Source organism: Novosphingobium sp. HNCC26BN242, from assembly GCF_057180525.1.
This window is the reverse complement of sequence record NZ_JBXUGM010000002.1, coordinates 113,278-169,750: the sequence shown is the minus strand read 5'-3', so window position 1 is coordinate 169,750 and position 56,473 is coordinate 113,278. Positions and strand designations below refer to the sequence as shown.

The following is a 56,473-nucleotide window of genomic DNA, read 5'->3' as shown; positions in this document are numbered from 1 at the left end:
TCCGCGCCAACATGGACCGTTGGCGCTGGCTGGCGCGTGATCTTGGCACTCAGTACCTCCTCACCAACGTGCCCGAACAGATGCTGCGGCTGACCGTGCGCAACCGGATCATCAAGAGCTACAAGGTTGTCGTCGGCAAGCCCGGCCGCACTGCTACCCCGCAACTGGCCGAAACGGTCGAAGGCGTGATCTTCAACCCTACCTGGACTGTCCCGCAGTCCATCGTCGTGGGCGAAGGGCTGGGCGCGCGGCTTGTAAACAACCCCAAGCAGGCTGAGCGCGAAGGCTACAAGGTCACCAAGACGGCCGATGGCACGATCTATGTCGTCCAGCAGCCCGGAGACAACAATTCGCTGGGCCGCATGAAGCTCGACATGCCCAATGAACACGCGATCTTCCTGCACGATACGCCCAGCAAGGCCGCTTTCAACCAGCCGGTCCGCGCGCTCAGCCACGGCTGCATCCGTGTGGAAGGTGCAGTGGAACTGGCGATGACAATGGGCATCCTCGGCGCGGCGATGACGCCCGAGGACGTGGCGCTGGCGCATACGTCCAAGGTCTATACCAAAGTGCCGATGACCAAGACCTTCCCGGTCTACATCACTTATTTCACCGTAGCCCGAGACGTGAACGGCATGCTGCGCTCGTTCACCGATGTCTACAACCGCGATGCCCCGGTGATCGCCAGCCTCGCCAAACCGCGCGAATTGCACACCACCCAGCGCAAGAGCACGGAAGAAGTGATCAAGCTGGATAATCCCCTGTAAGCTGGCCCCTCTGACGTGAGGACCCGGCTCAGTGTCTGCCAGCGCAAGGCCCGCTATGCGAGCCGCGAGGATGCCACCGAGGCCGCACTGAAAAGCGGCCTCGTCCTTCACGCCTATCACTGCGACCGCTGCTTGCGCTGGCACCTGACCAGCCGCACCAAGGGGCGGCGGGTGGCGCGTCCCTGATCCGCAAACAGTGCCTGCTCCCCCGCGAAGGCGGGGGCCTCGGTGTTGTTACGGAACGCTCGCTTAAACGGCCTGAGGCCCCCGCTTTCGCGGGGGAGCATGAAAGTAGAGAAGACGGTAAGCTACCCCAACCCCAGCCGGTCTGCGAAAATCAACCGCCCGCCGGACAAGTGCCACAGCGCCTCGTTGAAATCCTTCTCGCCCATCGCAAAGCAGCCGTCCGACCGGCCCAGCTTGCCCCACTTCTCCAGCATGTCTTCATTGGCATACCAGGCCGGGTGCAGCACGATAGCGCGGTCCAGCACGTTGGTGTTGTCGGGCGAAAGGCCGGTCAGGCGGATCGATGTGCCATATTTGCCCTTGTACCATTCGTTGGTCAGGTAGGCCCCGCGCGATGTGGCAAGGCTGCCCACCTCGTTCGAAAAGGCCTTGAGAAATCCGTCATGCTCCGGGTCTGATCCGCGGCCGTGCGACACCAGAAACGAGCGTACTTCGCCCCGTTCCAGATTGGCAAAGTGAAAGCGGGGCAGCGATGAAGGCATTGCAAAATCGGCAATCCCGACAATGTCGGTGCGCCACAGCGCGGCGCGGTGCTGTTCGACCTTTTCCTTGGCCAGTTCCAGAACGCGCCGATGCTGGTCATTCGGCTCGTAGACCGCCGCAGCCACCCGCGCCGGGATCACGGCAGCAGTGGCGCCGGCCGCAATGCCCGTCAGAACCGTTCGCCTGTTTACCTCGATTGTCATGTCCAGCCCCGTATCACGCCGCCCCCTTCTCGGGCGTGAACGTGCGATACTACGCTTTTGCGCCAATATTTCCAGCTTCTGCGCTCAAATGCGCCAAAGCGGGGCCATCCACGCGCATCACTGTCCATTCGTCCATGAACTTTGCGCCCAACGATTTGTAGAATCCGATGGCCGGTTCATTCCAGTCGAGAACCGACCATTCCAGCCGCGCGCAATCGCGCTCCACGGCCAGCCCCGCCAGGTGCGATAGCAACGCCTTGCCAAGGCCGGACCCGCGCGCTTCGGGCTGCACGAACAGGTCCTCCAGATAGATCCCCGGCTTGCCCTCAAAGGTCGAGAAATTGTGGAAGAACAAGGCGAAGCCCTGCGCCACGCCATCCACCTCGCCGATCACCACTTCGGCAAAGGGACGCGCGCCAAACAGCTTTGCGGTCAGCACGGCTTCGTCGAACCGTACTTTATGGGCAAGCTTCTCATACTCAGCCAGCGCGCGGATCAGGCGGGCGATCAGCGGGATATCATCGGCGGTGGCGGGGCGGATAGTTGGGGTCATTCCACAAACAATGCATTCAGATCGCGGCGACCGTCCAGCACTCTCAATATCTGCACGAGCCGTTCCGATTCAAATACGCGGTAGAACACAAGATGCGGTGCCCTTAGGATCGTTCGCGATCCGGCGAGGATATTTTCCTTAGGAGCGCCAATATTGGGAAAGTCGGAGAGCGCGGTGATCGCTTCTTCGATCCTAGCCAGTTGTCGATTGGCGGCTTCAAGGTCGTGGATCGCAATGTTTTGCCAGATTCCCAGCAAGTCTTGGCGCGCCTTGATGGCGCGCTCAATGCGGAAAGTCACGCCTTGCGCTCAGCCAGCATCCGTCTGCCTTCGGCAATAATCCCGTCAACCCCGTCCCAAGGCTCGAATCCGCTGGCGATGCCTTCTTCAAGCAGTCCGCGAATTCTGGCCAGCTCAGCATCGCGCCTGATCATCCAGCTGCGCAGGGCAGAATCAACCACTTGCTCGATCGATTCATATTCGCCTCCGGCGACAGCGCTTTTCGCACAGTCCAGCAACTCCACCGGAATTTCGACCGACAATTTCTCAAGCTTGCCCATGGTGAGAGCCTAACAATTTCCGCATGGCCAAGCCAGCCCCTACTCCGCCGCCTCGGTCACGCTCCCGGCATCGCTGGTTGCCGCTTCGATTTCGGCGGCTTTCTTTTCCACCAGCGCCACGATGTGGTCGAGCATGTCTTCGCTCTGCACGGTGTGGTCGGTCACGCCCGAAAGGTAGACCATGTGCTTGCCGTTGCCGCCGCCGGTCAGCCCGATGTCCGTCTCGCGCGCTTCGCCCGGGCCGTTGACCACGCAGCCCAGGACAGAGAGCGAGAGCGGGGTCTTGATGTGGGAGAGGCGGCTTTCCAGCGCTTCCACGGTGCGAATCACGTCAAAGCCCTGCCGCGCGCAGCTTGGGCACGATACCACACGGACGCCGCGGGTGCGCAGGCCCAAGCTTTTCAGGATTTCAAAGCCGACGCGCACTTCTTCTTCGGGCTCTGCCGAAAGCGAGACGCGAATCGTATCGCCCACGCCCGCCCAGAGCAGGCTGCCCAGCCCGATCGAGGACTTGACCGTGCCACCGATCAAACCGCCCGCCTCGGTAATGCCAAGGTGCAGCGGGCAATCGACCGCGTCGGCCAGCCCCATGTAGGCGGCGACCGCAAGGAACACATCAGAGGCTTTGACCGCCACTTTGTATTCGTGAAAATCGTGGTCCTGCAGCAGCTTGATGTGGTCGAGCGCAGATTCGATCAGCGCTTCGGGGCAGGGCTCGCCGTATTTTTCCAGCAGGTCTTTCTCAAGACTGCCCGCGTTCACGCCGATGCGGATGGCACAGCCATTGGCCTTGGCGGCGCGCACCACTTCGGCCACGCGGGCGTTGCTGCCGATGTTGCCCGGATTGATGCGCAGGCACGCAGCGCCAGCATCGGCGGCTTCCAACGCGCGTTGATAGTGAAAGTGGATGTCGGCCACGATCGGAATGCGCGCGGCTTTCACGATCTTGCCGAGCGCGGCGGTGCTTTCCACATCGGGGCACGAAACGCGGATGATATCGGCGCCCGCATCCTCGCACCGGCGGATCTGGTTGATCGTGGCGACCGGATCGGAGGTGAGGGTGTTGGTCATGGTCTGGACGGTGATCGGCGCATCGCCGCCGACAGGGACCGTGCCGACCATGATCTGGCGGCTCTTGCGACGCGCGATATCGCGCCATGGACGAATGGATGACATGCACGCGCTTATAGGCGCAAACGGTGAATCCTGAAAGGCACCTAGATGCACCTAGCAGCACCTAAACGCACCTAAGTGCGCCTAAAGCGCTCTGGCGAACATGAATTCGGGGTCAATGTGGTCGCCGACGGCGAAGGTGATGTCTGCCACCTTCTCCAAACCGTAGCGCCGATAGAATCGCTGGGCTTCCGGGTTGTCGGCATAGACCGAAAGCTGCATTTCATCCGCGCCCCACGCGCGCGCCTGCGCCAGCGCCCAATCCATCAGCCGCGCGCCGTGGCCGCGTCCGATCAGGTCGGGGTCGGTGTAAAGCTGCTTCAGCTCCATCGGTGCGGTGGCGGGGGTGTGGGGTGGTAGCGAGCTGGTGCGTACGATCTTGCAGAAGCTGGTGAGTTTGCCGCCCTGCTCGATCACTGCGATTTGCATTTCAGGATCGGTAAGTTGGGCCGAGATGGTAGCAGGCGCATGCGTTTCATCGAGGAAACGCGCAAGGTTTTCAGCGCTATAGAGGTGGCCGAATTTGGCCACGAAGGCACGGCGGCCCAGATCGGACAGGGTGGTAATATCGGCGAGGGTGGCAAGGCGGAGCATCATGGCTCCGCCTTACCCGGCCAAGGCCTGCTATTCCAAGTCTGTCAGCCCGCCTTTTCAGTCTTCACCTTGGTATAAGGCACGAACTGGCCGAGCCCGACCGAGCCACGCCAGAAGCCAGCGTTGCGATCAATCATCCGCACGATATCGACATTGCACAGTTGTGATCCGAACGGCGTGGTCAATATGATGTCGTTATCATCCAGCGTGGCCGCGCCTGAAACCGGGCGATTCACCCAGATCGTGTTGCCCGCTTCATAGACAATCGCCGTCTTGTCGTAGACGCGGGTGCCGTTGACGCGGGGGAGGTAGATGCAGTTCACCGGCTCTCCAGCGACGCGGCCTTCGAGCGTTTTGGCGAGCTGTTGTTCGGGTGTGAGACGCGGGCGGGCGTCGGCGGCGGCTCCAATGAGGAGCAGCGATCCGGCGGCCAGTGCCGCAGCGATCTTGCTGGCGGTATTCTTCATGACTGGCGCTTCCTTTCAAAACGATCTGTGATCGATAGCGCGAGTCGGCTGAACCCGTGCTGACCAATCAACGCAGGAAGCGCCGGAACCCTTCTTAGGCCGTTCCGCCCACCGTCAGCCCTTCGACCAGCAAGGTCGGCTGGCCAACGCCTGCAGGCACGCTTTGCCCGCCTTTGCCGCACACGCCCACGCCTTCGTCCAGCGCAAGATCGTTGCCGATGCCGGTGACTTTGGTGAGGCAGGTGGGGCCATCGCCGATCAGCGTGGCGCCCTTGATCGGTGCGCCCAGCTTGCCGTTTTCGATGCGATAGGCCTCGGTGCAGGAGAACACGAACTTGCCGCTGGTGATGTCCACCTGCCCGCCGCCGAACGACTTGGCGAAGATGCCGTTCTTGACGCGGCTGAGCAGTTCGGCGGGATCATCGTTGCCACCGCGCATGAAGGTGTTGGTCATGCGCGGCATGGGGGCGTGGGCAAAGTTTTCACGCCGCCCGTTGCCGGTGGGGGCCACGCCCATCAGCCGCGCGTTGAGGCGGTCATGGATATAGCCCTTGAGAATGCCGTCCTCGATCAGCACGTTTTCCTGTGTGGGCGTGCCTTCGTCGTCAATGGAGAGCGAGCCGCGACGTCCCTGCCCATTCACGCCCAGCAGTGTGCCATCATCGACTACGGTTACGCCGGGCGCAGCCACACGTTCGCCAATGCGGCCCGAAAAGGCGCTGGTTCCCTTGCGGTTGAAATCGCCTTCGAGCCCATGGCCGACCGCTTCATGCAGCAGCACACCGGGCCAGCCAGGGCCAAGCAGCACGGTCATCTCGCCCGCAGGAGCGGCAACCGATTCGAGGTTTACCAGTGCCTGTGCCAGCGCTTCATCAATCGCGCGGTTCCACGTTTCAGGCGCGAACAGATCGTCATAGAGGCGGCGGCCGCCGATGCCGAAGGAGCCGGTTTCGCGCCGTCCGTTGTGTTCGGCCACGATGGATACGTTGAGCCGTACCAGTGGGCGCACGTCATGCGCGACAAAGCCATCGGCGCGGACGATTTCGACAACTGACCACGATCCCGCCAGGGAAGCCGAGACTTGTGCCACGCGCGGATCGCGCGCGCGGGCGACGGCATCAATCGATTCGAGCAGTTTGACCTTGGCCTCAAACGGTACGGCATCCAAAGGCGAGGCTTCGGTATAGAGGTGGCGGTTGCTGCTGCGCGGGGCCGGGGCGGGCTGGCCCTGCGCGGGATCGAGCAGCTTCAGCGTTTCTCCGGCACGGGCGATGGCCGCAGCCGATATCTCGTTCGCGTGGGCAAATCCGGTCATCTCGCCCGAAACGCCGCGCAGGCCAAATCCGGCGTCGCGCGAATAGTCTGCCGTTTTCAGCCGACCATCATCGAAGCCGAAGCTCTCGCTGGCGATGAACTGAAGGTAAAGTTCGCCATCGTCGCACGATTTCAATGCATTGGCGGTGAGTGCCTGCGCTTCATCGGGCGAAAGCAGGCCAGAGCGGTAGAGCAGCGAGCGGGTGTCGATATCGGTCATGTTACCGATATAGGGTGGGTTAGGGCCGGGGGGAAGGCTGCTTGTCGGGCAGGTGCGGTGTTTGGCGCGGGCATCCTTCGACAAGCTCAGGATGAGCGTCCTTCGACAGCCTCAGGATGAGCGGGCGTTTCTTAATACCCCAACCGCTCATGCTGAGCCTGTCGAAGCATCCCGGCTTCAAGCAGCCTGTGCGCTGTCGGCAGGGCCGCCCTTCAGCACGAAGCGTTTGTCACAGTAGCCGCATTCGACGAATCCCCGCTCGTCAATTTCAAGCCAGACGCGCGGGTGGCCGAGTGCTGCACCGCCGCTAATGTCGGAGGCGCCATCGCACTTTACGCGGTGGTGATCGGTATAGACGGTTTCGGGTGCCTGCATCATGGGCACGCAACTAGCAAATCTGGCGCTCTCAGACAATTGCGTTTTGGCGAGTGGTGGTGCAGGCAGCGCGTCATGTCTTCAGCTGAAAATCCTGCTCCGGCCATTCGTATCCGCGATCTGGTAAAGCGTTATGCGCCCACCGGAAAGTCTTCGGGCAAGCTGGCGCTTGATGGCGTGAGCTTCGATGTGCCGCAGGGGCAGATATTTGGGCTGCTGGGGCCGAACGGCGCGGGCAAATCCACGCTGATTAACACGTTGGCGGGCCTGGTGATGAAGACATCGGGCACAGTGGAAATCTGGGGTCACGACATTGATCGCGATGTGCGCAATGCCAAGGCTTCGATCGGGATTGTGCCGCAGGAAATCGTGTTCGATCCGTTCTTTACGCCTGCCGAAGTTCTGGAAAATCAGGCCGGTCTCTATGGGGTGCCCAAATCGATGCGGCGGACGGTGGACCTGCTGCGCGCGGTGCACCTTTCGGACAAGGCCGATGCCTATGCACGGTCACTGTCCGGGGGCATGAAGCGGCGCCTGCTGATTGCCAAGGCGATGGTGCACAGCCCGCCGGTGCTGGTGCTGGACGAGCCGACCGCAGGCGTGGACGTGGAATTGCGGCGGCAGCTTTGGGAACTGGTGGGCGAGATGAACCGTGACGGGGTGACCGTGGTTTTGACCACGCATTACCTTGAGGAAGCAGAGGAACTCTGCGACCGTATCGCCATCATCAACCACGGCAAGCTGATTGCCAATATGCCGACGCGCGAAATGGTGGATCTGGCGCGTGAGAAGATCGTGGTGCTCACGGTAGACCGCGATGTGGATGTTGCGCCGCAGCATCCCGCTTTCCGCAAGAGTGTTGTGTCTGGCGAGCGGCAGATCGAGATCGGATACGACAAGGACGCGATGACCGCAGGCGAAGTGATGAGCCTGGTGCAGGGTCAAGGTTATGCCATCGTCGATGTTTCAACGCGCGAGGCCGATCTTGAAGATGTGTTTGTAACGCTGACGAGCCAGCCGCGTGAGGCGGCATAAACAGACAACGCCGCGTGAGGCGGCATAAACAGACAACGCCGCGTGAGGCTTTTTGATCGCAGATCGGCGCGTTTATTCGACTTTATAGATGGGCGTTTCATTACCGATGCGCTTACGCCAACCGCCGCCTTCCTGCCGGCGGATGTTTGTGCTGCAGTGCTTGCACTTGCCTGCAAATGCCTGGCCGTTCCATTCCACACTTTCCCGATCCGGCCGATGCCGGTTGAAAAAACAGAAAAATCGCGATCCCATCATGACTTAGTTACCCGTCAACATGCCCCTAAGTGAGAATACTTATCATGTTGCGGATGCGAAAAACAGGCCTCCCTTGGTTAACTTTCATTAAAATTATTGTTCATTTTCAATATTTAAAGGTTATTTTGCGGTTGCAAAAACCCGTTCGGCCACTTTCCTTCGCACCGCCCGCAGCGTAGGGCAAAAGTCCTGTCCCAAACGGACGGTACCTGAAGGGAGCTTTGAGTGATTGGGCAAAGGCAACCACAGCCCGAAAATGGGCACGATGTCCTGATCATCGGCTCTGGCGCAGCCGGGCTTACGGCGGCTCTGGTACTGGCTGAGACGTGCCGCGTGCTGGTGCTGGCCAAGGGTGCACTGGACGGCGGATCGACCAATTGGGCGCAAGGCGGCATTGCCGCCGTGCTGGACGAAGGCGATACCTTCGACGATCACATCCGCGATACGATGGTGGCAGGTGCTGGGCTCAACCGTCGCGAAACGGTGGAGTTCGTGGTCGAAAATGCCCCGCAAGCCATTGCGCGGCTGGCCGAACTTGGCGTGCCATTCAATGCTGAGGCTGGCGCTTTACACCTGACGCGCGAAGGGGGCCATTCGCACCGCCGCATTGTGCACGTGGATGATGCCACCGGCGCGGCGGTGCAGCAGGCGCTGCTCAAGGCCGCGCGCGAACATCCCAACGTGACGCTGCTGCCAGGGCGCACCTGCATCGATCTGATCACCGGGCGGCACGAAGCGGCGCGCTATTCGGGATCGGGGCGGGTCTGGGGCGTCTATGCGCTGGACGAGGCGACTGGCAAAGTCGAGGCTTTCACCGCGCGTGCCACGATTCTGGCCACTGGTGGGGCAGGGCGCGTCTACCAGTTCAGCACTGCACCGCGCGGCGCAACCGGCGATGGCATTGCCATGGCCTGGCGGGCGGGCGCGCGCGTTTCCAATATGGAGATGATGCAGTTCCACCCGACTTGCCTTTACAACCTCGACGTCAAGAACTTCCTGATCACCGAGGCGGTGCGGGGCGAGGGCGGGCGGCTGATCAATCCGCGTTCGGGCAAGCGGTTCATGGCGTTCTATGACAAGGAGCGGATGGAGCTGGCCCCGCGCGATGTGGTGGCCCGCGCGATCGATGCCGAGATCAAGAAGTTCGGCCTAGATTACGTCCATCTGGATATCAGCCACATGCCGGCCGATTTTGTGCGCGGGCACTTTCCAAACATTTACGAAAAGCTGATCGGCCTGGGTATCGACATGACCATAGATCCGATCCCGGTGGTGCCAGCACAGCACTATACCTGCGGGGGCGTGCTGATTGATCTGTACGGGCGCACGGACTTGCCGGGGCTTTATGCGGCGGGTGAATGCACCGAAAGCGGGCTGCACGGCGCCAATCGCCTGGCGTCGAACTCGCTGCTCGAATGCTTCGTGTTCGGCGATGCGGCGGCGCGCGATATCCTGCGGCGATGGGACAGCTTCGATGCGCCGCCACAAGTGCAGGCGTGGGATGAAAGCCGCGTCACCGATTCCGACGAGGAAGTGGTGATCAAGCAGAACTGGACCGAAATCCGCCGGTTCATGTGGAACTATGTGGGCATTGTGCGCACCGACAAGCGGCTGGAACGCGCGGCGCACCGCATTGCGCTATTGTCTGAGGAAGTGAACGACTATTACGGCCACTTCCGCGTGACCACGGACCTGATCGAACTGCGTAACCTGTTACAGAGCGCCGAATTGATCGTGCGTTCAGCGCGCGCGCGGCACGAAAGCCGGGGGCTTCACTATACGCTGGACTATCCGCAGACCGATGCCGCGGCGTGCGATACAGTGTTGGTGCCGTAACCGTTACGCCGCTTCGGCTTCCACGAATTCGGGATAGAATACCGGCGCGCGGGTGGACCAGCCGGGCGCGGTGGCGGCGGCTTCGCTGATGGACTGGAGCAGGTGGCGGCGGCGGTCCGGGCGGATCATCGGCAGCGCAGCGGCACCGCAGAACGCGCCGGGCAGCCAGGGCCGCGCTTCAGCACCGAGCAAGCGCTCGTAAAGGAAGCGATAAGCGGAAAACCCGTTAATGCGGCCTTGTTCAAGATCATAAGCGGTCAGGCGAATCAGAGGGCCGATAAAGGGTTCAAGCGTATCAACCCCTTCAATATGGCGTAGCAGCTGCCGTAGCATCGGAATTTCGGCATAGATTGCAAATTGAAAGCGGATCGAGCGTTCTTCATCCTCGGTGCGCGCCCAGCGTTGCTGCGCATCGCCCCGGTTCAGTGCAATGTCGAGGCTGCGGCGGATATAACGCTGTTCGCACGGTGCAAAGCTTGCAAACTCGCGCATTTCGGAAATGGTCATGCCGCTTGCATCAAATCGGGCCATCGTCGTGCTCCTGCGCCGCATGCAATAGGCATGGCAGCGCGACACTCCACGCATCGCACAACGTGGTTAACAGCGGGTAATTGGGCAGCCAGTGCTAACCAAACGCGCTATAGGCACCGTAAGCGCTGGTCAGAGTCAGCACAGCACCGACCATGATCAGCATAGTCTTGGCCGGAATGTGCTTTGCCGCCCATGCGCCAAACGGAGCAGCGGCGACGCCACCGATCAGGAAGCCGAGCGTTGGCCCAGCCAAATCCGCCACGCCGATCTGCCAGATGAACGTGGCCGAGACGGTGAGCGTGAGGAAGAACTCAACCGTGTTGACAGTGCCGACGACTTTGCGCGGGTCTGCGCCTTGAATCAGCAAGTTGGACGTGACCACTGGCCCCCAGCCGCCGCCGCCCGCAGCATCAAGGAATCCTCCGGCAAGGCCAAGCGGGGCCACCCACCGGGCATCGCGCAGTTTGGGCGGGTACAAAATGCCGCGCACCAGCAGATACAGGCCAATGCCGGCAAGATAGGTCAGCACCCAGGGCTTTACCACCGACGCATCAAGCGAGGACAGCACATAGGCACCCAGAATGCCACCGGCCATGCCGGGCAGGAGCAGGCGGAAGAACAGCTTCTTGTCGACATTGCCATGAATCAGGTGGCTGATCCCTGAAGTGGCGGTCGTGAAGCATTCGACGATGTGGACCCGCTGCGAGGCAAGCGCAGGCGGAACGCCGAGTACGCCAACCATCAGTGTGTTGGATATCACGCCAAACGCCATGCCCAGTGCACCGTCGATCATCTGGGCGGCAAAGCCGACCGCGATGAACGGAAGAAGCGCCGAAAGATCGATACCGACCAGAAAATCCATCGCGAGCCCCCACCTGTTACCGCGCACCGGATAAGATAATCAAACTCTACCGGGAAGGAAGAATTTAAACTCTACCGCAAAGACAGAGTTTTTTGCGGTAAACCGGTATGCGGTACGGCGATGCCAATGGCGATCCATTGCGGCCTGACAAGCAGTAATATTGCCGAACTGGTCAGATATCGATGTCGGCCCAGATGGCCGCATGGTCCGAACCTGCTTCGGCGGGTCGCGCAACTTCGGCATAGGCGTCCCAGCGCCGGGGGCGCGAACCGGGCCACATGCCCTTGCGGAAAACGCCACCAGTGCGCACGCGATCGAACAGGGCGGGGGAGAGCAGGATGTAGTCGATCTTGTTGCCGGCGTTGCACAGACCATACGTGCCGGGGTAGCCGCCATCATCAAACGAAGGGTGGGCAAAGATGTCTTGCAAATCGGTGTCTTGAAGCACCGGCGAGAGCGTATCGCTGTCGGGCGTGTCGTTCATATCGCCGATAATGGCGATGTTCTGAACCCCGTTGGCGATATGGCTGCGGTAGATTTCGGCAACCCGTTCGGCCTGTGCCTTTCGCTTTGCATCGGATGCCGCCTTGCCGCCATATCCCTTGCTTTTCAGATGGTTGACCAGAACCAGCACTTTTGCGCCGCCCGGTGTCGTAATCTCGAACTGGGCGCAATCGCGCGAAAAGGTGGGCTGGCCATTGGACAGGCGATCATCGACATGGCTGCGCAGTGCACCGATCGGATATCCCTCGCGGCTCATCAGGCCAACGTCGATCCCGCGTTCGTCATTGCCATCGATCAGCATGACATGGCGGAAGGGCGCGCCGCCCAGTGCGGGCAGGATTTCGGCGTTGAAGGCGGCGAGGACGGGCCGACTCTCAGCCTCGACAATGCCCAGCACATCGGCCTGCAAATCGATCATCACGCGGGCCGTGTTGCGCATGGCATGTTCGTTCACCGGCGCATCGCGCAGTTCGAGCGACCCCACCCAATCGGCGCGGCCATGCGCATCGATTACGATACCGCCGGTCTTTGGCCGCCGCAACAGGCCGCCCCGGTTGCGGCGCAGCAGCACGAAGGGGCCGGTATCGGACTTCTCCAGCCCCAGTTCGATCATCAGCTTGGCCATTTGGGCACGATCTGCGTCGCTGTAGTGGCTTTGGCCCAGCAGCGCGTTGAGAGCGGCAAACTTTTCGAGGACCGGACGACCATCCGCCCAACTATCGAGGTTCATCGCCTTGGCGCGATCGAACAGGTTTTCGACATTGTAGACGGCGAGTTTCATCGCACTCTCCCACTATCCGGCCCCAATATCTGGCTCCGATATTGAGAAGGCAGTAGATCTATTACATTGCGACTTGAAGACCCAAACTATCGCCGCCGGTATCGAAAGTACCAGACTTCGTGGCCATAGACGGTGCGCGCCTTGTGTTCATAGCGCGTTTCGGGCCAGCCGCCTGGACGCACCTGAAAATCGCGCGCGTCCTTTGCCAGCCATTCGAACTGGTGCTTGTGGCGGCGCATGACCATAAGCGCATGGCGCAGATAGACGGCGTGATCGGTGCCGAACCGGAATTCACCACCCGGACGTAGTTTGGCCGCAATCAGATCGAGCGGGCCGTCGTTCATCATGCGCCGCTTGGCATGGCGAGCCTTGGGCCAGGGATCGGGATGGAGCAGGTAGACGAATGACAGCGCGTCATCGGGAATGCGGCGCAGCACTTCAAGCGCATCCCCATGGTGGATGCGCACGTTGGGGATGGGTGGGTGCGCTCCGTTATCCCCGGAGACATGCGTCAGCGCCTGCGCCACGCCATTAAGAAATGGTTCGGCCCCGATGAAGCCGTGATCGGGCAGCATGTCGGCGCGGAAGGCCATGTGCTCGCCCCCGCCAAAGCCGATCTCGAAATGCAACGGGCGGTCATCGCCGAACAGCGCCTGCGGGGTGATCGGCCCTTCGGCCGGCATGGCAATCTGCGGCAACAGATCATCGACCAGCCCCTGCTGGCCCTGCCGCAAAGGCTTGCCCTTGGCGCGGCCATAAAGGCGGTTGATCGTGGTGGGATCGCCGGATTTGTATGCTGTCATCGCGCGGGCATTGGCAGTCGGCCCGGCAACGGTCAAGATTCGGTGGCTCGATCAAACTCTCCACGCAGAACGCTGGCATGTTTGGCCCACAAAAAAATTGGGATAGACGCAATCAGGCACCTGTGGTGATCAGGAGTCATGACGGCCCCTGCACGACTTTCTGGCTCGCTTGAGGATCTCACCGACAAGGAGCTTGAAATCTTGCACCTGCTTACAACAGGGCACACTGTCAAATCCATTGCTGTGCGGCTGGGACGTTCCGAGGCTTCCATCAACGAGCGCTTGCGCGATGCGCGGCGCAAGACCGGGATTGGCAGCAGCCGCGAACTTGCGCGCCTTGTCGAAGCACGCAGAACAGCCTGCAAGAATGCCGTGACCCAAGAAAATTGGGACAAGAATATCGAGCTTCCAGCGCCTCAATATTCGGAGGACGAACTGGCACCGCCCGCATCAGACGGGCCTCCCAGATCGAAAGGAAGAATTCTCATGTTTATCGCAATCCCCTTTGCCGCTGGTCTGATGATCATGGCTGCGGACTTGATGTCGCCCTCGTCCGATTCATCGGCTGCACAACAGCCAGTTGGTGTCCAGATGCCGCTTGCCGGTAGCTGGTTGCTGGATGTTGCCCGCATGCCGGCCGAGGAAAGGCCGCGCCGCGTGACAATTACTTTCGCCATTTCACCTGATGGCAAATGGAAGACGCTTGTGGAGATCGTCAGTCCCGATGGTTCCACAAGACAGGCAATTTCGACGGCAGCGCTGGACGGTGTTCCTGTCCCGGTGGAGGGCAACATGGATTTCATCGATAGCGTGGCATTGCGCCAGCCCTCGCCAGAGACCTTGGTGATGACGCTTGGTAAAGACGGGAAACCGGCCTCCACGCGTGTCTACACCGTTGCCAAGGACAAGAGATCAATGACCGAAACGATCGTGTGGTCCGGCAGCGGAATGCAGAAGCAGGAAACCACATACTTCAGCCGTATCGGATAAGCAGTTCCTGCCCAGCTGATGCCACTGGGCCCAACTGATGCCACTGGGCCCAACTGATTCCACTGGGCCCAACTGATGCCACTGGGCCCAGCTGATGCCACTGGGGTTGCCAGGCCAAACGAAAACGGCTCGCCGGGGAGGGCGAGCCGTTTCTCCAGGGATCAGTCGGTGCGGGGCTGAAGCCGCACCTGTTGTTTCAGGCCGCTTCGATCACGCTCATGTCATCAGGATCGCGCAGCACATAGCCGCGGCCCCAGACGGTTTCGATGTAGTTTTCACCACCACAGGCATGCGCCAGTTTCTTGCGCAGCTTGCAGATGAACACGTCGATGATCTTGAGTTCGGGTTCGTCCATCCCGCCATACAGGTGGTTCAGGAACATTTCCTTGGTAAGCGTCGTGCCCTTGCGCAAGCTGAGCAGTTCCAGCATCGCGTATTCCTTGCCGGTCAGGTGCACGCGGGCGCTATCGACCTCGACCGTCTTGGCATCGAGATTGACCGAAAGCTTGCCGGTGCGGATGACCGATTGCGAATGGCCCTTTGACCGGCGCACCACGGCATGGATGCGGGCGATCAGTTCTTCGCGGTGGAACGGCTTGGTCACGTAATCGTCGGCACCAAAGCCGAACGAGCGGACTTTGCTGTCCATTTCCGAAATGCCGGACAGGATCAGCACCGGGGTTTGCACTTTGGCGACGCGCAGCTTTTTCAGCACATCGTAGCCGTGCATATCCGGCAGGTTCAGGTCGAGCAAGATGATGTCGTAATCATAGAGCTTACCCAGATCGAGGCCTTCTTCGCCAAGATCGGTCGAATAGACATTGAAGCCTTCGGTGGTGAGCATAAGCTCGATCGCCTTGGCCGTGGTTGGTTCGTCTTCAATCAGCAGTACGCGCATTGAACTGCCCCTTTTCTTGCCAGTCCCCGTTGGCAATTAACCCACTACAAATTCCGGGTTGCCCGCCATTAACCATAGGAGAAATGAACATGAAAGGTTAATTTGTTGTAAAGCCGATGCGCGGTTCCTGCCCGGTTATCTGGAAAATGCCGTGGTAACGCAGCGCCATGGCCGCAAAGTGATTCAAATTGCGGCAAAAATCCTTGTGATTCCAGCTGTTCCAGAATGAATCAGCGCCACTTTGCGATTAACACCACAACGGACGAATATTAACGAATCGCCTTGTCATTGCTAGATTCCGATACGTCTGAAACCCGAATCAGGCCCCTGCCACGCCCAGACTTGACGCAGCCTCGCGCAGCTTGCGTGCCGCAGCACCATCGTTGCGCAGCGCCACAAGGCCCTTTTGCAGCGCGGCGGCAGCCTGTTTGGGCTCACCAAGCTGCATGCGGCTGCGCAGCAGCATGATCCAGCCATCGACATTGCCCGGGTTGGTTTCCAGCTTCGCTTCAAGCCCATCTACCATGCCCCGGATCATCGTGGCTTGCGCGCCTTTGGGTAGGGCGGCGGCGGCTTTGATCTGTTCGCTGGATGGACCAGGAATGGCTGCTGCAGCCTTCATCGGACCATCGGTGACGGCGCCGCCCGATGGTGCGGCAAACTGTGCTTCGGCCAGACGTTTTTCCACCTCGATCTTGCGCTTTTCGCCCACAGCGCGGATCACCGAGCGGATATCCTCGGCATAGGGCGCATCGGACGGGGTATCTTCCAGCAGATCGAACCACGCGTTGATCGCCTGACGGTGGCGGCCCGCAAGATCCAAGGCGACGGCGCGGAAATAGCGCGCGCGCGCATCCTTGGGATCAAGCTTGATCGCCTTGTCGAAAGCTGCGCGCGCATCGCGCGGCATCCGCCCTTCTTCCTTGCTGGCCAATACCAGCGCTTCGCCCAGGAACGACCACGTCTGCGCGTTTTCGGGATCCAGCGTCGTGGCCTTTTTCAACGCTGTGGCGGCTTCGGCATAGCGTTCGGTCTGGAAATAGGACCAGCCCAGCATGCGCCAGCCTTCGGCATCGTCGGGCTTTTCGGCCAGCTTTGCCTCCAGCTTGGTAATCACATCATCAACCGAAGGCTGCTGGCTCGGCTCTGTCGGCGGCGGCACTGCGGGTGGCGGCGGATTTTCGGGGCCACGCACCATGGCCATGCCACCTGCCCCCAGCGCAATCACGGCTGCTGCGATCAGCGCGATTCGGCCAATGCGCGATGCCCCTTCTGCGCCACCTTCTGCTATCGGGCGAGTTTCAGGGGCTGGCTTTGGCTCGATCATTCTGAACTCCTGCCGGATAGCGGCATCCGTGCCTTTTGCGCATATCGCGCCCGATAGGCAACGCGCAACCCGTTGCGATGAAGCACAACCTGACTCTGTGGCGCGGCATATGGCGGCGGTGCCGATATTTGTTTCTGGCAATGCGCGACGCATCCGTTAAGGTCTGCCTCAGGGGTCGCAAATCGGTATGAAAAGCAGGCGCGCGCAGGGACATGTGCCGTCGGTTGGCGATGCGGGGGACGCACACCGGTGAGCGAAGTTTTCAAAGTGGTGATCATCGGTTCCGGCCCGGCGGGAATCAGCGCCGCCAGCCGTGCTGCGCAGCTCGGCCTGTCCCACGTGCTGCTGGAAAAGGCGGACCACCTTTCCGATACGATCTTCAAATACCAGAAGGGCAAGCATGTGATGGCCACGCCATCGCAACTGGTCCTGCGGTCCGATCAGGAGTTTGATGCCGGCAAGCGGGAGGATATCCTCGACAAATGGAACGCGCGCACGGCGGCCCTCGGCGTAAACGTGAAATACAATGCCGAAGTGAAGGCGATCAAGGGCACCGGTGAGGCCATTGCCGGATCGGTCCAGAAGATCGTGGCGCGCGCGCGCGATGGATCGACAAAAACCACCGAACTGCAACGGCATGCCTCGCCCTATGCGATCACGCTGACCAATGGCGAGACGGTGCTGGCGCAGAACGTGGTGCTGGCCATCGGCACGCAGGGCAATCCCAACCTGATGCGCTGCCCCGGCGGCGACCTGCCGCATGTGACCTATCAGCTGGACGATCCTTATGCGGTGATCGATCAGCATGTCATCGTCGTCGGCACAGGCGATGCGGGAATCGAGAATGCGCGCGGACTGGTGGAGGACCCGGCGCAGGGCAACACCGTGACCATCCTCAACCGCAACCCGCGCTCCACCAATGTCCGCGAAAGCTTTTCCACCGCCAAGGAACCCAATGCCAAGGCGCTGATCGAAGATGATGCGGCCGGGCGGCTGACGATCCGCTACGAAGCTGAGACCAGCGCGGTGGAGCCGGGCTGGGTCACGCTTTCCACCCGCGATGGCGAGGAGCGTATCCGGTGTGACCGGATCATCGCGCGCATCGGCTCTGCCCCGCCGCGCGCCTTCGTTGAAAGCTGCGGCATCGAATTTGCCAGCGCTGATCGGCTGGCCTTCCCGACATTGTCGCCGCAATTTGAATCGACCGCGCCGGGCATTTTCGTGATCGGCGCACTGGCGGGCTATCCGCTGATCAAGCACTGCATGAATCAGGGCTATGATGTTGTTGAATTCATCAATGGCAACAAGGACCTGAAACCGGCGGACGAACCTCTGCTGGAAGCCAAGTTTGCAGGGCTTCCGGGGCAGCGCGCGGTCAATGACTGGCTGGATTTCCTGCGCGCCAATGTGGCCATCCTTGAAGGGATGACGACGCTGCAGTTGCGCGAATTCATGCTGGATTCGCAAGCGCGCGCCTATGCCGCAGGCGACGTGATCTTCGAGAAGAATGATCCGGGTTCCTCGCTCTTTGCCATCGCATCGGGCGGGGTCAACGTGCGGCTTGATCCCAAGGACGCCGCAAAAGTGGTGGCGATCCCGGCGGGGTCGATCTTTGGCGAAGTGGGGCTGATTTCCGGGCGCAAGCGCGGGGCGACGGTGGTGGCGGCGCACGATACGGTCTGTATCGAGATCAGCCGCAACGCTGCATTGAAGCTGCAAAGCCAGGTGCCAAGCGCCCGCCGCGCGATTGAGCGGATATCGACCGAGCGGCAGATCCTGCAGATGTTCGGATCGGGCCTGACGCCCGCCGATATCGCCGAAGTGGTCGATGGATCAAAGATCATGCAGGTCCGCGCGGGCGAGGCGATCATCAAGGAAGGCGATGATAACCGCGATATCTATGTGATCCGCGTGGGCTCGATGATCGTGGAAAAGGAAGTTGGCGGAAAGCCCGTGTTCCTTTCCTACCTGCCCGCCGGATCCTATGTGGGGGAAATGGCGGTGATCGACGGCGGCCTGCGCACCGCCACGGTGCGCGCCGCGATCAAGAGCGAGGTGATCCGCATTGATGGCAAGGCTTTCCGGCGCGTGCTGGCCGCCAAACCGGCTCTGCTCGATAGCGCGCGCAAGCAGATGGAGGTGCGCCGCGCGACCAACGCCTTCATCGAAACCAAGAAGGACACGTTCTCAGGCGTTGTCGATCTCTATTCGGAACAGGCCAAGTTCCTCGTCTCCCAAGGGCTGGGCGAGGCGACCGACGTGCTGCTGATTGATGAGCGGCTGTGCGTGGGCTGCGACAATTGCGAAAAGGCCTGCGCCGATAGTCATGACGGATTATCTCGGCTGGACCGCGAGGCGGGCAAGAGCTTTGCCCATCTGCACGTGCCCACATCGTGCCGCCACTGTGAACACCCGCATTGCATGGCCGATTGCCCGCCCAATGCGATCCAGCGCGGGCCGGATGGCGAAGTGACGATCAACGATACCTGCATCGGCTGCGGCAATTGTCAGCGCAACTGCCCCTATGGCGTGATTCGCATGGACAAGGTCCCGCCAAAGAAGCCTTCGCTGCTGTCATGGCTGCTGTTCGGGGCAGGGCCGGGGCCGGGGGAACCTTCATACAAATGGTCAAAAAAGCATACCAAATATACCGGTGATCCCGTGGTGGACGAGGCGCTGGACCGCAAGAAGGCGATCAAGTGCGATATGTGTTCAGGGATAGAGGGTGGCCCCAGCTGTGTGCGCGCATGCCCCACGGGCGCGGCCATTCGCGTTTCGCCGGACGAGTTTCTGACGGTGGCCCGGCTTGAGAACGAGGGGGCTTGAGCGATGGCGTCTGTTGCTCCCAATAAAAAGACTGGCCTTAAAAAGACCGGGACATCGCGCCAGCGCCAGAGCATGCACGAAGGGTTCCTGACCCATCGCAACATGGTTTGGGCCAAGCTTTCAGCCGCGCTCGCGCTGGCACTGACGGTGCTCTATATTTTCGTGCCGCTGCCGGGCACGCACTTTGGCGCAAGCTGGCTGGGCTATACGCTGGGCACCGTCGGCGCGCTGCTCATCCTGTGGCTAACCATGCTGGGCATGCGCAAGCGCGCGATCACGCCGGGGCGGTGGAGCCTTAAGGCGTGGACTTCGGCGCATGTCTATCTGGGCCTGCTGGTCACCGTGGTAGGCACGCTGCATTCGGGCTTTGAATTTGCGTGGAATGTCCACACGCTGGCTTGGGCGCTGATGCTGCTGGTGGTGGGATCGGGCATTTTCGGCATCTATGCGTATGCCACGCTCCCGCGCGCGCTTTCGGCCAACCGTTATGACGCAGATGGCGCGATCACCGAAAAGCAGATGATTGAGGCGCTGCGGTCCTTGGACCGGCAGATCCACGATGCGGCGCAACCGCTGGATGCGCAGGCCGCCACGGTGGTCGGGCAAAGTCTTGAGCAGGACCCGTTCAGCGGTAGCTTCTGGAACCGCGTGACAGGCATCTATGCTGGCTGTTCGACGCATGCCGCTATCACCGAATTGCGCGCGTTACGTGCAGCACGCCAGCGCACCAAGGATGATCTGCTTGGCCGGATCGAGGCGCAACTGGCGCGCAAGGAGGCCCTGTTGGAACGCCTGCGCCAGCATTTGAAGCTGAAGGCATGGCTGCAGGCCTGGCTCTATGTCCATGTCCCCGTCACTTTCGCGCTGATTGCTGCCCTATCGGCGCATGTCGTCAGCGTGTTCTTCTACTGGTGAGCGCACGATGAGCTTCGTTGTCCGCCAGATTGCACTCAAGGCCAGCGGCGAGGAAATCGTCCGTTCCGCCGACTATGCGATGGCCGAGATCACTGTTGGCCGCAATGCAGCCTGCGCAGTTCATCTGCCCGATCTTGCGGTGAACCCGATCCATGCCCGACTTGCGCTGGATGCCGGCGGAATGTTGACGGTCACAGCAACGACGGACCAGCCGTTCGGCCTGAATGGCCGCAACGCGCGGCTGGCGGAAATTGATCCGGCCATTGGCGGCGAGCTGTCGTTTGGCGGGCACCGCATCGCAGTTTCGCTGGACGATGATTTCGCACGCGTGCTGCTGACCGTGCGCCGGGTGGAGGCGGTATCGGATTCGGCCGAAGACCGCGATATCGGCGCGGCCTATTCGCTCAAAGGCCTGCTGCCGGGCAAACGCATTTCGGCATGGGGCTTTGCGCTGTTCGTGCTGTTCGCGTTTCTTGCGTTTCCGCTTTACAGTTACGCCACGTACAAACCATTGGCGATGGACAAGGACGCGCGACGGCCCGATGGCATCCATGGTGATCAAAGCTGGTCCTCCGGCCTTTTGAGCATTTCGCACAAGGCGCTGAATGAGGATTGTCAGGCCTGCCATACGCAGGCTTTCGTGGCGGTGACCGATAACGCGTGCCTGACCTGCCATACCAAGGACGCGCACGATCATATTGCGGACAAGGCGCGCCTGCTGCAATCGCGCGGTGCGCCCGAAGGCATGGCGGCAGTGCAGCGCGCGGTGGCCAGTGCCTTCAACCGTCCGGCGGGGCGATGTGTGGATTGTCACACTGAACATGAAGGCGCAGGTGCTATGCCTGCAACCCAGCAGCAGTTTTGCGCGGACTGCCATGACGGGATGAAAGGTCGCTTGCCCGATACAAAAATCGCCGATGCCGCCGATTTTGGAACGGCCCACCCGCAGTTCAGGCCCGCGCTTGTGCGGGGCAGTGAACGGGGCAAGCCGCTGTTCCAGCGCGTGGCGTGGAGCGCCGGGTTGCAGGAAAACAACGGCCTGAAATTCACGCACGGCCAACACATGTCCAAGACCAATGGTATCGCGCAGATGGTGCGGCGGATGCCGGACCAGTTTGCGGCGAAGGATGCGCTCAACTGCGCCGATTGCCATCAGGCCGATTCAGCAGGCGCGCGTTTTCAGCCGGTTGATATGGAGCAGGCCTGCCAGGCGTGCCATTCGCTGAGCTTCGATCAGATCGGCGGCACATTCCGCACCTTGCGCCATGGCGAGCCAGCGCAAGTCGTGGCCGATCTGCGCGCGTTCTATCGCAGCACCGCGCCTGCGCGTCCGGCCAACTTGTCGGGCATGGCGCGGCGCGTGCCCGGTGATGCTGCGCAGCAATCCACAGCAGCAGACTATGCCCGCGCCGTGCGGTTCTATCCCGGCGGGGCCGATCAGGCGATTACCCAGGTCTTTTCCGAAGGCGGCATGTGCAACGATTGCCATGTGGTGACACGCGGTGGGACCGCGCAGACCGCAGGCTTTGCGATCCAGCCGGTTGCCCAGAACGACCGCTATTTCCGCAAGGGCTGGTTCGATCACAAGGTGCACGTGCAAAGCGATTGCGTGGAATGCCATACCGGCGCCACCACTTCGAACAAGGCCACGGACCTGCTGATACCGGGCATCGAAGGCCAAGGCGGGTGCCGCACCTGCCATGTCGGCGGAGATGGTGCGAAGCTTGCAACGGCATCCGTGAAGGACCCTGTCGATTCTTCGTGCGCGATGTGTCACTCCTATCACATGGGCGCTGGTGCCCCTTGGGTGCCGAAGAATGACCGCAAGAAATCGGACGGGCAGAGTGTGGCTGTGGCAAGCCGTCCGCACTTCCCAATCAAGCTGCACTGAACGGCCGTGGGGGGACGATGCTGATAGCGCAAGTCACCGATATTCATCTGGGGTTCGAACCCGATTCGCCCGGGGAATTCAACCGGCAGCGGCTGGACCGTGTGCTCGATGAACTGGCGGTGATGCGCCCACGCCCCGACATGCTTGTGGCCACTGGAGATCTGATCGACCGAGGTGACAAGGTCAGTTACGAACGCCTGCGCGAAGCCTTTTCCGGCCTGCCGTTTCCGGTGCACTATGCGCTTGGCAACCACGATGCGCGCGCGACTTTTGCCGAAGTTTTCCCGGAAGCGCCATTCGATGGTGGCTTCCTGCAATATGTGATCGATGCAGGGGCGCTGCGGCTGATCGTGCTCGATACCTTGGAAGAAGGCCGCCACGGCGGCGCCTTCTGCGAGGCGCGCGCGGCGTGGTTCACCGCGCGGCTCGATGAAGCGCCCGATGCGCGCACGCTGGTGGTGCTGCACCACCCGCCAATGGAAGTGGGCATCGCGTGGATGAACACCGATCCGTCAGAGCCGTGGGTGGAGCGGCTGGCGCAATGCGTGCGCGGGCGCAGCAACATCGTCGGCATGATCTGCGGCCATATCCACCGCGCCATCGCTACCACATGGGAGGGCACGCTGGTGGCCACCTGTCCATCCACCGCGCCGCAAGTGGCGCTCGATCTGCGGCCGATTGACCCCGATCATCCTGATGAGCGCAACCTGATCCTTGCCGATCCTCCCGGCTATGCGCTGCACTGGTTCAACGGGCGCGAACTGATCACGCACTGGGACACCGCCGAAGACCATCAGGTGCTGGCAAAGTTTGACGCCAACCTGACCGACATGGTGCGCGATATGCTGGCCGAGCGTCCCGATCCGACCTGATCCTTAACGGACCCCGGCCAATGCCTTTTGCCGCCGCCGCTGCACTGAACTGCCAAGGCCGATAGCCTCGCGATATTTCGCCACCGTGCGCCGCGCGAGATCGAAACCCTTGGCCTTCAGCAGATCGACCAGCGCATCGTCCGAAAGGATCGCTTTGGGGTCTTCGGCATCGATCAGCGTGCGGATCGCGGCCTTTACTGCCTCGGCCGAAGCCCCTTCGCCATCGGAGGAGCCGACGCCCGAGGTGAAGAAGTATTTCAGCTCAAACGTCCCGCGATTGCAGTGCAGGTACTTGTTCGAGGTCACGCGGCTGACGGTCGATTCGTGCATTTCAATTGCCTCGGCCACCTGCCGCAGCGTCAACGGGCGCAGATGGGCCACGCCATGGCGGAAAAAGCCATCCTGCTGCTTCACGATTTCGGCGGCCACTTTCAGGATCGTCTTCTGCCGCTGGTCCAGCGCTTTGAGCAACCAATTGGCATCGGCGAGCTTTTCGCCCAGCCAGGCCTTGGCCTCCTTGCCCACGCAAGCCCCGCGCATCTCCACATAGTAGCTGCGGTTGACGATCAGGCGCGGCAGCGTGGCCTGATTGATGGCAATGTCCCACCCGCCGCTCACCGTGCTGCGGATCAGGATATCGGGCACCACGGATTCGGCCACACCCCCGCCAAAGCGCAAGCCCGGGCGCGGATCATAGCTGCGCAGTTCGGCCAGCATATCGGCAAAATCTTCATCATCGACATTGCACAGCCGCTTCAGCCGCGCGATCTCGCCGCGCGCGACCAGCTCCAGATTGTCAATCAGCCGCGCCATGCACGGATCATAGCGGTCCGCTTCCTTGGCCTGCAGTGCGATGCATTCAGCCAGATTGCGCGCGCCAACGCCGGTGGGATCAAGCGATTGTACCAGCCCCAGCGCGCGTTCTACCACGACGAACGAAAGCCCCAGCGCGTCGGCCACTTCGCTCAATGGCACGCGCAGATAGCCCGCCTCATCCAGCTGATCGATCAGCCAGCGCGCCACAAACAGCAGTTGGGCATCAGATGTGGCCGCGCCGATCTGGCCGTGCAGGTGTTCGGCTAGCGACAGGTCAAAGTGGCCATGCTCGTCAATATCCGGCCCTTCGCCGCCGCTGCCGGTGCTCTCACGCGCAGAAGACAGTTCAAGCCGCGCGCCGTCGCCAGTATCGCGGTCCCTGTCGAGCGCGGTGGCATCGATATCCAGCGGTCGGTCCTCGGCCACGCGCCCTTCGGCCACGAGCTGATCCACCGGGGATGATTCAAGGTTGGTACGGCGCTGCTCTTCCGGCACCACATCACCGATTTCAACCGGCGCAGACTCGCCCACATCCAGCAGCGGATTGGCTTCCAGCGCCTCGCTGATGAAGGTTTCGACCTCGATGTTCGATAGCGCCAGCAGCTTGATCGCCTGCTGCAACTGCGGCGTCATCACCAGCGATTGGGACTGCCGTATGTCCAGCCTTGGCCCGAGTGTCATGCCCTAGATCCCCCCCGAGACCTGCATCAGCAAACCTGCTTCGACAGGCTCAGCATGAGCGGGGAAGAGGAGTGTCTCAGCACAACCTCCGCTCGTCCTGAGGCTGTCGAAGGACCATAGGCCAAGCTCACAGCGTAAAGCCCTCACCCAGATAGAGCCTGCGCACATTCGCATCGGCCACCAGCGCTTCGGGGCTGCCTGCAAACAGCACTTGCCCGCCATAGATGATGCAGGCGCGATCCACGATATCCAGCGTTTCGCGCACGTTGTGATCGGTGATCAGCACGCCGATGCCCCGGTTCGAAAGGTCTTTTACCAGATGTCGAATATCGCTGATCGACAGCGGATCGATGCCCGCAAACGGTTCGTCCAGCAGGATGATCGATGGACGTGCTGCCAGCGCGCGGGCAATTTCGCAACGGCGGCGTTCCCCGCCCGAAAGCGCCATGGCCGGGCTGGCGCGCAGCCGCGTCAGGCCGAATTCATCAAGAAGACGCTCAAGCTCAGCCTCGCGCGTGGCCTTGTCCGGCTCGATCAGTTCGAGCACCGTCGCAATGTTCTGCTCCACCGTCATGCCGCGGAAAATCGAGGTCTCCTGCGGCAGATAACCAAGGCCGAGGATTGAACGTCGATACATCGGCAGCTTGGTAATATCCACGCCATCCAACAGGATGCGCCCCGAATCCGGGCGGACCAGGCCCATGATCGAATAGAAGCACGTGGTCTTGCCCGCACCATTGGGGCCAAGCAGGCCCAGCACTTCGCCCTTGCCGACAGACAGCGAAATATCGGTCAGGACCGCGCGCTTGTCATAGCTCTTGGCGATTGACACGACCTCAAGCCCGCCCTGCGGAATCGGCGGCGCGGCATTGGCATGGGGCACGGTTTCGGCAGTCGTGGTCATCAATCAGCTCGGCTGTTATCGGGCGCTTGGGTTCTTGCAATAGCGAGTGCGACCCGCACTTCAAACCCCGCGGTGCAATTTGGCAGGATTTATGCATGTCACGTTTATCGCCAGCCCATTAAATCCCAGTGAAAGACACGCAGATTGGAATAGCGCTTGCAGGCCGGGCCCGTGCGTGATGTATTGACGTTGGAGCAGGAAAAAAGAGGATTGGTGCCATGGTCAAGGCCCTGAACTCGCAAGCCACCAGTGCCGCAACGTCGGCCAAAGTGGACTGGCGCAAGAAGATGAGCGATAATGTCGCCTATGGTCTGCTGGTCTACACCGGCCTCCAGATTTTCGTTACGATGCATGAAATTCAGGGGTCGAGCGCATCGATCCTGCCGTTGTTCGTGCTCGTGGTATTGGTCGCGGCGATCATTCCGCTGTTCCGCCATTTCGAACGCCGGTGGGAACACCTGACCGATGAACAGGCCCACAACATGGCCTACAAGGCCGCATACCGTCGCGATCAGATCAAGGTATGGGCGATGGCCGCGATCCTGCCCATCGTGATCACCGGCGGATACCGCGCGCTCACGATGATGCTCTAAAGGGACTTAAGCCCGGCGCACGATTGCTAGGGCGCGATCCCTGTTCTAGACCCCGCAGCCTTGCTGTTGCGAAAGGTCTGTTCATGCTGTCACCTGCCGAAGCCCGCGAACGCTGCGAAGCGCTGATTGATCGCGCGCGCCGCGCAGGGGCCCAGGCCGGCGATGCGGTCTATGTTGGCAGCGGGTCCGAATCGGTCTCGGTCCGGCTGGGCAAGCTGGAAGATGTTGAGCGTTCCGAATCCGAAAGCGTGGGCCTGCGCGTGTTTGTCGATGGCGCTTCGGCCTCGATCGGATCGACTGACCTTGGCGATGCCGCGCTCGATGAACTCGCCAGCCGCGCAGTGGCGATGGCGCGGCTGGCCCCGGCGGACAAGTTTGCTGGCCTTGCCGCAGAAGAGCTTCTGCTGCGAGGGTCCCTGCCTGATCTTGATCTGGAAGATGCGACCGAACGCAGCCCGGCAGACTTGCGCCGTTTGGCGCAGGAAGCAGAAGATGCCGCGCGCGCCATTCCCGGCGTGACCAACAGTGAAGGCGGCGGTGCCACAACCGGGCGCGGGCTCTTTGCGCTTGCCACCAGTCACGGTTTTTCCGGCGCTTACGCCGCTTCCAGCCACAGTCTTTCAGCCAGTGTGGTTGCGGGCGAAGGCAGCGGGATGCAGCGCGACTATTCGTGGCGCAGCACGCGCCATGCCGCAGACTTGCTCAGCCCCGAAGACATTGGGCGCGAAGCCGGAGAGCGCGCCGTGCGCCGCCTCAATCCGGGCCGGGTCAAGAGTGGGCCGATGCCGGTAGTGTTCGATCCGCGTGTGGCAGGCTCGCTGGTCGGGCATCTGATTGGCGCAATGTCGGGCGCTTCGATTGCGCGCCGCGCCAGCTTCCTGCTGGATCGTGATGGCCAGAAGCTGTTCGACAGTTCCATTACCATCACCGACGATCCGCTGCGCCCGCGCGGGCTGCGCTCGCGCCCGTTCGATGGCGAAGGTCTGCCCACTGCCCCGCGCAAGCTGGTTGATGCGGGCCACATCACCGGTTGGCTGATGGATGCCGCTGCCGCCCGCCAACTGGGCGCTGGACCCACCGGCCACGCCTCGCGCGGGTCATCGGGTGCGCCGCATGTCACATCCAGCAATGTCGTGCTGCAGCCGGGCTCCGTCTCGCCCGCCGCGCTGATGGCCGACATCGCCGATGGCGTCTACGTCACCGAACTGATCGGGCACGGGATCAACGGCGTAACCGGCGATTACAGCCGCGGCGCATCGGGTTTCCGCATCGTGAATGGCCAACTGACCGGGCCGATTGCCGAATTCACCGTGGCAGGCAACCTGATCGACATGTTCGCAGCACTGACCGCCGCCGATGACCTTGAAATCTACCGCGGCATCGATTCGCCCACGCTGCGGGTGGACGGGATGAGCGTGGCGGGGGATTGAGCGAAAGCCCACCCCCGACCCCTCCGGCAAGCGGGAGGTGGGAAGAGTAGCGCTGATTTTGCCCTCCCGCAGGCGGGAGGGCCGCGAGACTTAGCGAGCCGAAGGCAAGATTAGTCGCAGCGGGGTGGGCACAGCCATACCCAAAAAAAGGGCGCCGGTTCTGCTGAACCCGCGCCCCTGTTTTCAAACCTGATCGTCGCGTCAGGCGTCCTTGGCAGCCTTCGCGGTCTTTTCCCGCTCGATCGCTTCGATCACGATCTGGCGCGCATCTTCTGCGCCGCCCCACGTGCCCACGCGCACCCACTTGTCCTTTTCCAGGTCCTTGTAGTGCGTGAAGAAGTGCTCGATCTGCTGCAGCACGATTTCGGGGATGTCTTCCTTTTCCTTCACGTCCGAATAGTACGGGAAGGTAGAATCGACCGGCACGCAGACCAGCTTTTCATCGCCGCCATGCTCGTCTTCCAGGTTCAGCACTGCAATCGGGCGTGCGCGCACGACCGAGCCGGGGACGAAGGGCGAACGCGCAATGACCAGCGCGTCCAGCGGATCGCCATCGGGTGAAAGCGTGTGCGGAACAAAGCCATAGTTGGCCGGATAGCGCATCGGCGTGTGCAGAATGCGGTCCACGAACAGCGCGCCCGATGCCTTGTCGAATTCGTACTTTACCGGCTCACCACCCACGGGAACCTCGATGATCACGTTCAGGCTTTCCGGCGGATTGTCGCCAGTGGGAATCATGTCGATGCGCATCTTTGCCCCTATTGGTTGGGTGGTGATAACCCGCAGGCCCTAGCGAAGCGGCTTGTGCGCCGCAACAAGACTTATGGCGAAATGGCCCTCCTGAAGTGAGAAGGGCCATTTCAGGTCACTTCTTTGCAGCGGCCACTGGTCGTTTGGGTTCAAGCAACAAGTCGAGCCCAACAGGCGCCTTGCCCGGTGCCACGCGCTCCAGCCATGGGTAGCGCAAGCCATCCTTGTAATCGATGCGGATGGTATCGAACCGGTCGCCGCGCTTGACCAGCAGGTCGAACGGCGCTCCCTTTTCGCCCTTGGCCGCCGTGATCGCCTTCTTCATCTCGTCCGCGCTATAGGCCAGCCCGTTCACCGCCATGATCTGCGCGCCGGTAACGATCCCTGCGTTGAAAGCCGGGCTGTCCCACCGCGTGCCGGTGACCTTGCCGTCCTTGTCGAGCGACAGGCCGATGGAATTGTTGAGGTTCAATCCCTTGCCAAAATCCATGCCAGCCTTGGTATAGGGATTTGGCTCTTCCTTCCACACCAGCTTGTAGCCGCCCTTGGCAATTCCGTTCAGCGGGGCAGGCTGGCCGGGCTGGTTGATGCGGGTGTCGATCAGCTTGGCCCAGTCATAGGGGTAAAGCGCGTTCAGCTTGGTTACGATCTCGTCTACCTCGAACGGGATTTGGCCCCAATCGCCCGGGTTCATGCCAAAAAACGCCTTGGCAAAATCGTCGATGGATTTCTTGCCCCCGGTACCCTCGCGCAGGATCTGGTCGATCTCCAGCCACACCAGCGCGCCTTCGGTGTAGTAATCTTCGCTGCGGGCAAGCGAGGCAAACGGCTTGGGCTTGCGCGCGCCGAACACCGGATCGAACCCGGTATCCTCAACCGAACGCCACTCGCGCCCCGGCGCTTGCGTGTATCCGCCAGCCCATGCCGCCAGCATGCCCAGCACCATGTCCTTGCCCTGCAAACCTGATCGCGCGCCCAGCACCAGACCCCAGAACTGATCCTGCCCTTCATAGGTCCACAAAAGGTCACCCTGCATCGGCTGGCGATAATCGGGCGTCCAAAGCCGCGCGGGGCGGCGGAACTTGCCCGACCACGAATGCGCATATTCGTGCGGCAACAGGTTGCGGTCCCACTCCTGCTTGTCCCACGCGATAAAGGCATCGGGCTCCAGCTGGTTCTCGCTCGACCGGTGATGTTCAAGGCCGATCCCGCCGATCTTGTCGGAAAGCGCCAGCAGGAATTCGTAATGGTCGAAATGGTTCGCGCCGAACGCCAGCTTAGCTTCTTCTACCAATGCGGAATGCGCAGCGATGTGTTCGGGCTTGGCCGCCAGTTGCTCGGGCTTGTCGGCCACCACGTTCAGCGTGACCTTCTGGCCCAGATCCCACTTCTTGAAATGCTTGCCGGCAAAGATCGGCGAATCGACCAGCGTTTCGTAATCCGTCTCGGCCCACGTGGCGCGGTTGCCGCTCATGCTCATGCCATCCAATGCGGTGGCGGGCGTCCAGCCCTGCGGCAGCGTCACTGTCGGCTTCACCTTGATCTGCCGCACGTAGTGGCCCGCCGGGTAAAGGCTCATCTTCTCCCACTGCAGGTTCAGCATGTCGGGCGTCATCGTGATGCGCCCCTCGCGCGAATCCAGCGGCGAGGTGTGGATGAACTTGGCGGTCACCGCCTTGGTGCCTGCGGGCAGCTTCAGGTGAAAGGCAAAGACCTCAACCCGATCCCGCTTCCACGCCACCGGCTTGCCATCCACAAAGAACTGCACCCCCACCAACTCAGCCAAAGGCCCGCGCGGGCCGTGGTTACCCGGCAGCCACTGCGGGAACAGCAGGATCATCTCCTTCGCGCCATCGGCCACCGGGATCACCTGCGTCACACGATAGGCGCGGCGCGTGATATCGGACGCATCGATATCCAACGTCATCGTGCCGGGATAGGCCACGTCCTGCGCATCGGGCACGGTCTGTGTGATCGGCACGGCCATCGGCGCAGAATTGGCAGCAAGGGCCTGCGTTGAAACGGAAAGGGCGAGGAAGAGCGGGGCGACCGCGAGTTTCTTGATCATGGGGCTTTTCATGGCGCGATGCGGTCACATTCGCAACCATTGGGCCGCGCCTTTTTGTGAGCGCTTCCCGTTTTGCCCGAATACCGCTAATCGCGCCGCATGAGCACCCAGACCCCAAGCATTCAGACTCCTCAGGCAATCCGCGGAACGCAAGACATCTTCGGCCCCGATGCCGAGGCCTTCGCCTTCGTCGTCGAAACCTTCGAGCGCGTGCGCAAGCTCTACCGCTTCCGCCGCGTCGAAATGCCGGTGTTCGAAAAGACCGCCGTGTTCAGCCGCTCGCTGGGCGAGACGACTGATGTCGTTTCCAAGGAAATGTACAGCTTCGAAGATCGCGGCGGAGAATCGCTGACCCTGCGCCCCGAATTCACCGCCGGCATTGCGCGCGCCTATCTCACCGATGGCTGGCAGCAGTACGCCCCGCTCAAGGTCGCCACCCACGGGCCTTTGTTTCGCTATGAACGCCCGCAAAAGGGCCGCTACCGCCAGTTCCACCAGATCGACGCCGAAGTGATCGGCGCAGCCGAACCGCAGGCCGACGTGGAACTGCTGGTGATGGCCGACCAGCTGCTCAAGGAACTGGGCATTGCGGACGGCGTGACGCTGCAGCTGAACACGCTGGGCGATGGCGCCAGCCGTGATGCCTGGCGTGAGGCGCTGATCGCCTACTTCCGCGCCGTGAAGGGCGACCTGTCCGAAGATTCGCAGGACCGGCTGGAACGCAACCCCCTGCGCATCCTCGACAGCAAAGACCCGCGCGACAAGCCCTTCACCGCCGAAGCCCCGAAGATCGATGATTTCCTTAGCGATGAAGCGCAGGACTTCTTCGCCAAGGTCACCGGCGGGCTGGATGCCGCAGGCGTTGCATGGACTCGCGCCCCGGCGCTGGTGCGTGGGCTGGACTACTACCGCCACACTGCGTTCGAATTCGTCACCGACCGGCTGGGCGCACAAGGCACCGTGCTGGGTGGCGGGCGCTATGATGGACTGATGGAAGCACTGGGCGGCGCGGCTACGCCAGCGGTTGGCTGGGCTGCGGGGATTGAGCGGTTGGCGATGTTGGTGGGGATACGAGACGATTTCTCAGATGCGGTGGCAATTCTGCCTCAGACGGAAGCCGAAGATCAGCGCGCTATCGAGGTTGCCTCAATGCTACGACAAGCAGGCATTCCTTGTTGGACTGCTTACCGAGGTAATCCCAAAAAGCGTGGTGCTAAGGCGCGTACCGACGGGGTCGAGACCTCACTCTACATACGGCCTGCTGACGAGCACGGACGTGAATTCAACATCACAACAGTTACGACACGAGGGGAAGTCGAGCCGTTTCAGAAGAAGGTCATGGAAGTGCTTGGCGCGCAGAACTTCCGGGATTGAACAGATGTGTCGGCTCTCAATCCCCGTCACCCCGGGCTTGACCCGGGGTCCCGCTTTTCTTCCCGCAGCGGCGCACAACCAAGCGGGATCCCGGGTCAAGCCCGGGATGACGAAGTGTGGGGGTGACGCATGAGCGTATCCGACACCCGCCTCGGCCACCTCACGCACCGCTTCGCTGAACTCGAAGCGCGGCTCGCGTCGGGCACGCTCGAAGGCGCAGACTTCATCGCCGCCAGCCGCGACTATGCCGAACTCGAACCCGTCGCCCGCATCGCGCAGGAAATCGCCGCGATGCGCGAGGAACTCGTCAGCCTTGCTGCGTTTGATGATCCCGAAATGCGCGAGATGGCTGACGAGGAACTCGCCCGCATCCACGCCCAGCTCCCCGAGGCCGAACACCGCCTCGCCATCGCCATGCTGCCGCGCGATTCGGCAGACGTGCGCCCCGCCATGCTCGAAATCCGCGCGGGCACCGGGGGCGATGAGGCTGCGCTCTTTGCCGCAGACTTGTTCCGCATGTACGAAAAGTACGCCGCTGAGCAGGGCTGGCGGGTCGAAGTCGTCTCGGTCAACGCCAACGACATCGGCGGCTACAAGGAAGTCGTCGCCAACGTCGCGGGCAATGGCGTGTTCGCCAAGCTGAAGTTCGAATCCGGCGTCCACCGCGTGCAGCGCGTGCCGGTCACCGAATCCGGCGGGCGCATCCACACCTCTGCCGCCACCGTTGCCGTTCTGCCAGAACCTGACGAGGTGGATATCCGCATCGAAGACAAGGATCTGAAGATCGACGTCTATCGTGCCAGCGGCGCGGGCGGGCAGCACGTGAACACCACCGATTCGGCGGTGCGCATCACGCACTTGCCCACCGGCACCGTCGTCACCTGTCAGGACGGGCGCAGCCAGCACAAGAACAAGGACAAGGCGATGCAGGTCCTGCGCGCACGCCTGTTCGAAGCGCAGCGCGATGCCGCACAGGGCGAAGAGGCCGAAGCGCGCAAGGCCATGGTCGGATCGGGCGACCGTTCCGAACGCATCCGCACCTACAACTTCCCGCAAGGCCGCGTGACCGACCACCGCATCAACCTGACGCTCCACCGCCTGCCCGAGGTGCTGGAAGGCACAGGGCTTGGCGAACTGATCGATGCGCTGATTGCCGAGGACCAGTCGAAGCGGCTGGCGGCGATGGATGGGTGAACTTTTGCTGCATAATCCCCGCCGTCCCCGCGAAGGCGGGGACCTCAGGCCGTTTACGCTGATGTTCCGTAACAGGCCTGAGGCCCCCGCCTTCGCGGGGGAGCAATGTGTTTAAAGGCGATGGTCGAATGACCGTCGCTCAAACCCTCCGCGCAGCCAACGAACGCCTGTCCGCCACCAGCGACACCGCCCGGCTCGATGCAGAGCTGCTGATGGCCCACGCGCTTGGCTGCACGCGCACCGATGTGTTGCTGCGCCATATGCAGGCCGAAGCCCCCGCCAGCTTCGCCGCGCTCATCGAACGCCGCCTTACCCACGAACCTATCGCCTACATCACCGGCAGCGCCGAATTCTACGGCCTCGAACTCACCGTCAGCCCCGCCGTGCTGATCCCGCGCGGCGATACCGAAACCTTGGTGGAGGCCGCGCGTGAGGCTTTTGCCAGCCGTGCCGCGCCAGGGCGCATCCTTGATCTGGGCACCGGATCGGGTGCGCTGCTGCTTGCTGCGCTGTCGCTCTGGCCGCAGGCAGAGGGCGTGGCGATAGAACGCTCGCCCGAAGCGCTCGAAATCGCGCGCACCAATGGCCAGCGCCATGCTCCCGCCGCGCGCTTCCTTGCGGGCGACTGGACGCAGACCGGTTGGTCACAGGGCCTCGGCCAGTTCGACCTCGTCCTCTCGAACCCGCCTTATGTTGAGGATGCGGCTGATCTTGCCCCATCGGTGCGCGCGCATGAACCGGCCCAAGCGTTGTTTTCTGGCCCCGATGGGCTTGACGATTACCGCGTGCTGATCCCGCAAATGCCCGCCCTGCTTGCCGAAAATGGCATTGCCGTGATCGAGATCGGCTGGACCCAAGGCGCGGCGGTTTGCGCGCTGGCCCAAGGTGCGGGGCTGTCTGCGCGCGTCCATCGGGACCTTGGATTGCGCGAAAGGGCAGTGGAAATGGCGAAAATATGGAATATTCCGCTTGGCAAGGCCTCTCCGGCTCTCTAATTGTTTTCTCAGGCAGGGGACGGATGAGGCTTCCCATCCCCGCCGGCTCCACCATTTGCAGGGATGAACGGCCAATTCGGCTGGGAAGAGCGCAAATGCTGGGAACCCCGAATCGCACACCATCATGCGTGGCGTGAAGCACCGGGGAGGCCATTGGCGGGATTGTTCGCAGCGGGATCGCTCGCTGCCACAGGCTTGCACCATGAATCCGAGAGGCCGCCTCAATTAAGGAAGTGCCCGAGTTGAATAACAATCGTGGTAACAACAACCGCCGTCGCGGACGCAATAACAATCGTCCGCAAAATGGTGGTGGTCAGCAGCTCAATCGGATCGATAGTCGCGCGCGGGGCAATGCCCCCCAATTGCTCGAAAAGTATCGCAAGCTTGCGCAGGACGCCCATATGAATGGCGATCGGGTGCAGGCCGAATACTATCTGCAATTTGCCGATCACTATTTCCGCGTCATCGCCGATACGCGCGTCCGGCAGGATGAACAGCGTGCCCGCCCGGCCGGTGCCAACGGTGAACGCTGGCAGGAACAGGACGGCGAAGACGACGGCGGCGAATTCGGCGCAGAGGGTGATTTCCTCGGCTTTGACCGTCCCGCCACCCGCCGCGAACGCGAAGAGCGTGATGAGCGGCCTGAGCAGGCTGAACGGTCAGAACGTGCAGAGCGCCCGGACCGGTCCGAAGGACGGCGTGATCGTGAAGATCGGCCCCGCGAAGATAGACCCCGCGAAGATAGACCGCGTGAAGATCGGCCCCGCGCCGAACGCTCACGCGATGACAGGCCGCGCGAAGATCGCCCCCGTGAGGACAGGCCGCGTGACGACAGGCCCCGCGAAGATCGCCCCCGCGAAGATCGGAATGACGGTCGGCGTGACGGCAACCGTCGGTTCGATCGCAATCGCGGGCGTGATGCCGAAGCCGCTCCTGCGGGAACGCTGCCGGGCGAAGGTGTGCCTGCCATCGAAGGCGAGCCTATCACCGCTGCAGCTGAAAACCCCTTCGTGGCTGAACCGCGCTCGGCGCGCGGATTGCGTCCCCGCACCGAACGGCGTCCGCGCACGGCCAAGGTGGATGATGATGCGCCAGCTATGCTGGACGCCTCGTTCTTGCCGCCTTCCATCAGCGCAAGGAGCGAGCCAGAAGCTGCACCTGCACCTGCACCTGCACTCGCACCCGAACCTGTGGCCGAAGAAGCCGCGCCTGCCCCCAAAAAGCGCGGTCGCCCTCGCAAGACTCCGCTGCCAGAGGCAAACGAAACGGTTGAAGGCTGATATTTGACGCCTGATCATGCGCTGGGGCTGGCCGCTTGCGGTCGGCCCCGGCGCACCCCATAGCAGGCGGGCATGATCCGCCTCCGCTTCCCCGCCCGCCCGATCTCCCTCCGCCTGCTGACACGCGACGATCTGCTGACGATTGCTGCCGGTGGTCTTGCCGCCTGCGGGTTCCAGCCGCTGGGCCTCTGGCCGCTGACGTTGGCGGCGATGGCGTGGTTAATCCACCGGCTCTATGTGGTGAAGGCCTGGCGGCAGGCTGCGCTGGCGGGCTGGTTGTTCGGCTTGGGGCACTTCACTGTTGGCCTTGGCTGGATCGCCAAGGCGTTCACCTATCAGGCCGAAATGCCCGCGTGGCTGGGTTGGGTCGGGGTGTTCCTGCTGGCGCTTTATCTTGCCGTCTATCCGGTTATCGCCACTTTGCTCGGCTGGTGGCTGGCCAATACACGGCGCGCGGTGCTGCTGCCTGCCTTTGCCGCCTCATGGATTTTTGCTGAATGGCTGCGCGCGTGGCTGTTTACCGGCTTTGCGTGGAACCCGCTGGCCATGGTCACGCTGGGCGGGTTTGACCGCCCGGGCCTTGCACTGGCGGCGCAATGGACGGGCACTTATGCGCTCTCGGGCCTTGTCGTGGTGCTGGGCGGGTGGTGGCTGTTTGCGCTACGATCTTGGCGGCAGGGGCGCAAATGGGCGGCGGTAGCCTATGCACTGACCCCGGCGCTGCTGATGGTGCTGCCGCTTCACGGAGAGCGGCGCGAAGGCAGGCTTGTCTACACGCTGGTCCAGCCCGATGTGCGGCAAGACCTGCTCAATGATCCGGCCAATTACGAGAACCAGTTTCTCAAGACCGCCGCTCTTTCGCTTGCGCGCAGGCCCGGTGAGACGCGGCTTCTGTTATGGCCGGAAAGCGGCGTGCCCGATTTCCTGCGGCCGGGTTATGCGCAGTTCTGGTATGATGAGACGACCTATGCAGGTGATCCGCTGCTGGCGCGCGAACGGCTGGGCCGCGTGGCGGGCAAGGGCGGGATGCTGCTGACTGGCACCACCGATCTGGCGATGAAAGGCCCCAAAGTTACGGGCGCGTGGAACGTGGTCAGCGCCGTGGATGAAAGCGGGGCGATTCGCGGCTCTTATGCCAAGGCGCATCTCGTGCCTTATGGCGAATACCTGCCGATGCGGGAGATTCTCGAACCCATTGGCCTGTCGCGCTTGGTGGCGGGCAGTCTCGATTTCCTCTCCGGCCCCGGCCCGCGCACGCTGGATCTGGGAGCGCATGGGAAAGCTGGTATGCAGATCTGTTACGAGATCATCTTCTCTGGCCAAGTGGTCGATCGCGCGGACCGCCCGGACTATCTGTTCAATCCGTCCAACGATGGCTGGTTCGGATCGTGGGGCCCGCCGCAGCATCTGGCCCAGGCGCGGATGCGCGCAATCGAGGAAGGGCTGCCGGTGCTGCGCTCCACCACCACCGGGATCAGCGCGGTGATTGATGCCGATGGCGTGGTGCGCCAGTTCGTGCCGCAACTGCGCGCAGGCCGTCTTGATGGCAAAGTGCCGCCTGCCCATGCGCCCACGCCTTTTGCCCTGTTTGGCAACATGCTGGCGCTTGGCTGGGCGATAGCGCTTCTTTTCGTGGCACTGGTTGCAAGCGCAACGCGGAAACGCTAAGCGGGAGCGGACATAAAGGTTTCTTTATATCGCCTCGGCCCGTTTCGGGCACGGCCATCAGCATAGGACCGCCAATGCGCAGCGATTACCTGTTCACCTCCGAATCCGTTTCCGAAGGCCATCCTGACAAGGTTTCCGACCAGATCAGCGACGCCATCGTCGACCTGTTCCTGTCAAAGGACCCCGAAGCGCGCATCGCCTGCGAAACGCTCACCACCACGCAGTTGGTCGTGCTGGCTGGCGAAATCCGCTGCAAGGGCGTCTATGAAAACGGCGAGTGGGCACCGGGCGCGCAGGACGAGATCGAAAAGACCGTGCGCGCAACGGTCAAGCGCATCGGCTATGAGCAGAACGGCTTCCACTGGGAAAAGTTCGAATTCATCAACCGTCTGCACGGCCAGTCGGACCACATCGCGCAGGGCGTGGATGCGGCGGACAACAAGGACGAAGGCGCAGGCGATCAGGGCATCATGTTCGGCTACGCCACCGACGAAACGCCCGATCTGATGCCCGCCACGCTGTATTACAGCCACAAGATCCTGGAACGCATGGCGGCTGACCGCCACTCGGGCGCGGCCCCGTTTCTTGAGCCTGACGCCAAGAGCCAAGTCACGCTCCGCTACGAAGGTTCGCTCCCGGTTGCCGCCACTGCTGTCGTCGTCTCCACCCAGCACGCGCCGGGTTATGACGAGGGCGAAAAGGAAGCCGAACTGCACGCTTATGTGAAGCGCGTAATTGCCGATGTGATCCCGCCGGTGCTGCTGCGCGAGACCACGTATTACATCAACCCGACCGGCTCGTTCGAAATCGGCGGCCCCGATGGTGATGCTGGCCTCACCGGTCGCAAGATCATCGTGGACACTTACGGTGGCGCTTCCCCGCACGGCGGTGGCGCGTTTTCGGGTAAGGACCCGACGAAGGTTGACCGCTCGGCTGCCTACATCACGCGCTATCTGGCCAAAAACGTTGTGGCTGCTGGCCTTGCCACGCGCTGCACGATCCAGATTGCCTACGCCATCGGCGTGTCCGAGCCGCTCTCGCTCTATGTCGACACGCATGACACCGGAACGGTGGGCGATGACAAGATCGAAGCGGCGATCAAGGGCATTGCCAAGCTGGGCGGCCTGACCCCGCGCGCGATCCGCACGCATCTGGGCCTCAACAAGCCGATCTATCAGCCGAGCGCGGCCTATGGCCACTTCGGCCGCAAGCCCGAAGGCGACTTCTTCCCATGGGAGCGCACCGATCTGGTCGACGATCTGAAGGCTGCTTTGGCCTGAAATCCTGAAGTGCACCTAGATGCACCTAACTGCACCTGAACGCTACCAAACGGCCCGCTTCGTGACCCGAAGCGGGCCTTTTTGTGTTTCAGTGTTATCCGTTCGTGTCGAGCGAAGTCGAGACACGGCGCACGGTGTCTCGACTTCGCTCGACACGAACGGAGGTTGATGGGTTTCATCTGTGGTTTCCTACAATCGGACTTAGCGCGCACGACTCTGGTTTTTGCAACGGAGTCGGACCTCTCATGCGCGAACTCACCCCCCGCATCGCTCTTGAACTGATTGCCCACGAAGGGATCGTGACCGAGGCCTACAAGGACAGCGTTGGCGTGTGGACCTGGAGCGTCGGGATTACTGATGCCAGCGGGCACAAAGTCTTCCCGCGCTACAAGGACAAGCCGCAGCCGCTGGAGCATTGCATCGGCGTGTACCTTTGGCTGCTGCGTGAGAAGTATCTGCCGCCGGTGCTGGCAGCATTTGGGAAGCATGATCCGAGCGAGGCAGAACTGGGCGCGGCGCTTTCGTTCCACTGGAACACCGGCGCAATTGCGCGAGCGAGCTGGCTGGGCCGGTATGTGCGCGGCGATGTGGATGGCGCGCGCCGCCGGATGCTCGATTGGGCGCGGCCCAAGGAACTGCTGGCCCGGCGGCGCAAGGAGCAGGCGCTGTTCTTTGACGGCAAATGGAGCGAGAGCGGGACGGCGCTGGTCTATGGAGTGGCCAAGCCATCCTACCAGCCAGTGCGGGGACGGCGAGTGGAAGTGCGGGCGCTGGTGGAAGGGCTGTTCGAGGAAAGGACGGTCGCGCCACCGGTAGTTGCACCGGTTTCAGGGAAACAGACGTGGTTTGACCGGCTGTTCGAGTGATGGCTGCCACGACCACCCGCTTGATGGAAACCCGATTTTGTTCCCGCAGATCAGCCAGGCTGCGCTGGCCTTGCGCCGAGATGTTCGAAAAGGCACTTTGCCGCGCAATGACAAACGGTTAGTTTCGTTAAAGAGACATAAACCGGGATCGGGGTAGGCGAGAGCATGAAGTTTCGCACCGCACGAATCATTGCTGCACTGATCACCGCAGTACCCGCGCTTGTCGTCACGGTCCCACAGGTGCAAAGCCGTGATGCGATTTCGCTGCTGGATCAGCGTGATCAGATCATTCAGCAGCAAGTTGCCGCCATCGCCGCCGAAGGGCGTGGACGCATTGGCGTGGCCGCGATGGACCTTGATGGCGGCGGGCAGATTTTCGTGAATGGAGACATGCCGTTCCCGATGGCCAGCACGGCCAAGATTGCGGTTGCCGCGACGTTTCTGGAGCAAGTTGAAAAGGGCAATTACTCGCTCGATCAACAGTTCCCGATGATGCTGCGCGTGGCTGAGAAAGGCCCGGCCAGCCCGGAAGCTCCACTGCGCGCTGGCAGCGTGATGACCGCGCAAAGCCTGATGGAATTGATGATCACCCGCAGCAGCAATGAGGCGACCGACGGGCTGATCAAGGTGGTTGGTGGATATGAGAACGTCAACCGCTGGCTGACGCGCAACGGCATTACCGGACAGCGGCTGGACCATACGATGGCCACGCTGGTGCGTGATGACGGCAAGGTTGATCCGGCGCGCGTGATCGATACGCGCACGTCCAGCACGCCACGTTCGATGATCGCGCTGTTGGCCGCGATTGACCGTGGCGGTGTGCTCAGCCCGGAAAGCCGCGCCGTGCTGCTCGATACAATGACCCGCACCAGCACCGGCAAGACTCGCATCCGTGCAGGCCTGCCCGAAGGCACTCTGGTGGCGCACAAGACGGGTACGCTTTCAGGCGTGACTGACGATGTCGGCATCGTCCGCCTGCCCGATGGGCGGCATCTGGCCGTGGCGTTCTTTGTTACCGGGCCAGAAGGCCACGCTGCCCATGCCAAGCTGATCGCACGGATGATGCGCACGATCTATGATGGCTATGCCACTCCGCTGGGTTCCGGCACGCAGGACCTCGTTCGCCGCCGTTGAAACCGGGGGCCCAATATGCTGGCGGCAGCGCTTTTAGCCCTCATTTCGCGCCGAGACGCAGAGGAAGCAGAGAGTGCAAAGAAGTGGCGTTAGGCCGTCAGGCCCTCTAGTATAACCACGTTACGCCCAAGCCAAACGACCAATAAAAAAGGCGGCATTTGCCGCCAGCGCTATTTATCCGCGCTCTCTACTTCTGCGAGAAACACTCTTTGTCCAAGAGCACTTGGCGCAAAGAGAAAGGGGCGCGGTCCGAAGACCACGCCCCCTTTAACTCTTGCAATCTGCCTTTACGGCAAAGATTACATCGAAGCTTCAGAAGCTTCAGCAGCTGCTTCCGAAGCAGCGCCCGAAGCGTCAACAGCGGCAGCCGAAGCGTCCATAGCGGCTTCGGTTGCTTCAACAGCAGCTTCGGTCGCTTCTTCAGCCGGCTTTTCCGAGCAGCCAGCGAGAGCGAAGGCGGTGCCGGCGACAGCGGCGAGAATGAGCTTGCGCATGCGTTACAATCCCTGGATTGAAGTGAACAGCGCCGGGCAAGCAGCCCGCCGCAAAGCCTACTCAGCCGGTAGACTTCGCGACCCAATTAATCGGCAATTCATCGCCTTGCAAGCACAAGACGTATGCATTCTGTCGCTTCGCACCCTCCAGGTGGGCGGAGTTGCCTTTTTTTCGCCTGATTTCCGGGGTTTTGGGCGTGTAAAATGTTGCAACAAAGTTGCGATGGAAACCCGATTTCGGCGGATTACGCCCGATGACGCGGGCCAAATGCCCTGCTAACACCCCCGTATGAACGAAAAACAGCATCTCTATCTGGTCGATGGGTCGGCCTATATTTTCCGCGCCTATCACCGTCTGCCACCGTTGACGAACCCCGCGGGAACCCCGGTGGGCGCGGTTTACGGCTATACCACAATGCTGTGGAAGCTGGCCGAGGACCTGCACAAGGCCGATGGGCCAACCCACCTTGCGGTGATTCTCGACAAGGCGGGCACATCGTTCCGCAATGACCTATACGATCAGTACAAGGCCAACCGCCCGCCCGCGCCCGAAGACCTTGTGCCACAATTCCCGCTGATCCGTGACGCCACGCGGGCTTTCAGCCTTGCCTGCATCGAGGAAGAGGCGGTTGAGGCCGATGACATCATCGCGTCCTACGCCCGCGCCGCCACGCTGCGCGGCTGGGACGTGACGATCGTTTCGTCCGACAAGGATCTGATGCAGCTGGTAGGCCAGTGCGCGACCGGGGGCGGCTGTATCGACATGCTCGATACGATGAAAAACCTGCGCATCGGCATTCCCGAAGTGGTCGAAAAGTTTGGCGTGACGCCTGAACAGGTGGGGGACGTGCTGGCGCTGATGGGTGATTCGGTCGACAACGTCCCCGGCATTCGCGGCATCGGGCCCAAGACGGCGACCAAGCTGATTCAGGAACACGGTAATCTCGAATCGGTTCTGGCTGCAGCGCCATCGATGAAGGCGGGCAAGCTGCGCGAGAGCCTGATCGAGCAGGCCGACATGGCGCGGCTTTCGCGCGTGCTGGTGCAGTTGAAAGAAGACTGTCCGCTGCCGGTGCCGATCGAGGACTTCGAGCTGGAGGTGATCCCGCGCGAGCCTTTGGCAGCGTTTCTGGAAGTGCATGGCTTTACCAGCCTGCTGCGGCGGCTGGACGATGGCAAGGGCAGCCCGGGGCCGAACACGCAGCTGAACCCGGCCAAGGCGGACAATGCCGCCGCGCCTGCCACGCTTGCGGGTGAGACGCGGCCTTTGCCATCATGGCCTGCGGTGGACCGGGAGGCTTATGCTTGCGTGCAGACGATGGAGGCGCTGGAGCAGTGGATCGCGCGTGCCTTTGCCGCGCGGGTTGTGGCGGTGGACACTGAAACCAGCGCGCTGGATGCGATGCGCGCCGATCTGGTGGGGGTTAGCCTAGCGCTTGGCCCTAACGATGCTTGCTACATCCCGCTGGGGCATGGCGGGGCGGATATGTTTGCCGAAAAGCCCGATCAGGTGGATCGGGCGCAGGCGATTGCCGCATTGAAGCCGCTGCTGGAAAGCGATGCGGTGCTGAAGGTGGGGCAGAACATCAAGTATGATATCAACGTGCTGGCGCGCTATGGCGTGATGGTTGGCCCGATTGACGATACGATGGTGATGAGCTTCTGCCTTGACGCCGGGCGCAGCGAAGTGGGCGTGGGCGGGCATGGCATGGACGAGCTGTCCGAGCGCCACCTTGGCCACACCACGATGGCGTTCAAGGATGTATGCGGCACGGGCAAAAAGGCGATCTCCTTTGCCGAAGTGCCGCTGGCCGATGCCACGCGCTATGCCGCCGAGGATGCCGACGTGACGTGGCGGCTGCACCGCCTGTTCCAGCCCCGGCTGGTGGATGAAAGCGGCATGCGCATCTACAGCCGCGTGGACCGTCCGCTGGTGCCGGTTGTCGCCATGATGGAGCGAGGCGGCATAAAGGTGGACCGGGAGCGTCTGGCGGGCCTTTCAGCCGAATTCGCAACGCAGATCGCGCGGCTGGAAGGCGTGATCCACGAAGCGGCGGGCATGGCCTTTACCATCGGCAGCCCCAAACAACTGGGTGAAGTGCTGTTCGACAAGCTGGGCTACAAGGGCGGGAAGAAGGGCAAGACCGGGCAGTATTCCACCGACCAGTCGGTGTTGGAAGGCCTTGCGGCTCAGGGCGCTGAAGTCGCTACGCTGGTGCTGGAATGGCGGCAGCTGTCGAAGCTCAAATCCACCTATACTGATGCGCTGCAGGCTGCGATCAATCCCGATACCGGGCGGGTGCATACCAGCTACTCGCTGGTGGGGGCGCAGACCGGGCGTCTGTCATCCAACGATCCCAACCTGCAGAACATCCCGATCCGCACCGAGATTGGTCGCCAGATCCGCGAGGCTTTTGTGGCCGAGCCGGGCAACGTGCTGCTGGCGGCGGACTATAGCCAGATCGAGCTGCGGCTGGCCGCGCACATGGCCGATGTTCCGGCGTTGAAGGAAGCGTTTGAGGCCGGTGAGGACATCCACTCGCGCACCGCGCGGGAGATGTTCGGGCACGTTGACCGCGATACGCGCGGGCGGGCCAAGACGATCAACTTCGCGATTCTCTATGGCATCAGCCGCTGGGGCCTTGGCGGGCGGCTGGGCGTGAGCGCGGACGAGGCGCAGGCGATGATCGACCGTTACTTTGAGCGCTTTCCCGGCATTCAGCGCTACATCCACGAGACGCTGGAGAGCGTGCGCGAGCGGGGCTATTCCGAGACGCTTTTTGGCCGCAAGACATGGTTCCCGCGCATCGGATCGAAGAACCAGGCCGAGCGGCAGGGGAGCGAGCGCGCGGCGATCAACGCGCCGATTCAGGGCACCAGCGCCGACATCATCAAGCGGGCGATGGCGCGGATGATGCCTGCTTTGGCCGAGGCTGGCCTGCCCAATGTGCGGATGCTGTTGCAGGTGCATGACGAACTGGTGTTCGAACTGCCTGCAGGGGACGTGGATGCGGCCAAGCCGGTGATCGAACGGGTGATGGCGAGCGCGGCGGAGCCTTCGGTAACGCTTTCGGTGCCGCTTGGGGTTGAGATTGGCACGGGGCTGTCGTGGGGGGCAGCGCATTAGGGGCTGCTGACTAAACCTTCGCTCGTGTCGAGGGGCTCGACACGAACGGGTGGGGGGTTCAGTTCAGCGCCGCAAACCTTGCCAGATCGCCCCTGCCGAGCATCAGCACGTCCTCATGCGGCACGGAATTGGTCAGCGCATAGAAAGCCGCTGCCTTGTCGGCGGGCAGGCCCATTTCGCGGTAGTAGTTCACATAGGCGCGATTGACCGGGTCATTTGCTTCAAAATCGGCCGGTTGGCGTCCGTCCTCGTCAAGCCACGCATGTACCACGAACGCAGCATCTGGCGCGGCGCTGCGGCTGGCACCGGCAAGGAACAGCTCAACCGCGCCTGATCGCACCGAGCCGTGGGCGGGCACGTGGGTGGCGATGCCCTTAGCCCGGATCATGCGGCCAAGGCGAAGGTTTGCGAAATCATCCACGGTGCCTGGGCAATCGGGCATTTCCAGCACGCGGATGCCGGGGTGGGCGCGTAGCATCTTTTGAAAGTCTGCGGGGGAATAGCTGTCGGTCTCGGCCACCAGTGCGGCGCGGGTGCCATCAAGCACTTCGAATGGGCCGAAGCTGGCGATGCCCTTCACATTGGCGCGGGTGGAAGCGACAAAGCGTTCGGAGCCGGGTTCGAAAACTTCGACGCTGGTCGTCTCGGTCCACGTGACCCCGTTTTCTACCCATGTGCGTGTTGTGACCTCAGCCGCGCTGACCGGTTGGCAGGCGAGCAGGACGCACAGGGCGGACAGGGAGAGGCGGCAAAGCATGGCTTCTGCTTTCGGCCAGAGCGGATTGCCGAAGTGCCAAGGAACTGGGTTAAATCGCGTTCACTGTGTTTTGTTGGTCGGTTGGGAAAAAGGGTTCACGCAGAGACGCAGAGAAGAAAGGGAGACGCAGAGGTGCGGCGCATGGCCGCAAGGCCGTAACCTTCCTGCAAGCCTTGCGGCAAACGCACCGTGGCAATGGGAGAGCGGCTTTGCCGCAAGCGCGACATCCCCGCGTCTCCCTTTCTTCTCTGCGCCTCTGCGTGAACCATTCAAATGCCTCGGGAATGGCGCAATTCTGACACTTTCCCTTCCCCCCGTCCATTTCGCCCCGCATTGTCCCCCATCACGCAGGAGGATGAATGGTCGCGCTGGTTTCCACGGTTGCCTATCTGGGGCTGGAGGCGCGCGGGGTGGAGGTGCAGTGCCAGGTCTCGCCCGGGATGCCCGCGTTCAAGCTGGTTGGTCTGCCTGACAAGGCAGTGGGTGAAAGCCGGGAGCGGGTGCAATCGGCGTTGTCAGCATTAGGGCTTGCTCTGCCGCCCAAGCGGATCACGGTGAACCTGTCGCCGGCTGATCTGCCCAAGGAAGGATCGCATTACGATCTGCCGATTGCGCTGGCGCTGCTGGCGGCGATGGGGGTGGTCGATCTGGAACAGATTGCCGATTACGTGGCGGTGGGCGAACTGGCGCTGGATGGGCGTGTGTTGCCATCGCCCGGCGTGCTGCTGGCCGCCATCCACGCCAGCGGACAGGACAAGGGGCTGATCTGCCCCGCTGCGCAAGGACCTGAAGCGCGCTGGGCGAGCGGGATCGACGTGATCGCCGCGCCCGACCTGATCGGGCTGCTCAACCACCTGAAAGGCACGCACCGGTTGCCTCAGCCTGCGCAAGGCATTGCAGAGCCTGCGCGGCGCATGGCAGACCTCAAGCAGGTAAAAGGGCAGGAAACCGCCAAGCGCGCGCTGGAGATTGCGGCGGCAGGCGGGCACAACCTGCTGATGATCGGGCCGCCGGGCGCGGGCAAATCGCTGATGGCATCATGCCTGCCGGGTATCCTGCCAGAACTAACCCCGGCTGAGGCGCTGGAAGTTTCGATGGTGGCATCGGTGGCGGGCACGCTCGAGGATGGGCGGATCAGCCGCGCCCGCCCATTCCGTGCGCCGCATCATTCCGCCTCGATGGCCGCGCTGACTGGTGGAGGCCTGAAAGTGCGGCCCGGTGAGGTGAGCCTGGCTCATCTGGGCGTGCTGTTCCTCGATGAGTTGCCGGAGTTCCAGCGCGCGGTGCTCGATTCGCTGCGTCAGCCGCTGGAGACGGGTGAGGTAACGGTGGCGCGCGCCAATGCGCACGTAACCTTCCCGGCGCGGGTGCAGCTGATTGCGGCGATGAACCCGTGCCGCTGCGGGCATCTGGGCGATCCGGCGCTGGGGTGCAGCCGTGCGCCGCGCTGTGCGGGGGATTACCAGTCCAAGGTCTCAGGGCCGTTGCTGGACCGGATCGATCTGCATGTCGAGGTCGATCCGGTCTCTGCCGCCGACTTGGCGCTGCCGCCACCGGCAGAGGGATCGGATCAGGTGGCCGCGCGTGTTGCGCGCGCGCGCAGCGTTCAAGTGGCCCGGCTGGAAGGGACGGGCATGCGGAGCAATGCGGAGCTGAACGGGGATATGCTAGACACCCACGCCACGCCGGATGAGCCGGGGCGCAAGCTGCTGGCCCAAGCTGCCGAGGCGATGCGCCTGTCCGCTCGCGGCTATACCCGCATGTTGCGCGTGGCGCGCACGATCGCGGACTTAGCAGGCGCGGAAACGGTCGGGCGTATCCATGTGGCTGAGGCGCTCAGCTACCGGCGGATCGCGCCGCGGGCCTGATCTGGGCTGGTTCACGCAGAGACGCGGAGAAGAAGGGGAGACGCAGAGAGGCTGCGCTTGGCCGCAAGGCCATCTCCGAGTGCTACGATAGCGGAAAACGTAACGTCAAGATTGGGAGAGCGGCTTTGCCGCAAGCGGGAACATCTTCGCGCCTCCCTTTTCCTCTCTGCGTCTCTGCGTGAACCCTTGCCCCGCTAAGCCTTTAAAGACTCCGCCCGATAAAGATCAGCACCATCGCGCCGATCACCGAGGCCAGGCACCCGGCGCGGTTAACGCCTTCGCCGAAGGTGCTGCTTGATCGCCAGCTGGCAAACAGGCCCGCCACCAGTGCGCCGCCCACGCCCAGCAGAATCGTTTTGACCAGCCCCATCTCGACCGCGCCGGGATAGAGGAACCGCGCCAGCACGCCGACCACAAGGCCGGTGAAAACGATCGACAGGATATTCAGCATGGTTGGCTCCGTTTCTGTGGACACATAACATGGTGCCGATTGACCGGTTCTTGTCCACAATTTGGTGATCTGGACCAAATAAACTCGGATAGGTTCATTTTGTGTCTTGCAGTGTCGGTAATCCGGCGCGTCGCTGCACTGCAGCATAAGTTTGCGCACGACGAAACGAATCGAGCGTGCGACGAATCGAGTCTGCCTGAGGAACATTACCCTCTTGTGTCTGGCAGGCGTTAGGGCACTATAGGTTGTGGTTGGACATCCGGGGCACCTCTAGACCTTGTTTAGAGCGCTTGGGCGTGTTTTTCGCGCAATGGCAGAACTTTGCCTCAGCACGAGACAATTCCGGCTGCGAACTTTGTTTAGAGACAGCGCGCGTGCGGGACATCAATGTTCCACTTTCGTTCTGTCCGGTGTAGGATCGGTGCGGCCGCCCGATTCGATTGTCGATTGATCGCCCGGATGGTTTCATCCGGTGTGCGGACGGGGGTTACAACGTGGATTTCAGGACTGGAGACGGCTCCGTGGTTGCGCAGGATGAATTGGCGCTGGCAAGCGCCCCGGCTTTTGCCGGTGAAGCGAAAGCTGTAGATATGAACGCCAAGGATGCAGGCAGTGATGCGCTCGTGGCTGGCATGGCTGCTGCGGCTGTTGCTGCGGCCCCGGTCAGCGATTCCAAGACGGTCAATCCGCGCCGCTTCACCATTGTGACCGATCACAGCCGCGATGCGCTCCTTACTGATTTCGGCAAGGATACGCTGGACGACCGCTATCTGTTGCCGGGCGAGAAGTATCAGGACCTGTTCGCGCGCGTGGCCGATGCCTATGCCGATGATCAGGCGCACGCGCAGCGGCTCTATGACTACATCTCGAAGCTGTGGTTCATGCCCGCAACGCCCGTGCTGTCAAACGGTGGCACCGGGCGGGGCCTGCCGATCTCGTGCTATCTGAACTCGGTGGATGACAGCCTTGAAGGCATCGTTGCCACCTGGAACGAGAACGTCTGGCTCGCCTCGCGCGGCGGCGGCATCGGCACCTATTGGGGCCAGGTGCGCGGCATTGGGGAGAGCGTGGGCCTGAACGGCAAGACCAGCGGCATCATTCCTTTCGTGCGCGTGATGGATTCGCTGACGCTGGCGATCAGCCAAGGTTCGCTGCGTCGTGGGTCGGCCGCGTGCTATCTTGATGTGTCACACCCGGAGATCGAAGAATTCCTCGAAATCCGCAAGCCCAGCGGCGATTTCAACCGCAAGGCGCTCAACCTGCATCACGGCGTGCTGCTGACCGATGAATTCATGGAAGCGGTGCGTGATGGCGCTGAATTCCACCTGCGGTCTCCCAAGGACGGGTCGATCCGCAACACGGTGGATGCGCGCGCGCTGTTCCAGAAGCTGGTCGAAACCCGCCTTGCCACGGGCGAGCCGTACATCGTGTTCAACGACACAGTGAACCGCATGATGCCCAAGCATCATCGCGATCTGGGGCTGAAGGTCTCGACATCGAACCTGTGTTCGGAAATCACGCTGCCCACCGGCCGCGACCATCTGGGCAACGATCGCACGGCGGTGTGCTGCCTGTCCTCGCTGAACCTTGAAACGTGGGACGAATGGAACGCCGACAAGGTGTTCATCGAAGACGTGCTGCGCTTCCTCGACAATGTGCTGCAGGACTATATCGACCGCGCGCCTGCTGAAATGGCGCGGGCCAAGTATTCGGCCATGCGCGAGCGTTCGGTCGGCATGGGCGTGATGGGCTTCCATTCGTTCCTGCAGATGAAGGGCATCGCGTTTGAATCGGCGATGGCCAAGGCGTGGAACCTCAAGATGTTCCGCCATGTCGCGGCCAAGGCCGATGAGGCCTCGCTGATGCTGGCGCAGGAACGCGGGCCGTGCCCCGATGCGGCGGACATGGGCGTGATGCAGCGCTTTTCGTGCAAGATGGCGATTGCGCCAACCGCATCGATTAGCATCATCTGCGGTGGCACTTCGGCCTGTATCGAGCCGATCCCGGCGAATATCTACACGCACAAGACGCTGTCGGGCTCGTTCGTGGTGAAGAACCCCTACCTGCAAAAGCTGCTGGCCGAAAAGAGCAAGGATTCCACCAACGTGTGGAACTCGATCCTTGAACACGGCGGATCGATCCAGCACCTCGATTTCCTCAGCCCGGACGAGAAGGCGATCTACAAGACCAGCTTCGAGATTGACCAGCGCTGGCTGCTCGAATTCGCGGCAGACCGCACGCCCTATATCGATCAGGCGCAGTCGCTGAACCTCTATATCCCGGCTGACGTGGACAAGTGGGACCTGATGATGCTGCACTTCCAAGCGTGGGAAAAGGGCATCAAGTCGCTCTATTACCTGCGTTCGAAGTCGGTCCAGCGCGCAGGGTTTGCCGGCGGGGTTGAGGCGGACAACACCTCGGCTGCGCCCAAGATCGAACTTGCCACCGCGGCGACCGATTACGAGGAATGCCTGGCCTGCCAGTGATGGCAGGTCAGCAAGCCTTGCCCCTGTCATGACGGTCCCGGCAGTCCCTGCATGTCTTAGGGCGTCCTCGCGGCTGGCGCGACCGTTGTTGCCGTTACACGCCGCGACATTTCGCGGCTTGCGCCAAGCCACCCCGTTCGGCCATTTGCGCGTGTCCGGCCCGATCCCGGCTGTGACGCTTATGGGGGCGATTTGTTCGCCGGGAACGGAAGGAATTGACTATGCGCAAGTGGCACCGCTGGATCACGGTGTTTTTCGGCGTGTTCATGCTGTGGATGGCCTTTACGGGCGTCGCCAGCCATGTGACCGCGCTTTGGCCTGCGGGCGAAACGGCAGGGCCACCACCTGTGCCGCAGGGCTTTGTCTGCCCGGAAACGATGATGTGCCGGCCCAAGGCACCTCCGGGGGGCGTGAAATCGTTGGTCGGCTGGTTCCATCACCTGCATTCGGGCGAGGAATTTGGACCCGTGGGCACGGCAATTTCGCTGATGACCGGGCTGGCGCTGCTGTTCTTCAGCATTTCGGGCCTGTGGATGTATTTCACGATGTGGAAGAATCGCAAGGACCGCAGCCTGAAGCCGCGCATGTTCTGGAAGTAACGGTTTGCGCGGCTCCGGCTCGCTTCCCCGGCCCGACTACCTTCAGGGTATCCTCTGGGTGGTCGGGCCGGGGGAGTAGGTCGGAGCCGCAAGCCCCTGACGGATGTCAGGGGCGCACCCGCCAAAAACAGAAAAACGCCCCGCTTTTCAGCGAGGCGCTTTCCGGCCGCGTGACGCGGCCTGGTCCCGAAGGGGGCGGGACGTTCCTGCAGCCCCGCATGGAGCCGCAGGAACGCCGCGCCACTTTGCAGGGCCTATTTTTCTTCGAGCATGCCCCAAGCGACATCGCCGTTGGCGGACAGGCGCACCTTGTCGCCCTCCACTTCGGCAATCAGCCCGCTGGACAGGTAATGATGGTGGCCCGAATGGGTTCCGCCTTCGTGACCTGCATCATTGTCCTTCTTGGTGAGCTTGATGCGGTCGCCGTCCATGTGGTCGACCGTGCCGACATGGGTGCCGTCCGCGCCGATCACTTCCATGTGTTCGCGGATCTCGGTGGACCAATCGCGGTTGTTTTCGGCCATGATATTTCTCCTTTGGCGACAAGAGGTTTTGCTCGCCGCACTGTTGACCGATCAACCGCTTCGGCCCCTGCCTGTTCCGCTTCAGTTCACGCCAGCAGGCCAGTCCGCGCGCGCACCGCGCCAGTCCGAAATGGACTGCCCCAAAGCACACGATTCCCTTTGGTGAAAAACCCCAACACTATCCCCGGCCAAGGCCCCCCGCCGCCTTTCGCCGTGTGCCGCCAGACCCTACATTAGAAGAATCAGTACAGGATATCGCCCATGCCCCTTCTTGAAGCCCGCAACACCTACAAGCCCTTCGAATATCCCTGGGCCTATGAATTCTGGAAGCGTCAGCAGCAGGTGCACTGGCTGCCCGAAGAGGTGCCGCTGGGCGAAGATTGCCGCGATTGGGCGCAGAAGATTTCCGAGCATGAGCGCAACCTGCTGACGCAGATCTTCCGCTTCTTCACGCAGGCCGATGTGGAAGTGCAGAACTGCTACCACGAACAGTACGGCCGCGTGTTTAAGCCGACCGAGGTCAAGATGATGCTGACCGCGTTTTCCAACATGGAAACCGTGCACATCGCCGCCTACAGCCACCTGCTCGACACGATTGGCATGCCCGAGAGCGAATATGGCATGTTCCTCGAATATGAGGAACTGAAGGCCAAGCACGATTACCTGCAAACTTTCGGCGTGGATTCGGACGAAGATATCGCCCGCACGCTCGCCATGTTCGGCGGCTTTACCGAAGGGCTGCAGCTGTTTGCCAGCTTTGCCATGCTGATGAACTTCCCGCGCTTCAACAAGATGAAGGGCATGGGCCAGATCGTCAGCTGGTCGGTCCGCGATGAATCGCTGCACTGCGAAGGCATCACCAAGCTGTTCCACGCCTTCGTGGCCGAACGCGGCTGCCTGACCAAGGCGGTGAAGGAAGACATCATCGATTGCTGCCAGAAGACCGTGCGGCTGGAAGATGCCTTTATCGATCTGGCGTTCGAACAGGGTCCGGTCCCGGGCATGAGCGCCAAGGACATCAAGCGTTACATCCGCTACATCGCCGACTGGCGCCTGAACCAGCTGGGCTTCCAGCCGATCTACATGATCGAAGATCACCCCCTCCCCTGGCTCGCCCCGCTGCTGAACGGCGTGGAACACGCCAACTTCTTCGAAACCCGCGCGACGGAATATTCCAAGGCCGCCACCCGCGGCGACTGGAACACCGTATGGACCAGCTTCGACAAGCGCCGCAGCGCGAAGTCGGCAGCGAATGCGGAAGTCCCGATGGAGGTTGAGGTGGATATGTTTGGCGCGTCGGGGATCGCGGCGGAGTGATGGTTTAGGTGGGTTCTTCATTCGCAGATTGGAGGAGTAACGTGAACTCCGCAGACAGATCGCTGCGGAATGATGAAACCCGCCACTCTCAATCGCAGCTTTTTCCAGTTCGGATAAGCACAATCCTCCCCGAATCTCCAATTGGCGCGGACTTGGCGTTTCGATGCATCTCGGATCAAGGTCGTTTCTACTATGCGAAAGACGATAAGGATGGTCGGCCCATTCGCGCGACAGAGTGGATCGCCACAAAGATTGCCGAAGCTCTAGGTTTGTCGGTCGCAGAAGCAGCAGTACTAGAAGGGACAGACGGCAACACGTTTTTTGGCTCTCTCCAACCAAATTCGCTGGCTGATGAACGCCAGTGTGAAAGGTTTCTGCGAACGCCATCACTAGACGAAGTTGGACGACCCGCGCCTTGGTTGGGTCAGTATCTCTCAAGGCTCTGGGCGTATGATATGTTTCTCGATAATCCCGACCGGAACCTCAGAAACTTCGTACTTGAACGATCCAATCGGCGCATCCGGGCTATCGATTTTGCGTCTGCGCGATACGTATACAGACCTGATACGAAGTTCCCAATTGCCACGGACAACACGAACCGTGTAGGCAGCTTTATCCGTAGCAAACACGGCAGCTATCCGGAGAGTGCCAACGAGTTGCTGGACTGGCTTGGTTTGATGGCAACTTCAACGATCACAGGCATTCTTGACGCGATGCCTGAGGATTGGTTGAGTGAGGTGCAGCGTAATGAGTTCATTAGGGCATGGTCAGATGGACGACGGCAGGCACGAATCGCTAGCGTCAAGGCTCTGATTGAGCATGACTGGTAAATATGACTTCGCTATCCTCAGCGTCACGGACCGCCACCGTGACGAGAAACTTAATGCTGGTCTCATCGTTTTTGGAACTGACTTCGCGGATGTGCGTATTCCGAAGCGGCTAGATAAGCTGCGCGCGCTGTCCGCAGCGTTTGACCTTGAAGCGATGCGTGAAGACCTTTTGGCGCTCGGACAGCTTGATCATGATGCGCGTTCTGATGTCGGGATTGAGGCTAAGGACCGTATTCAGTTCATGGAGATGGTGACTCATTTCGCGATTTCTCAGCCAGGGACCTTTGAAGCGCATAATTCTGAAGCATACGAAACATGTCTTGCTCGGCTGCAGAAGCTATTGATCGAGCCAGAAGTTGCTGCTCCGAAATTTGTATCAAAGCGCAGTCGCCTCACCACCTCCTTCAAGGCTGTGTTGCGCGGGGAGCGCATCCTTGCACGGAAAGGAGAGGACCTTTCCGCACACAGAGTGGTGCCGAACGTCCAAATTGCAGAAGGGCTTGCAGCGGACTTTGTCTTGCAGAACGGAGCAATGCACGTTTTTGAAACGGTAGATGCAAGCTCTGATGACGTGTCGTTACGAAAAGTGGTTGCCGACATTGCTGTATCGGCATTGGTGCTAGAACAGGCTCGAATGACCTTCGGGGAAAGTAGCACGAAGGCAAGATTGGTTTACGAGGCGTCGGCTTCGGTCGAGAGTCAGGCGCAACCATCGTTGATGGCTGCGCAGCATCAGGGTGCGGAGTTGATCAATTGGGCCAGCGCTGATGATCGCAGAGCGCTAATTTCGCGGCTAACGACGTTAGCTGAACCAATCCCAACCAAAGCTCAAATAGCTACAGCGATCCATGCGAGCACTCAGCATAAGTTTAATTTGAATTAGGATTTCCGAGGGGAGTCTGGCATTTATTCACTTGCAGGCAGAAGCAATTGTCTGCCGGTGCGTGCCGACCTCGAACTCCCCCAGCAGACGGGAGTCGGACTGGGTTGAAGGGAAGGAAGAAGAAGGGCCCATCCCTAGCCCTTCCCGCACGCGGGAAGGGGATAAGAAAGCGACAGCGGATAACACACCACAAAGTCCCCTTCCCGCGTGCGGGAAGGGTTAGGGATGGGCATTCGGCGGTAGCCGAAGTTTGCGCGCCTCTACCGCATGGGCAATCGCTGCCACCACGCCTTCGCAGTTTTCCCGCACATCGGCGTTGGTGAAGCGCAGGACCTGATACCCCGCCTCGGCCATGAAGCGATCGCGGTTGGCGTCGAATTCGGGGCGCAAGTCGTGGCTGTGGCCGTCGAGTTCGATGACGATCGATAAGGCGCGGCACAGGAAATCGGCGAAGTAGGGGCCGATGGGCATCTGGCGGCTGAACTTTGCGCCGACGGCTTTACCGGTGATGTTTCGCCACAGCAGGCGTTCGGTGGGCGTGGCTTCACGCCGCAGGGTGCGGGCGCGTTCGGTGTTGCGGGGTTGGTAGGCGGGCACGGGGTTTTGTTGCGACTGGGCACTGTTCCCGCAATCAGGGTTGATTCCAGAACGGTGTAACCGGCCTCATCCAAACACCCGGGAGCGCGAGGGGTCTAACCCCTCGCATCTACTACTTTTCTGTAAGCAACCGCCACGGCGTCCAGATCGGCGTCCGAAGGCTCCCACACACCAGCCAGCGGACCGGTGCCAGTGAACAGCGCGCACGCGGCTTCGTGCGGATCAGGGTTGCGGGCGACAAGTGTGGTGAGTTGGTCGGACAAGGGATCGTCAACCACACCATTCGCGCCGGACAGGTGGTGCAGCCATGCGGCGATGCCGGTGAGGATGGCGGGGCAGGGGCGGCCTTTGGCGGCGTTGTGCGCAAGGGTTTCGAGCCAGCGTTGGGGCAGCTTCTGGCTGCCGTCCATGGCGATCTGGATCAGGCGGTGGTTGAGTGCCGGGTTGGCGAAGCGGGCGATCAGCGCCTGTGCATAGGCGGCAAGGTCCTGGCCCGGTGCGGGGGTGATGGTGCGGGCGGCTTCGTCGGTCATCAGGCCGGTGGCAAGGGCGCGCAGGGCGGGGTCGGCCACGGCTTCGTGGACGAAGGTATGGCCCGCCGCGAGGCCGCAGTACGCCAGCAGCGAGTGCGCACCGTTGAGCATGCGCAGCTTGGCGGTTTCATAGGCGGCCACGTCTTGCACCAGTTGCGCGCCGACCGCTTCCCAGCGCGGGCGGGGGCCGGCGAAGTGGTCTTCGATCACCCATTGGCTGAACGGTTCGGTGACGACGCAAGCCTCATCCTGCAAGCCATCCAGCGCCTTGGCGACCATCGCGCGGTCGTCGTCGGTGGTGGCGGGCACGATACGGTCGATCATGGTGGAGGGGCAGGTGCAGTTTGCCTCGAACCATGAGACGAGATCCGGTTCGTGGCGAGCGAGGTATTGCAGCATCAGCGCGTGCAGCTTTGCGCCGTTGTCGGCCAGATTGTCGCACGGCATCAGCGTGAGGCCGGGCAGCCCGGCAGCGCGGCGGCGCAGCAGGGCTTGCGTGACGAAGTAGTAGAAGCTGAGCGAGTGGGCCTGCGCAAAATCGAGATCGCCATTGGCGGCGCGGCAATAGCCTTTCTCGGTGACGGTCAGGCTGACGATGCGGGTGAATGGCGCGGCGACGGCGGCGATGACGGCGTCGGGCTCTTCGCTGGCGACAAGCACATTGCGCACCGCGCCGACCACGCGCAGCGCGCTGCCATCGCCGGATTGTTCGGCCACGCAATAGAGCCCGTCTTGCGGATTCATCTGCCGGGCGACGCCGGGGGAGCGGAGCGAGACGCCGGTGATGGCCCAATCGGCCTCACCTGTATTCATTGCCGCATCGGTGTACCAAGCCTGATGCGCGCGGTGGAACGCGCCGATGCCGAAGTGGATGATGCCGACGGCTTGGGCATCGCGATCATAGAGCGGACGCGCGACTGCGGCAGGCAGGCGCGCCAGCGTTTGTGCCGAAAGCCTCACAGTTTGTAGGCCTTCTTGGCAAGGTTGTACGACAGGTCCTGCGCCAGTTCAGCCGCTTCCCAATCCTCAATCCGGTGTTCCATCACCAGCTGCGCCAGAAACCCGCAGTCGATCCGGCGCGCCACATCGTGGCGGGCGGGGATCGAGAGAAACGCGCGGGTATCGTCGTTAAAGCCTACGGTGTTGCAGAAGCCCGCCGTCTCGGTGGTCATGTGGCGGAAGCGGCGCATACCCTCAGGGCTATCGTGGAACCACCATGCGGGGCCGAGTTTGAGGCAGGGGTAGTGCCCGGCCAGCGGCGCGAGTTCGCGGGCATAGGCGCTTTCATCCAGCGTGAAGAGGATGATTGAAAGGTCGCGTTCGTTGCCGAACTTGTCGAGCAGCGGCTTCAGTGCATGCACGAAATCGGTGCGTGTGGGGATATCGGCGCCCTTGTCGCGCCCGAAGCGTTCGAACACCTTGGCGTTGTGGTTGCGGAAACTGCCGGGGTGGATCTGCATGACGAGGCCATCGTCGATGCTCATACCCGCCATTTCGGTGAGCATTTGCGAGCGAAACAACTCCGCGTCGGATTCATGGAACTTGCCCGATACCACGCGGTTGAACAGCGCTTCGGCCTCGGAGGCAGAGAGGTTGGCGGTGGCCGCCGTGGGGTGGCCGTGATCGGTGCTGGTGGCACCCATGCTCTTGAAGAAGGCGCGGCGGGTGCGGTGTGCGGCCAGATAGCCGGTCCA

Annotated in this window: 52 protein-coding genes and 1 pseudogene (2 of these 53 running past the window's edge); 27 read left to right on the top strand and 26 right to left on the bottom strand. The window is 61.9% G+C overall.

The genetic code is table 11. The features are described from left to right. Together AC2A1F_RS08430 and AC2A1F_RS08425 are read left to right on the top strand one after the other, a co-directional pair. Window positions 1-767 carry the 3' portion of a L,D-transpeptidase family protein gene (locus AC2A1F_RS08430; protein WP_484209001.1) on the top strand. 562 nt of this gene lie to the left of the window's left edge, so 767 of the gene's 1,329 nt are visible here — the last part of the coding sequence; its start codon lies beyond the left edge, outside the window; the stop codon is at window positions 765-767. Window positions 768-782: 15 nt separating this feature from the next. After that, a complete protein-coding gene (locus AC2A1F_RS08425; RefSeq protein WP_484208331.1) occupies window positions 783-953 on the top strand; it encodes a hypothetical protein in 171 nt (56 codons plus the stop codon). Window positions 954-1,075: 122 nt separating this feature from the next. On the opposite strand, the gene AC2A1F_RS08420 is transcribed toward AC2A1F_RS08425, so the two are convergent. The 9 genes from AC2A1F_RS08420 to AC2A1F_RS08380 form a co-directional block, all read right to left on the bottom strand. After that, on the bottom strand, window positions 1,076-1,699 hold the full coding sequence (locus tag AC2A1F_RS08420; protein ID WP_484208330.1) for a murein L,D-transpeptidase catalytic domain-containing protein: 624 nt from the start codon (window positions 1,697-1,699) through the stop codon (window positions 1,076-1,078). Window positions 1,700-1,748: 49 nt separating this feature from the next. Next, complete coding sequence (locus AC2A1F_RS08415; RefSeq protein WP_484208329.1) at window positions 1,749-2,252, bottom strand: N-acetyltransferase family protein; 504 nt, start codon at window positions 2,250-2,252, stop codon at window positions 1,749-1,751. Continuing rightward, the gene (locus tag AC2A1F_RS08410; RefSeq protein ID WP_484208328.1) at window positions 2,249-2,551 is read right to left on the bottom strand and encodes a type II toxin-antitoxin system RelE/ParE family toxin; all 303 of its coding nucleotides are present in this window, start codon (window positions 2,549-2,551) and stop codon (window positions 2,249-2,251) included. The genes AC2A1F_RS08415 and AC2A1F_RS08410 overlap by 4 nt, the downstream gene beginning before the upstream one ends. Next, window positions 2,548-2,811 (bottom strand): ribbon-helix-helix domain-containing protein, encoded by a 264-nt coding sequence (locus AC2A1F_RS08405; RefSeq protein WP_484208327.1) that lies wholly within the window; start codon window positions 2,809-2,811, stop codon window positions 2,548-2,550. The genes AC2A1F_RS08410 and AC2A1F_RS08405 overlap by 4 nt, the downstream gene beginning before the upstream one ends. A 39-nt stretch (window positions 2,812-2,850) precedes the next feature. Beyond that, window positions 2,851-3,987 (bottom strand): flavodoxin-dependent (E)-4-hydroxy-3-methylbut-2-enyl-diphosphate synthase, encoded by a 1,137-nt coding sequence (gene ispG, locus AC2A1F_RS08400; protein ID WP_298283977.1) that lies wholly within the window; start codon window positions 3,985-3,987, stop codon window positions 2,851-2,853. An 81-nt stretch (window positions 3,988-4,068) separates the two neighbouring features. Next, on the bottom strand, window positions 4,069-4,581 hold the full coding sequence (locus AC2A1F_RS08395; protein WP_484208326.1) for an N-acetyltransferase family protein: 513 nt from the start codon (window positions 4,579-4,581) through the stop codon (window positions 4,069-4,071). A 41-nt stretch (window positions 4,582-4,622) separates the two neighbouring features. Beyond that, window positions 4,623-5,045 (bottom strand): hypothetical protein, encoded by a 423-nt coding sequence (locus tag AC2A1F_RS08390; RefSeq protein ID WP_484208325.1) that lies wholly within the window; start codon window positions 5,043-5,045, stop codon window positions 4,623-4,625. 94 nt (window positions 5,046-5,139) lie between these two features. Further along, entirely contained in the window at window positions 5,140-6,579 is a 1,440-nt protein-coding gene (gene tldD / locus AC2A1F_RS08385) for a metalloprotease TldD (RefSeq protein WP_484208324.1), read from the bottom strand. Window positions 6,580-6,756: 177 nt separating this feature from the next. Further along, window positions 6,757-6,957 carry a zinc-finger domain-containing protein gene (locus AC2A1F_RS08380; protein WP_484208323.1) on the bottom strand — a complete coding sequence of 67 codons (201 nt, stop codon included), beginning with the start codon at window positions 6,955-6,957 and terminating at the stop codon, window positions 6,757-6,759. Window positions 6,958-7,029: 72 nt separating this feature from the next. Between AC2A1F_RS08380 and AC2A1F_RS08375 the strand changes: the two genes are divergently transcribed. The 3 genes from AC2A1F_RS08375 to nadB all read left to right on the top strand — a co-directional run bounded on the left by AC2A1F_RS08375 (window position 7,030) and on the right by nadB (window position 10,080). Next, a complete protein-coding gene (locus tag AC2A1F_RS08375; RefSeq protein ID WP_484208322.1) occupies window positions 7,030-7,989 on the top strand; it encodes an ABC transporter ATP-binding protein in 960 nt (319 codons plus the stop codon). Between the two features lie 42 nt (window positions 7,990-8,031). Further along, entirely contained in the window at window positions 8,032-8,277 is a 246-nt protein-coding gene (locus AC2A1F_RS08370; RefSeq protein WP_484208321.1) for a hypothetical protein, read from the top strand. Between the two features lie 192 nt (window positions 8,278-8,469). Then, window positions 8,470-10,080, top strand: coding sequence for an L-aspartate oxidase (gene nadB / locus AC2A1F_RS08365; protein WP_484208320.1), 1,611 nt, complete (start codon window positions 8,470-8,472; stop codon window positions 10,078-10,080). 3 nt (window positions 10,081-10,083) lie between these two features. Here the strand turns inward: nadB and AC2A1F_RS08360 are convergent, their stop codons facing one another. From AC2A1F_RS08360 to trmB, 4 genes are all read right to left on the bottom strand, one after another. Beyond that, entirely contained in the window at window positions 10,084-10,611 is a 528-nt protein-coding gene (locus tag AC2A1F_RS08360) for a hypothetical protein (RefSeq protein ID WP_484208319.1), read from the bottom strand. A gap of 94 nt (window positions 10,612-10,705) precedes the next feature. Beyond that, the gene (locus AC2A1F_RS08355) at window positions 10,706-11,473 is read right to left on the bottom strand and encodes a sulfite exporter TauE/SafE family protein (RefSeq protein WP_484208318.1); all 768 of its coding nucleotides are present in this window, start codon (window positions 11,471-11,473) and stop codon (window positions 10,706-10,708) included. A 172-nt stretch (window positions 11,474-11,645) separates the two neighbouring features. Beyond that, entirely contained in the window at window positions 11,646-12,758 is a 1,113-nt protein-coding gene (locus AC2A1F_RS08350) for an endonuclease/exonuclease/phosphatase family protein (RefSeq protein WP_484208317.1), read from the bottom strand. A gap of 86 nt (window positions 12,759-12,844) precedes the next feature. Continuing rightward, window positions 12,845-13,561: a tRNA (guanine(46)-N(7))-methyltransferase TrmB gene (trmB, locus tag AC2A1F_RS08345; RefSeq protein WP_484208316.1), complete on the bottom strand. Its 717-nt coding sequence runs from the start codon at window positions 13,559-13,561 to the stop codon at window positions 12,845-12,847. Between the two features lie 138 nt (window positions 13,562-13,699). On the opposite strand from trmB, the gene AC2A1F_RS08340 reads away from it, so the two are divergent. Next, window positions 13,700-14,551 (top strand): helix-turn-helix transcriptional regulator, encoded by an 852-nt coding sequence (locus AC2A1F_RS08340; protein WP_484208315.1) that lies wholly within the window; start codon window positions 13,700-13,702, stop codon window positions 14,549-14,551. 196 nt (window positions 14,552-14,747) lie between these two features. On the opposite strand, the gene ctrA is transcribed toward AC2A1F_RS08340, so the two are convergent. Both ctrA and AC2A1F_RS08330 read right to left on the bottom strand, forming a co-directional pair. Further along, window positions 14,748-15,449 carry a response regulator transcription factor CtrA gene (gene ctrA, locus AC2A1F_RS08335; protein WP_484208314.1) on the bottom strand — a complete coding sequence of 234 codons (702 nt, stop codon included), beginning with the start codon at window positions 15,447-15,449 and terminating at the stop codon, window positions 14,748-14,750. 319 nt (window positions 15,450-15,768) lie between these two features. Beyond that, window positions 15,769-16,776 (bottom strand): tetratricopeptide repeat protein, encoded by a 1,008-nt coding sequence (locus AC2A1F_RS08330; protein WP_484208313.1) that lies wholly within the window; start codon window positions 16,774-16,776, stop codon window positions 15,769-15,771. A 249-nt stretch (window positions 16,777-17,025) separates the two neighbouring features. Between AC2A1F_RS08330 and AC2A1F_RS08325 the strand changes: the two genes are divergently transcribed. Genes AC2A1F_RS08325 through AC2A1F_RS08310 form a run of 4 tightly spaced genes read left to right on the top strand, consistent with a single transcriptional unit; the run spans window position 17,026 to window position 23,280 of the window. Further along, window positions 17,026-19,602: a cyclic nucleotide-binding domain-containing protein gene (locus AC2A1F_RS08325; RefSeq protein ID WP_484208312.1), complete on the top strand. Its 2,577-nt coding sequence runs from the start codon at window positions 17,026-17,028 to the stop codon at window positions 19,600-19,602. A gap of 3 nt (window positions 19,603-19,605) precedes the next feature. Beyond that, window positions 19,606-20,517, top strand: a complete 912-nt coding sequence (locus AC2A1F_RS08320) for a hypothetical protein (protein WP_484208311.1) — start codon at window positions 19,606-19,608, stop codon at window positions 20,515-20,517. A gap of 7 nt (window positions 20,518-20,524) precedes the next feature. Beyond that, window positions 20,525-22,408 carry a cytochrome c3 family protein gene (locus AC2A1F_RS08315; protein WP_484208310.1) on the top strand — a complete coding sequence of 628 codons (1,884 nt, stop codon included), beginning with the start codon at window positions 20,525-20,527 and terminating at the stop codon, window positions 22,406-22,408. A 17-nt stretch (window positions 22,409-22,425) separates the two neighbouring features. Beyond that, a complete protein-coding gene (locus AC2A1F_RS08310) occupies window positions 22,426-23,280 on the top strand; it encodes a phosphodiesterase (RefSeq protein ID WP_484208309.1) in 855 nt (284 codons plus the stop codon). Window positions 23,281-23,283: 3 nt separating this feature from the next. Here the strand turns inward: AC2A1F_RS08310 and rpoN are convergent, their stop codons facing one another. Then, window positions 23,284-24,777 (bottom strand): RNA polymerase factor sigma-54, encoded by a 1,494-nt coding sequence (gene rpoN, locus AC2A1F_RS08305; protein WP_484208308.1) that lies wholly within the window; start codon window positions 24,775-24,777, stop codon window positions 23,284-23,286. A gap of 127 nt (window positions 24,778-24,904) precedes the next feature. After that, complete coding sequence (lptB, locus tag AC2A1F_RS08300) at window positions 24,905-25,681, bottom strand: LPS export ABC transporter ATP-binding protein (RefSeq protein ID WP_484209000.1); 777 nt, start codon at window positions 25,679-25,681, stop codon at window positions 24,905-24,907. A gap of 218 nt (window positions 25,682-25,899) precedes the next feature. Here lptB and AC2A1F_RS08295 point away from each other — a divergent pair, with 218 nt between their 5' ends. Both AC2A1F_RS08295 and AC2A1F_RS08290 read left to right on the top strand, forming a co-directional pair. Further along, window positions 25,900-26,274, top strand: a complete 375-nt coding sequence (locus tag AC2A1F_RS08295; protein WP_484208307.1) for a hypothetical protein — start codon at window positions 25,900-25,902, stop codon at window positions 26,272-26,274. Window positions 26,275-26,357: 83 nt separating this feature from the next. Next, window positions 26,358-27,704, top strand: a complete 1,347-nt coding sequence (locus AC2A1F_RS08290; RefSeq protein ID WP_484208306.1) for a TldD/PmbA family protein — start codon at window positions 26,358-26,360, stop codon at window positions 27,702-27,704. A 201-nt stretch (window positions 27,705-27,905) separates the two neighbouring features. On the opposite strand, the gene ppa is transcribed toward AC2A1F_RS08290, so the two are convergent. After that, on the bottom strand, window positions 27,906-28,454 hold the full coding sequence (gene ppa / locus AC2A1F_RS08285; protein ID WP_484208305.1) for an inorganic diphosphatase: 549 nt from the start codon (window positions 28,452-28,454) through the stop codon (window positions 27,906-27,908). 115 nt (window positions 28,455-28,569) lie between these two features. Next, complete coding sequence (locus AC2A1F_RS08280; RefSeq protein WP_484208304.1) at window positions 28,570-30,522, bottom strand: M61 family metallopeptidase; 1,953 nt, start codon at window positions 30,520-30,522, stop codon at window positions 28,570-28,572. Between the two features lie 99 nt (window positions 30,523-30,621). Here AC2A1F_RS08280 and hisS point away from each other — a divergent pair, with 99 nt between their 5' ends. From hisS to AC2A1F_RS08240, 8 genes are all read left to right on the top strand, one after another. After that, a complete protein-coding gene (gene hisS, locus AC2A1F_RS08275; RefSeq protein ID WP_484208303.1) occupies window positions 30,622-31,896 on the top strand; it encodes a histidine--tRNA ligase in 1,275 nt (424 codons plus the stop codon). A gap of 129 nt (window positions 31,897-32,025) precedes the next feature. Then, a complete protein-coding gene (prfA, locus tag AC2A1F_RS08270) occupies window positions 32,026-33,090 on the top strand; it encodes a peptide chain release factor 1 (protein WP_484208302.1) in 1,065 nt (354 codons plus the stop codon). 128 nt (window positions 33,091-33,218) lie between these two features. Next, window positions 33,219-34,085: a peptide chain release factor N(5)-glutamine methyltransferase gene (gene prmC, locus AC2A1F_RS08265; protein WP_484208301.1), complete on the top strand. Its 867-nt coding sequence runs from the start codon at window positions 33,219-33,221 to the stop codon at window positions 34,083-34,085. 233 nt (window positions 34,086-34,318) lie between these two features. After that, window positions 34,319-35,365 (top strand): DUF4167 domain-containing protein, encoded by a 1,047-nt coding sequence (locus AC2A1F_RS08260; RefSeq protein WP_484208300.1) that lies wholly within the window; start codon window positions 34,319-34,321, stop codon window positions 35,363-35,365. Window positions 35,366-35,437: 72 nt separating this feature from the next. Further along, window positions 35,438-37,033: an apolipoprotein N-acyltransferase gene (lnt, locus tag AC2A1F_RS08255; protein WP_484208299.1), complete on the top strand. Its 1,596-nt coding sequence runs from the start codon at window positions 35,438-35,440 to the stop codon at window positions 37,031-37,033. Window positions 37,034-37,107: 74 nt separating this feature from the next. Beyond that, window positions 37,108-38,313, top strand: a complete 1,206-nt coding sequence (gene metK, locus AC2A1F_RS08250) for a methionine adenosyltransferase (protein ID WP_484208298.1) — start codon at window positions 37,108-37,110, stop codon at window positions 38,311-38,313. Between the two features lie 245 nt (window positions 38,314-38,558). After that, window positions 38,559-39,179, top strand: a complete 621-nt coding sequence (locus AC2A1F_RS08245) for a lysozyme (protein WP_484208297.1) — start codon at window positions 38,559-38,561, stop codon at window positions 39,177-39,179. A 165-nt stretch (window positions 39,180-39,344) separates the two neighbouring features. Continuing rightward, window positions 39,345-40,313, top strand: a complete 969-nt coding sequence (locus tag AC2A1F_RS08240; protein ID WP_484208296.1) for a serine hydrolase — start codon at window positions 39,345-39,347, stop codon at window positions 40,311-40,313. A gap of 299 nt (window positions 40,314-40,612) precedes the next feature. On the opposite strand, the gene AC2A1F_RS08235 is transcribed toward AC2A1F_RS08240, so the two are convergent. After that, window positions 40,613-40,807, bottom strand: a complete 195-nt coding sequence (locus tag AC2A1F_RS08235; RefSeq protein ID WP_484208295.1) for a hypothetical protein — start codon at window positions 40,805-40,807, stop codon at window positions 40,613-40,615. A gap of 289 nt (window positions 40,808-41,096) precedes the next feature. Between AC2A1F_RS08235 and polA the strand changes: the two genes are divergently transcribed. Then, complete coding sequence (polA, locus tag AC2A1F_RS08230) at window positions 41,097-43,934, top strand: DNA polymerase I (protein ID WP_484208294.1); 2,838 nt, start codon at window positions 41,097-41,099, stop codon at window positions 43,932-43,934. 58 nt (window positions 43,935-43,992) lie between these two features. Here polA and AC2A1F_RS08225 read toward each other — a convergent pair whose 3' ends face one another. Further along, entirely contained in the window at window positions 43,993-44,691 is a 699-nt protein-coding gene (locus AC2A1F_RS08225) for a hypothetical protein (RefSeq protein ID WP_484208293.1), read from the bottom strand. Window positions 44,692-45,050: 359 nt separating this feature from the next. Between AC2A1F_RS08225 and AC2A1F_RS08220 the strand changes: the two genes are divergently transcribed. After that, on the top strand, window positions 45,051-46,559 hold the full coding sequence (locus tag AC2A1F_RS08220; RefSeq protein WP_484208292.1) for a YifB family Mg chelatase-like AAA ATPase: 1,509 nt from the start codon (window positions 45,051-45,053) through the stop codon (window positions 46,557-46,559). Between the two features lie 202 nt (window positions 46,560-46,761). Here the strand turns inward: AC2A1F_RS08220 and AC2A1F_RS08215 are convergent, their stop codons facing one another. Beyond that, the gene (locus AC2A1F_RS08215) at window positions 46,762-47,010 is read right to left on the bottom strand and encodes a GlsB/YeaQ/YmgE family stress response membrane protein (RefSeq protein WP_484208291.1); all 249 of its coding nucleotides are present in this window, start codon (window positions 47,008-47,010) and stop codon (window positions 46,762-46,764) included. Window positions 47,011-47,504: 494 nt separating this feature from the next. On the opposite strand from AC2A1F_RS08215, the gene AC2A1F_RS08210 reads away from it, so the two are divergent. Next, window positions 47,505-49,496, top strand: coding sequence for a ribonucleoside-diphosphate reductase subunit alpha (locus tag AC2A1F_RS08210; protein WP_484208290.1), 1,992 nt, complete (start codon window positions 47,505-47,507; stop codon window positions 49,494-49,496). Between the two features lie 200 nt (window positions 49,497-49,696). Next, window positions 49,697-50,095, top strand: a pseudogene (locus AC2A1F_RS08205) (PepSY domain-containing protein); the annotation flags it as partial. Window positions 50,096-50,349: 254 nt separating this feature from the next. On the opposite strand, the gene AC2A1F_RS08200 reads toward AC2A1F_RS08205, so the two are convergent. Continuing rightward, a complete protein-coding gene (locus tag AC2A1F_RS08200; RefSeq protein WP_484208289.1) occupies window positions 50,350-50,619 on the bottom strand; it encodes a DUF2171 domain-containing protein in 270 nt (89 codons plus the stop codon). A 261-nt stretch (window positions 50,620-50,880) separates the two neighbouring features. Here AC2A1F_RS08200 and AC2A1F_RS08195 point away from each other — a divergent pair, with 261 nt between their 5' ends. The 3 genes from AC2A1F_RS08195 to AC2A1F_RS08185 are packed head-to-tail and all read left to right on the top strand — an operon-like array spanning window position 50,881 to window position 53,649. Beyond that, the gene (locus tag AC2A1F_RS08195) at window positions 50,881-51,936 is read left to right on the top strand and encodes a ribonucleotide-diphosphate reductase subunit beta (protein ID WP_484208288.1); all 1,056 of its coding nucleotides are present in this window, start codon (window positions 50,881-50,883) and stop codon (window positions 51,934-51,936) included. Between the two features lie 41 nt (window positions 51,937-51,977). Further along, complete coding sequence (locus tag AC2A1F_RS08190; RefSeq protein WP_484208287.1) at window positions 51,978-52,766, top strand: HipA family kinase; 789 nt, start codon at window positions 51,978-51,980, stop codon at window positions 52,764-52,766. After that, window positions 52,756-53,649, top strand: coding sequence for a DUF3037 domain-containing protein (locus AC2A1F_RS08185; RefSeq protein WP_484208286.1), 894 nt, complete (start codon window positions 52,756-52,758; stop codon window positions 53,647-53,649). The genes AC2A1F_RS08190 and AC2A1F_RS08185 overlap by 11 nt, the downstream gene beginning before the upstream one ends. Window positions 53,650-53,868: 219 nt before the next feature. Here the strand turns inward: AC2A1F_RS08185 and AC2A1F_RS08180 are convergent, their stop codons facing one another. From AC2A1F_RS08180 to uxaC, 3 genes are all read right to left on the bottom strand, one after another. Further along, window positions 53,869-54,246, bottom strand: coding sequence for an endonuclease domain-containing protein (locus AC2A1F_RS08180; protein WP_484208285.1), 378 nt, complete (start codon window positions 54,244-54,246; stop codon window positions 53,869-53,871). A 95-nt stretch (window positions 54,247-54,341) separates the two neighbouring features. Then, window positions 54,342-55,739: a mannitol dehydrogenase family protein gene (locus tag AC2A1F_RS08175; protein WP_484208284.1), complete on the bottom strand. Its 1,398-nt coding sequence runs from the start codon at window positions 55,737-55,739 to the stop codon at window positions 54,342-54,344. Then, a protein-coding gene (gene uxaC, locus AC2A1F_RS08170; RefSeq protein WP_484208999.1) for a glucuronate isomerase crosses the window boundary here: on the bottom strand, window positions 55,736-56,473 show its 3' portion. Its footprint extends 678 nt past the window's final position; 738 of the gene's 1,416 nt are visible here — the last part of the coding sequence; its start codon lies beyond the right edge, outside the window — the gene reads right to left on this strand; the stop codon is at window positions 55,736-55,738. The genes AC2A1F_RS08175 and uxaC overlap by 4 nt, the downstream gene beginning before the upstream one ends.

Excerpts from the sequence above, each read along its gene's own strand:
- AC2A1F_RS08420 (WP_484208330.1), bottom strand. The coding sequence starts at position 1,699 with ATGACAATCGAGGTAAACAGGCGAACGGTTCTGACGGGCATTGCGGCC.
- AC2A1F_RS08415 (WP_484208329.1), bottom strand. The coding sequence starts at position 2,252 with ATGACCCCAACTATCCGCCCCGCCACCGCCGATGATATCCCGCTGATC.
- AC2A1F_RS08405 (WP_484208327.1), bottom strand. The coding sequence starts at position 2,811 with ATGGGCAAGCTTGAGAAATTGTCGGTCGAAATTCCGGTGGAGTTGCTG.
- ispG (WP_298283977.1), bottom strand. The coding sequence starts at position 3,987 with ATGTCATCCATTCGTCCATGGCGCGATATCGCGCGTCGCAAGAGCCGC.
- AC2A1F_RS08395 (WP_484208326.1), bottom strand. The coding sequence starts at position 4,581 with ATGATGCTCCGCCTTGCCACCCTCGCCGATATTACCACCCTGTCCGAT.
- AC2A1F_RS08390 (WP_484208325.1), bottom strand. The coding sequence starts at position 5,045 with ATGAAGAATACCGCCAGCAAGATCGCTGCGGCACTGGCCGCCGGATCG.
- tldD (WP_484208324.1), bottom strand. The coding sequence starts at position 6,579 with ATGACCGATATCGACACCCGCTCGCTGCTCTACCGCTCTGGCCTGCTT.
- AC2A1F_RS08380 (WP_484208323.1), bottom strand. The coding sequence starts at position 6,957 with ATGATGCAGGCACCCGAAACCGTCTATACCGATCACCACCGCGTAAAG.
- AC2A1F_RS08375 (WP_484208322.1), top strand. The coding sequence starts at position 7,030 with ATGTCTTCAGCTGAAAATCCTGCTCCGGCCATTCGTATCCGCGATCTG.
- AC2A1F_RS08360 (WP_484208319.1), bottom strand. The coding sequence starts at position 10,611 with ATGGCCCGATTTGATGCAAGCGGCATGACCATTTCCGAAATGCGCGAG.
- AC2A1F_RS08355 (WP_484208318.1), bottom strand. The coding sequence starts at position 11,473 with ATGGATTTTCTGGTCGGTATCGATCTTTCGGCGCTTCTTCCGTTCATC.
- AC2A1F_RS08350 (WP_484208317.1), bottom strand. The coding sequence starts at position 12,758 with ATGAAACTCGCCGTCTACAATGTCGAAAACCTGTTCGATCGCGCCAAG.
- trmB (WP_484208316.1), bottom strand. The coding sequence starts at position 13,561 with ATGACAGCATACAAATCCGGCGATCCCACCACGATCAACCGCCTTTAT.
- AC2A1F_RS08340 (WP_484208315.1), top strand. The coding sequence starts at position 13,700 with ATGACGGCCCCTGCACGACTTTCTGGCTCGCTTGAGGATCTCACCGAC.
- ctrA (WP_484208314.1), bottom strand. The coding sequence starts at position 15,449 with ATGCGCGTACTGCTGATTGAAGACGAACCAACCACGGCCAAGGCGATC.
- AC2A1F_RS08330 (WP_484208313.1), bottom strand. The coding sequence starts at position 16,776 with ATGATCGAGCCAAAGCCAGCCCCTGAAACTCGCCCGATAGCAGAAGGT.
- AC2A1F_RS08320 (WP_484208311.1), top strand. The coding sequence starts at position 19,606 with ATGGCGTCTGTTGCTCCCAATAAAAAGACTGGCCTTAAAAAGACCGGG.
- AC2A1F_RS08315 (WP_484208310.1), top strand. The coding sequence starts at position 20,525 with ATGAGCTTCGTTGTCCGCCAGATTGCACTCAAGGCCAGCGGCGAGGAA.
- AC2A1F_RS08310 (WP_484208309.1), top strand. The coding sequence starts at position 22,426 with ATGCTGATAGCGCAAGTCACCGATATTCATCTGGGGTTCGAACCCGAT.
- rpoN (WP_484208308.1), bottom strand. The coding sequence starts at position 24,777 with ATGACACTCGGGCCAAGGCTGGACATACGGCAGTCCCAATCGCTGGTG.
- lptB (WP_484209000.1), bottom strand. The coding sequence starts at position 25,681 with ATGACCACGACTGCCGAAACCGTGCCCCATGCCAATGCCGCGCCGCCG.
- AC2A1F_RS08295 (WP_484208307.1), top strand. The coding sequence starts at position 25,900 with ATGGTCAAGGCCCTGAACTCGCAAGCCACCAGTGCCGCAACGTCGGCC.
- AC2A1F_RS08290 (WP_484208306.1), top strand. The coding sequence starts at position 26,358 with ATGCTGTCACCTGCCGAAGCCCGCGAACGCTGCGAAGCGCTGATTGAT.
- ppa (WP_484208305.1), bottom strand. The coding sequence starts at position 28,454 with ATGCGCATCGACATGATTCCCACTGGCGACAATCCGCCGGAAAGCCTG.
- AC2A1F_RS08280 (WP_484208304.1), bottom strand. The coding sequence starts at position 30,522 with ATGATCAAGAAACTCGCGGTCGCCCCGCTCTTCCTCGCCCTTTCCGTT.
- hisS (WP_484208303.1), top strand. The coding sequence starts at position 30,622 with ATGAGCACCCAGACCCCAAGCATTCAGACTCCTCAGGCAATCCGCGGA.
- prfA (WP_484208302.1), top strand. The coding sequence starts at position 32,026 with ATGAGCGTATCCGACACCCGCCTCGGCCACCTCACGCACCGCTTCGCT.
- prmC (WP_484208301.1), top strand. The coding sequence starts at position 33,219 with ATGACCGTCGCTCAAACCCTCCGCGCAGCCAACGAACGCCTGTCCGCC.
- lnt (WP_484208299.1), top strand. The coding sequence starts at position 35,438 with ATGATCCGCCTCCGCTTCCCCGCCCGCCCGATCTCCCTCCGCCTGCTG.
- metK (WP_484208298.1), top strand. The coding sequence starts at position 37,108 with ATGCGCAGCGATTACCTGTTCACCTCCGAATCCGTTTCCGAAGGCCAT.
- AC2A1F_RS08245 (WP_484208297.1), top strand. The coding sequence starts at position 38,559 with ATGCGCGAACTCACCCCCCGCATCGCTCTTGAACTGATTGCCCACGAA.
- AC2A1F_RS08240 (WP_484208296.1), top strand. The coding sequence starts at position 39,345 with ATGAAGTTTCGCACCGCACGAATCATTGCTGCACTGATCACCGCAGTA.
- AC2A1F_RS08235 (WP_484208295.1), bottom strand. The coding sequence starts at position 40,807 with ATGCGCAAGCTCATTCTCGCCGCTGTCGCCGGCACCGCCTTCGCTCTC.
- polA (WP_484208294.1), top strand. The coding sequence starts at position 41,097 with ATGAACGAAAAACAGCATCTCTATCTGGTCGATGGGTCGGCCTATATT.
- AC2A1F_RS08225 (WP_484208293.1), bottom strand. The coding sequence starts at position 44,691 with ATGCTTTGCCGCCTCTCCCTGTCCGCCCTGTGCGTCCTGCTCGCCTGC.
- AC2A1F_RS08220 (WP_484208292.1), top strand. The coding sequence starts at position 45,051 with ATGGTCGCGCTGGTTTCCACGGTTGCCTATCTGGGGCTGGAGGCGCGC.
- AC2A1F_RS08215 (WP_484208291.1), bottom strand. The coding sequence starts at position 47,010 with ATGCTGAATATCCTGTCGATCGTTTTCACCGGCCTTGTGGTCGGCGTG.
- AC2A1F_RS08200 (WP_484208289.1), bottom strand. The coding sequence starts at position 50,619 with ATGGCCGAAAACAACCGCGATTGGTCCACCGAGATCCGCGAACACATG.
- AC2A1F_RS08195 (WP_484208288.1), top strand. The coding sequence starts at position 50,881 with ATGCCCCTTCTTGAAGCCCGCAACACCTACAAGCCCTTCGAATATCCC.
- AC2A1F_RS08185 (WP_484208286.1), top strand. The coding sequence starts at position 52,756 with ATGACTGGTAAATATGACTTCGCTATCCTCAGCGTCACGGACCGCCAC.